The sequence below is a fragment of the Methylobacterium indicum genome (assembly GCF_001043895.1).
Classification (GTDB): domain Bacteria; phylum Pseudomonadota; class Alphaproteobacteria; order Rhizobiales; family Beijerinckiaceae; genus Methylobacterium; species Methylobacterium indicum.
Genome location: NZ_JTHF01000080.1, coordinates 1 through 48211 on the forward strand (window position 1 = coordinate 1; position 48211 = coordinate 48211).

Genomic DNA, 48211 nt, shown 5'->3' on the forward strand with positions numbered 1-48211 from the left:
ATCGCCCGCTCGATGTCGGCGGTCTCGGCCCGCGTCGCGGTGGTCCAGGGCCGTAACGCCATCGGCATCGAACTGCCGAATGCGCGCCGCGAGACCGTGTACCTGCGCGAGCTCCTCGCCTCCCCGGCCTTCGCCGAGACCAAGCAGAAGCTCGCGCTCTGCCTCGGCAAGAATATCGGCGGCGAGGCGATCATCGCCGACCTCGCCCGCATGCCCCACCTGCTCGTCGCCGGCACCACCGGCTCGGGCAAGTCGGTCGCCATCAACACCATGATCCTGTCGCTGCTCTACCGGATGACCCCGGAGGAGTGCCGCCTGATCATGGTCGACCCCAAGATGCTGGAACTCTCCGTCTACGACGGCATCCCGCACCTGCTCTCCCCCGTCGTCACCGATCCCAAGAAGGCGGTCATCGCCCTCAAATGGGCGGTGCGCGAGATGGAGGAGCGCTACAAGAAGATGTCGAAGCTCGGCGTTCGCAACATCGACGGCTTCAACGCCCGGGTGGCGGAGGCACGGGCGCGGGGCGAGGTGATCACCCGCACGGTCCAGACCGGCTTCGACCGCGAGACCGGCGAGGCGGTCTACGAGGACGAGATGATGGATCTCGCGCCCCTGCCCTACATCGTGATCGTGGTCGACGAGATGGCCGACCTGATGATGGTGGCGGGCAAGGACATCGAGGGCGCGATCCAGCGCCTGGCCCAGATGGCGCGCGCCGCCGGCCTGCACCTGATCATGGCGACGCAGCGCCCGTCGGTGGACGTGATCACCGGCACGATCAAGGCGAACTTCCCGACCCGGATCTCCTTCCAGGTGACGAGCAAGATCGACTCGCGGACGATCCTGGGCGAGATGGGCGCCGAGCAGCTCTTGGGCCAGGGCGACATGCTGTTCATGGCGGGCGGCGGGCGCACGACGCGCGTGCACGGCCCGTTCTGCTCGGACGACGAGGTCGAGCAGGTGGTGGCGCACCTGAAGCGCCAGGGCCGGCCCTCCTACCTCGAGGCGGTCACCGCCGAGGAGGGCGAGGAGGAGGCCGATGCCCCGGTCATGGACCAGGGCGGCTTCGGCGAGCCCGGCGCCGACCTCTACGATCAGGCGGTGGCGGTGGTGCTGCGGGACAAGAAGGCGTCGACGAGCTACATCCAGCGCCGCCTGCAGATCGGCTACAACCGCGCCGCCTCGCTGATGGAGCGGATGGAGCGCGAGGGCATCGTCGGCCCCGCCAACCATGCCGGCAAGCGCGAGATCCTGCTGGAGGAGCAGGACGGCTGAGGCCGTCCTGCCCCGGGGGGCGCGGGTTCACCGCTGCCCGAAGCTCGCCTCCTTGAACAAATCCTTCAGATGGTGGGGCTGCGAGCGCCAGTACTGCTTGGGCGCGCGGACCCGGGCGCCGAGTTCGGCGGCAGCGTGCCAGGGCCAGCGCGGATCGTAGAGCAGCGCGCGGGCGAGCGAGACCGCGTCCGCCTTGCCCTCGACCAGGATCGCCTCGGCCTGGCGCGCCTCGGTGATGAGGCCGACCGCGATGGTGACGAGGTCGGTCGCCGCCCGCACCCGCTCGGCGAAGGGCACCTGGTAGCCCGGCCCGATCGCGATCTTCTGCCGGGGCGAGACGCCGCCGGTGGAGACGTGGATGGCCGCCGCGCCCCGCGCCTTCAGGGCCTGCGTGAACGCGATGGTCTGCTCGACCTCCCAGCCCTCCTCCACCCAGTCCGTCGCCGAGACCCGGGCCCAGACCGGCTGGCCGGCGGGAAACACTTCCCGCACCGCCTCGAAGACCTCGAGGGGGAAGCGCATCCGGTTCTCGAGGCTGCCGCCGTATTCGTCGCTGCGCTGGTTGGCCACCGGCGAGAGGAACTGGTGCAGCAGGTAGCCGTGCGCGGCGTGGATCTCCGCCGCCTCGATGCCGAGGCGTGCCGCGCGACGGGCGGTGGCCGCGAACCCGTCGCGGATGCGCTTCATGTCCTCCCGGTCGAGCATTCGCGGCGCGACCTCGCCCTCGGCATGGGCGAGCGGCGACGGCGCCTCGGTCAGCCAGCCGCGGGGCGACTCCGGCGCCACCTGTTGGCCGCCGCGCCACGGCGCCTCGCTCGACGCCTTGCGGCCGGCATGGGCGATCTGGATGCAGATCGGCACCGGCGCGTAGTCGCGCACCGCATCGAGGACCTTGGCCAGCGCCCGCTCGGTGCCGTCGTCCCAGAGCCCGAGATCGCCATGGGTGATCCGCGCCTCCGGCGACACCGCCGTCGCCTCCAGGGTCAGGAGCCCGGAGCCCGACATCGCGAGCTGGCCGAGATGCATCATGTGCCAGTCGGTGGCCTCGCCGTCGCGGGCCGAATACTGGCACATCGGGGCGACGATGATCCGGTTCTCCAGCTCCAGGCCGTCGAGGCGAAGGGGCTGGAACAGGGCAGGACGGCTCATGCGGGAACTCCGGGTGAGGATGGCCGCACTGTGCCGCGCCCCGCCCGGTCGTGCCAGCGCGGGCGCTGCAGGGCGCCTGCGCGTTAGCGCCTGCTCATCGGGTGCGGCGGCGCACTCACCACCCCCGGCCGAGGCTCACGGCGATCCGGCTCGGCCGGGTGCCGACCAGGGCGGCGGCGAGGCGCTTGCGCGCGCGGGTCGCCGCGCCGCGCGCCGCGGCGGCCGCGCGCGAGCGGAGCGACGGGGCCGCGATCTCGGCCAGCCGCTCGCCGGCGCTCACCACCCGCTCCACGGCCTGGAGGGTCTTGGGGTCGGCCTCGGTCAGGGCGCAGATATCCGACAGGCTGCTGCGGAGCGCGTGCATCGTCTCGCGCGGGTCCGCGCCGCGGGCGAGATCGAGGATGCCGTGCTCGATGCGCTCCAGGAGCGCCCGGAGCGGCTCCGGCACCACGGCGACGGACGCGACGGCCTCGACGCCTTGGCACGACGCCGCCCCACGGACATCCGAAGCGAGCATGACGGTCCCTCACCACGCGGGAACTGAACGCAGGTCACACGTCCATCGTGCCAAAGCCATCAAGAGAATTCAACCACTTGTATGGTCCGACCGGCTCGGCTAGACGTTCAATGCCTTGCTAAATTCAATATTCCAAAAGCAAGCGCCGGGACAAAGATATCACGATGTATCTGCCTGCGAACTCGGCCAAGAATGCAAAACATTGTCACGATGTTACATCGTCGACCGTGCCGACAAGTCGATCCAGACTTACCCTGCTGACGCGTCTGCAATATTCGGCAAGACCCAAAAAAAATTCTTGAATACGTCGTGACCCCGATGGATCCGGATCGTACGATGCCCCTGCGCCCCGTTTTCGGCGATCATCCCGGCAGCACCAGCGAGCAGGTCCTGTCCGTCCTGCGATCGGTCCGTCGCCACCTGGCGATGGATGTCGGCTTCATCTCGGAATTCGTCGCAGGCGACCGGGTGATTCGCTTCTCGGATGTCGGAGGCCCGGCGCCGAACCCCGTCGTGGTCGGGACCTCCGCCCCGCTCGAACAGAGCTTCTGCTACTACGTCGCCAAGGGCCTGATGCCCGGGCTGATGCCGGATGCGGCGCGGGATCCGGTCGCCGGTACCATGCCGGTCACCCGCGACATGCCGGTCGGAGCGCATCTGAGCGTCCCGCTGCGCCACGCCGACGGCGAGCCCTACGGGACGCTGTGCTGCTTCAGCTACACGCCCGACCGCAGCCTGACCGCCCGCGACCTCGGCATGCTGCGCCTGTGCGCCGACATGGTGGAGTCGATCCTCTCCCGGGACCGCGACGCCGCGCGCGAACGCGAAGGCAAGCGCCGGCGCATCGCCGCCCTGCTCGACACGCAGGCGATCGAGATGGTCTTTCAGCCGATCTACCGCACGGCGGATGCGAGCCTCGCCGCCTTCGAGGCCCTGGCGCGCTTCCCCTCGCCGCCCGGACAGGGTCCCGACATCTGGTTTGCCGATGCGGCGGAGGTCGGCCTCGGGGACAAGCTCGAATTCCTCGCCCTGCGCAAGGCCCTGGCGGCCTTCCCGGCCTTGCCCGCCGGGGTCAAGCTGTCGGTGAACCTGTCGCCCTCCGCCCTCGCCGCGCCGGGCCTGATCGAGGCCCTGGGCGACGCGCCGTCCGAACGGCTGGTGATCGAGCTCACCGAGCACGCGGCGGTGGCGTCCTACGAGCAGCTGCGCGCCGTACTCGATCCGCTGCGCGCCCGCGGCCTGTTTCTGGCGATCGACGATGTCGGAGCCGGTCACGCCACGTTGCGGCACGTGCTGGATCTCGCGCCCGAGATCATCAAGCTCGACATGAGCCTGATCCGCCACATCGACACCCATTCCGGCCGCCGCGCCCTGACAGAGGCGCTGACGGGCTACGGACGGCGCATCGGCTGCGAGATCGTCGCCGAGGGGGTGGAGACGCAAGCCGAATACGCCGTGCTCCGGGGCATCGGCGTGACGCGGGTGCAGGGCTTCCTCACCGGCCGGCCGCTGAGCCTCGACGACGCCGCGGCGCTGCCCCCGTTCGGGCCGGCGGCCCTCGAGGGAGCGTCGGAGGGCTGAGCGGACCGCCGCTCATCCGAGACCCCGCTCCCGCAGCGCCCCGCCGATCTCGTCGAGGACGCCTGGATCCTCGATGGTCGGCGGCATCGCCCATTCCTCGCCGTCGGCGATCTTCTTCATCGTGCCGCGCAGGATCTTGCCCGAGCGGGTCTTGGGCAGGCGCCCGACGGTCAGCGCGAGCCGGAAGGCCGCGACCGGGCCGATGCGCTCGCGCACCAGCGCCACCAGCTCGCGCTCGATCGCGTCCGGCGCCTGCGACACCCCGGCCTTGAGCACCACGAAGCCGCAGGGCGCCTCGCCCTTGAGGCTGTCGCGGATGCCGATCACCGCGCATTCGGCGACCGCCGGGTGGGAGGCCAGCACCTCCTCCATGCCGCCGGTCGAGAGGCGGTGGCCGGCGACGTTGATGATGTCGTCGGTGCGGCCCATCACCGAGACGTAGCCGTCGGAATCGAGGAAGCCCGCATCCGAGGTGTTGTAGTAGCCCGGATAGGTCGTGAGGTAGCTCTCGCGGAAGCGCTCGTCCTGCTGCCACAGGGTCGGGAGGGCGCCGGGGGGCAGCGGCAGCTTGATGGCGATGGTGCCCATCGTGTCCGGAGGCAGCGGCTTGCCGGCCTCGTCGAGCACCTGCACGTCCCAGCCCGGCATCGCCACCGTCGGGCTGCCGTGCTTGACCGGGAGCGCGCCCAATCCCACCGGGTTGGCGGCGATCGGCCAGCCGGTCTCGGTCTGCCACCAATGGTCGATCACCGGCACGCCCAGGATCCGCTCGGCCCAGGCGACGGTGTCCGGATCGGCCCGCTCGCCGGCGAGAAAGAGGGTGCGGAAGCGCGAGAGGTCGTGGCCCTGCATCAGCCGAGCGTCCGGATCCTCCTTCTTGACGGCCCGAAGCGCGGTCGGCGCGGTGAACAGCGCGACCGCCCCGGTCTCGGCGATGACGCGCCAGAACGCCCCGGCATCCGGCGTGCCGACCGGCTTGCCCTCGTAGAGCACGGTGGTGCAGCCGTGGATCAACGGCCCGTAGACGATGTAGGAATGGCCCACCACCCAGCCGACGTCGGAGGCGCACCAATAGGTCTCGCCGGGGGCGACGCCGTAGAGGTTCGGCATCGACCAGGCCAGGGCCACGAGGTAGCCGCCGGTGTCGCGCACGACGCCCTTCGGCTTGCCGGTCGTGCCGGACGTATAGAGCACGTAGAGCGGGTCGGTGGCGGCGACCGGCACGCAGGGCGCGGGACGGCCCTCGGCCTTGGCCTGGGCCACGGCCTGCGCCCAATCCCGGTCGCGTCCCTCGACCATCTCGGCGACGGCTTGCGGCCGCTGCAGGATCAGGCAGGATTCGGGCTTGTGCGAGGAGAGCCGGCAGGCCTCGTCGAGGAGCGGCTTGTAGGCGACGACCCGGGCCGGCTCGATGCCGCAGGAGGCGGCGAGCACCACCTTGGGGGTGGCGTCCTCGATCCGGGCGGCGAGCTCGCGGGCGGCGAAGCCCCCGAACACCACCGAATGCACGGCGCCGATGCGGGCGCAGGCCAGCATGCCGAACAGCGCTTCCGGCACCATCGGCATGTAGAGCACCACCCGGTCGCCGCGCCCGACGCCGAGATCCTGGAGCACGGCGGCGAGGGCCGCGACCTCGTCCAGAAGCTCGGCATAGGTGATCCGGCGCTTGGTGCCGGTGACGGGAGACTCGTACAGGATCGCCGCCTGGGCGCCGCGTCCGGCCGCGACGTGGCGGTCGACGGCGTTGTGGCAGGCATTGACCTCGCCCCCGGGAAACCAGCGGCCGTAGGCGCCTTCCTCGGGGGCGAAGACCCGGGCGGGCGGCGTCACCCAGTCGATCGCCCCGGCGGCCTGCCCCCAGAACCCCTCCGGGTCGCGCTGCCAGGCGGCGTAGGTCTCCGGGTAGCGGCTCGGGCTGGCCATGGCGTTTCCCTCCGGCGCGCCGCTCGTCTCGGGGCGATCCTGCGCCTCAGATAGAGCAGCGACGGCGATCACCGGAAGTCGAACTTTCGTAAGGAGCGAGACGGATTGATCGCGGCGTCCTCGTGGTTACTCTGGCCGGACAGGCAGCAGGACGATCCATGACCGGCGCGACCCTCTACGACCACGGCCTCGACCGGAATCCGGCCAACCACCAGCCGCTGACCCCGCTCACCTTCCTGGAGCGGGCGGCGGCGGTCTTCCCCGAGCGGACGGCCGTCATCCATGGCGCCTTGCGGCGCGACTACCGCGACCTCTACGCCCGCTGCCGGCGCCTCGCCTCGGCGCTCAAGGCCCGCGGCATCGGGCGGGGCGACACGGTGGCGGTGATGCTCGCCAACACCCCGGCGATGATCGAGTGCCATTACGGGGTGCCGATGGCCGGGGCGGTCCTCAACACCCTCAACACCCGGCTGGACGCCGCGATCATCGCCTTCTGCCTCGACCACGGCGAGGCCAAGGTCGTGATCACCGACCGGGAATTCGCCCGCATCATGGGCCCGGCCCTGGCGAAGGCCGGGGTGACGCCGCTCGTCATCGATTACGACGACCCGGAATATGACGGCCCAGGCGAGCGCCTCGGCACGGTCGAGTACGAGGAGCTTCTGGCCGAGGGCGATCCCGCCTTCGCCTGGGCCATGCCCGCCGACGAGTGGGACGCGATCAGCCTCAACTACACCTCGGGCACCACCGGCGACCCGAAGGGCGTGGTCTACCACCATCGCGGCGCGTCGCTGCTCGCGGTCGGCAACGTGGTGGCGGGCCATCTCGGCCGGCACCCGGTCTATCTCTGGACCCTGCCGATGTTCCACTGCAACGGCTGGTGCTTCCCCTGGACCCTGTCGGTGGTGGCCGGGACCCATGTCTGCCTGCGGCAGGTCCGGGCCAAGGCGATGTACGACGCCATCGCGGATCACGGCGTGACGCATCTGTGCGGCGCGCCGATCGTGATGTCCCTCCTCATCAACGCGCCGGCGGCCGAGCGGCGCGACCTGTCGCACCGGGTCTCGTTCCTCACCGCCGCCGCGCCGCCGCCGGAGGCGGTGCTCGCCGGGATGGCGGAGGCCGGGTTCGACGTGACCCACGTCTACGGGCTGACCGAGACCTACGGCCCGGCGGTGGTGAACGAGTGGCACGCCGACTGGGATGCCCTGAGCAAGGACGAGCAGGCGGCCCGCAAGGCGCGCCAGGGCGTGCGCTACCCGCCGCTCGAGGCCCTCGACGTGCTCGATCCCGAGACGATGGCGCCGGTGCCCGCCGACGGCGAGACGCTCGGCGAGGTGATGTTCCGCGGCAACGTGGTGATGCGCGGCTACCTGAAGAACCCGGCCGCGACCGAGGCCGCCTTCCGGGGCGGCTGGTTCCACTCGGGCGATCTCGGGGTGAAGCACCCGGACGGCTACATCCAGCTCAAGGACCGCTCGAAGGACATCATCATCTCGGGGGGCGAGAACATCTCGTCGATCGAGGTCGAGGAGGCCCTGTTCAAGCACCCGGCGGTGGCGGCCGCCGCCGTGGTGGCCAAGCCCGACGAGAAATGGGGCGAGACGCCGTGCGCCTTCGTCGAGCTGAAGGGCTCCGAGATGATCTCGGCCGAGGAGCTGATCGGCTGGTGCCGCCAGTCGCTGGCCGGCTTCAAGGTCCCCCGGCACGTCGTCTTCACGGAACTGCCCAAGACCTCGACCGGCAAGGTACAGAAATTCGTGCTGCGGGAGATGGCGAAGGCGCTGTGACGGAGCCGCGGGCGCTGGGGCTTCCGGATTTGGGAGCTCGGGCCCGCGCGCCGGAGCGTCGACGCCTGTCAGGCTCGACCTCGCCCGACGGTGCGGGCGGGAGCTTCCGGGATTGGGACGATCACGGTTGCCGGCGGCGCCGGCGGGACTCACCCCCGCGTCGCGCACCCTGCGCATATCGTCTCGCGGGAGCAAAACCCGCCGGCCGTCGTCGCTATGAAAATGGTCGCAATGAGCGGGGGCCGCCGCGTCGATACGCCGACGCGGCGGCGCGCTGAATTCTGCCGGGCTAGTGCATCACGCGAGTGGACGTCGTCCGCAGGCGACTGATCTCATCCTTCAGGTGAAGCTTGCGCCGCTTGAGTTCGACTATTCGCAAGTCGTCCGTGGAGAGGTGGGTGCAGGCGTCCTGAATCTCGCGCTCCAGGGCTTCGTGCTTACGCTCGAGCTCGGTGAGATGCGTGTGCAGCGACATCAGCCATTGCCTCCTGTCATGTAGGTGACACACGAAGCCTGCCACAGCCCGGGGCCGATGTCTAAGGCATTCCGTATTGCAATTGCGTAATGTGCACCGCAGCGCGGAGCCGCCGAGAGGCTGCACAACCCCCGCCGAGCCCCCGCGATGCCCTTGCCGGAGGGCGGGCCCTCGTTCATTCTTCGCCGCATCATCCCAGGGCTTAGGGCGGCGATGGCGTTCGAGTTGAGTGCGGAATCGACGGCGGAGTACGAGACCGAGCTGGCGCGGCTCCGGGAGGAGCATCGCGACCTCGACGACGCGATCGAGGCGCTGGCGGGCGTGATGGCCGGCGACCGGCTCCAGCTCCAGCGCCTGAAGAAGCGCAAGCTCGGGATCCGCGACCGCATCTCCTTCCTGGAAGACCAGCTCACGCCGGACATCATCGCCTGAGGGCGGCGTCCCGCGGCGGCTTGCGGGAGCGCGAGCGCGCCGCTACTGCGGAGGGATGACCGGTCGCGGCCCGTTCGCGCGGCTTTGCGGCGCTTTTGCGAGAGGATGCGCTTGACGATGGCGGCATCGCCCCCCGTCGCAGTGATCATGGGCAGCCAGTCCGACTGGGCCACCATGCGCCACGCGGCCGAGACCCTCGACGCCCTCGGCATTCCCTACGAGGCCCGCATCGTCTCGGCCCACCGCACCCCGGACCGCCTGGTGGCCTTCGCCAAGGGCGCCAAGGCGGCGGGCGTCAAGGTGGTGATCGCGGGCGCCGGCGGCGCCGCCCACCTGCCCGGCATGGCCGCCGCGATGACGCCGCTGCCGGTCTTCGGCGTGCCGGTCGAATCGAAGGCGCTGTCGGGCCAGGACAGCCTGCTGTCGATCGTGCAGATGCCGGCCGGCATCCCGGTCGGCACGCTGGCCATCGGCCGGGCCGGCGCCGTCAACGCGGCGCTCCTCGCCGCCGCCGTCCTCGCCCTGACCGACGCCCCCCTGGCCGAGCGGCTCGATGCCTGGCGCGCGCGCCAGAGCGCAGCGGTCGCCGAGCACCCGGATACGAGCGCCCCGTGAGCAAGCCCCTCATCGCCCCCGGCGCCACCGTCGGGATCATCGGCGGCGGCCAGCTCGGCCGCATGATCGCGGTCGCGGCGGCGCAGTACGGGCTCAAGGCCCATATCTACTGCCCCGACCCCGACAGCCCGGCCTTCGAGGTGGCGGGCCGCCGGACCGTGGCGGCCTACGACGACGCGGCGGCGCTCCAGGCCTTCGTCGAGTCCGTCGACGTCGTGACCTACGAGTTCGAGAACATCCCGAGCCGCACCGCCGAGATCCTGGCCGCGCACCGGCCGCTGCACCCGAGCGCCTCGGCGCTCGCGACGACGCAGGACCGGCTGACGGAAAAATCCTTCGTCGCGGGCCTCGGCATCCCGGTCGCGCCGTTCCGCGCGGTGGACGACGCCGCCGGCCTCGCGCAGGCCGTGCGGGAGATCGGCCTGCCGGCGGTGCTGAAGACCCGGCGCTTCGGCTACGACGGCAAGGGCCAGCTCATGCTGCGCCAGGAGGATTTCGGCGAGGCGGGCTTCGACCCCGCCGCCGCGATGGCCTCCCTGCACGACCAGCCCTGCATCCTCGAGGGCTTCGTGCCGTTCGAGGCCGAGGTCTCGGTGGTGGCGGCCCGCAACGCGGAAGGGCGCTTCTCGGCCTACGCCCCCTGCGCCAACGAGCACCGCCACCACATCCTCGCCCGCACCGTGGTGCCGGCGCCCGGCATGACGCCGGAGACCGCCGCCGAGGCGGTGTCGATCGCCCGCGCCATCGCGGAGGCGCTGGACTATGTCGGCGTGCTGGCGGTGGAGATGTTCCTGGTCCGCGGAGCGGACGGGCGGGCGGGCGTCGTCGTCAACGAGATCGCACCGCGGGTCCACAATTCCGGCCACTGGACCATCGAGGGGGCCGAGACCTCGCAATTCGCCCAGCACGTCCGGGCGATCTGCGGCTGGCCGCTCGGCAGCCCGGCCCTGACCGGCCGCTCGGTCGAGATGCTGAACCTGATCGGCGATCAGGCCGACGACTGGACCCGGATCCTCGCCGAGCCCGGCAGCCACCTGCACCTCTACGGCAAGGGCGCGGCCCGGCCCGGGCGCAAGATGGGCCATCTCACCCGGGTCGCGACCGGCGCCTGACCCGGCGCCCGGCACCGACGGGTGAGGCCGCTGGGCCACACCCGTCGCCACGCAGCGCCCTCCCCTGCCGCAACGGCGCCGGGAGCCACACCTTCGCCACATCGTCCCGCTCAAGCGGAAAGGCGCACTGCCTTTAAGCCGGCCTTCACCTCGATCGAGGAAGGGTCGTCCGGCACCGGGACCGCTTCGAGGCGGCGCGTGCGTGCGGATTGCGATGGTGCGCGGCGCGACGCGGATGCGCCGCCCCGGGGGAGCGGGTGATGAACAACGTGATCGGCTGGAGCCGTGTGACACCGGCGGCCCGGATGCTGGGAGCGACCGTGCTGACCGCGCTCGCGCTCGCCGGCTGCGACACCGTCAGCCGGGCCACCGCGACGCGACAATTCGCGGTGGTCGAGGCCGACAAGTCCGGCGCGACCGAGGTGAACATCGCCTCCCTGTCGGACGTGATCCAGCGCAACCCGAGCGACGCGGCGGCCTACAACACCCGCGGCGCGGCCTATGCCCGGGCGGGGAACTTCGATTCGGCGATCGCCGACTTCACCAAGGCGATCCAGCTCGACCCGAACTCGGCCTCGGCCTACGGCAACCGGGCCCTGGCCTATCGCCAGTCGGGCCGCAGCGACGCGGCGCTGCAGGACTTCACCAAGGCGATCAACGCCGACCCGAACTACACCGCCGCCTATATCGGGCGCGCCAACCTGCAGCGGGCGCAGGGCAACTACGAGGCCGCCTACAGCGACCTCAGCCAGGCGATCCGCCTGACGCCGGAATCCGCCGAGGCCTACCACGCCCGCGGCCTGGTGAGGCAGGCGCAGGGCCAGCACCGCTCCGCGATCGGCGATTTCGACGCCGCCATCGACCGCAACCCCTTCGTGGCGGCGCCCTACGCCGCCCGCGGCCAGAGCCTGATCGCCACCAACCAGTACGACAAGGCGATCGAGGACTACAACGCGGCGCTGAACGTCAACAACAAGGACGCGGATTCCTGGGCCTATCGCGGCCTCGCCTACGAGAAGTCGAACCGCCGCCAGGAGGCGGTGGAGAGCTACCAGCGCGCCATCGCCATCGACCAGGGCAACCCGATCGCCAAGCAGGGCCTCGGCCGGATGCAGGGCGGGATGGCGTCGCTGTTCCGGTAAAGTCCGGAGCAGATTTGGTAGGTTTCCAGGGCTCCCGGCGGTACGCTGGGAGCCTTTTTCGTAGCCGCAATTACTGTGCCTCGTCCTATGGCCCTGCCGAGAAGGGCAAGGCGAACAGCCCAAAACCGCTCGACCATGAGCGTCGGGGCGTGTTCGACTGGATTCCACAGGGCCGGAACTCTCTTGCTCGTTCCGGGCCGTATCATGCTACGGTGATGGAATGTCGCGCATGCGAACCAGAGTTTCCGAGAAGAAGACGCTTCGGCCCTGATCCCCTCGAATAGAGCGCAGGGGCGCTCGGGGTCAGGGCCTGCGTCAGAGGCTCTTTTGGAAAAGCACCGTCGTGGTGTGCGTCGACATCACCGTGCGCGGCTGATGAAGACCCGCGAGGATTATCATGGCGGAGCGACTGGCCGGCGGCTTTCGCCCCAGGCTATTCTCTCCTTCTGGTCTCGAACGCCGACCCCATGCTCGTGCTGGATGTGCGGCAATCCTCGCCGATGGCTCGATGAGGTCACGGTACAGGAACGCCGGGCCTTCCAGGCGGATGAAGCAAGAAACGAGGCTGCAGTCGAGCAGATTGCGGAGCGGTGACGGACAGAGCACGAAGACCAGGTATCCTTGCTCCCCTGGCTTCGTGCTCAGGCACTTACCCGTAGCTCGCACCTCGCGGGCGCCGTCCCTGACCGCTGCACCAACCCGAATCTTTGCATCCCACAACCGGCCATCGCCGAGGCGGGAGACCCGCCGGAGATACGCGGGGAACCTTCGGCGCGACCGTCACAGCACCTTCCGGTACTGGATGAATCCCGGCCGGTCGGCCAGCGTGTCGTAGAGCGCCCGGGCGGTGACGTTGGCCTCCTGGGTCAGCCAATAGACCCGGCTCGCCCCCGCCTCCTTGGCGGCGGCGTAGACCGCCTCGATCAGCGCCCGTCCCACCCCCTGCCCGCGGGCGGCCTGCGCGGTGAACAGGTCCTGGAGGTAGCAATAGGGCCCGGCGGTCCAGGTCGAGCGATGGAAGATGTAGTGGACGAGGCCGGTGACGGTGCCCTCCTGCTCGGCCACGAGGGCGTGCATCGGCTCCGATGCGTCGTGCAGGCGGGTCCAGGTGAGGTCGGTGACCTCGGGGGCGACCGTGGCGCCGTAGAAGGTCAGGTAGCCCTGCCAGAGCGGGTCCCAGGCGGCGCGCTCGTCGGGGCGCAGCGGACGGATGATGGGGCTCGGCATGAGCGGCGAATCCTCGGGTGAGAGACGCCGCAGGGTCGCGGGGAAAGGCCCCAGGATCAAGGGGCCGATCAAGGGGGCCGCACCGGGATCCCGGCGCGGCCCCGCTCGGAAGAATCCTACTTCAGGTGGAACTTGTCGAAGTCGCGGTGCTCGGCCTCGATCCGGCGCACGGTGCCGGTATGCGAACGGTAGACCACCGTCTCGGTGCGGATGGTGTCGCGTCCGAACTTCACGCCCTTGACGAGCGCCCCGTCGGTCACGCCGGTCAGCGCCACCACGACGTCGCCGCGGGCGAGGTCCTCGAGGGAATAGATGCGGTTCGGATCGGCCACGCCCATCTTGGCGGCGCGGTCACGCTTCTCCTCGGTGTCGAGGATCAGGCGGCCCTGCATCTGGCCGCCGATGCAGCGCAGCGCGCCCGCCGCCAGCACGCCCTCGGGCGCCGCGCCGATGCCGAGATAGATGTCGATGCCGGTCTCCTCCGGCATCGTCGTGAAGATCACGCCGGCGACGTCGCCGTCGGAGATCAGGCGCACGCCCGCGCCCGTCCGGCGGATCGCCGCGATCAGGTCGGTGTGGCGCGGCCGGTCGAGGACGAGGGCGGTGATCTCGGACGGCGGCACGCCCTTGGCCTTGGCCAGCGCGTGGATGTTCTCCTCGGGGGTCGCGTCGAGGTGCACGGTACCGACCGGGTAGCCCGGGCCGATGGCGATCTTGTGCATGTAGACGTCGGGCGCGGCGAGCAGGGTGCCGCCCTCGGCCATCGCCATCACGGCGACGGAGCCCGGCATGTCCTTGGCGCACAGCGTGGTGCCCTCGAGCGGATCGACCGCGATGTCGACCTTCGGGCCCGAGCCGTTGCCGAGGGTCTCGCCGATGAACAGCATCGGGGCCTCGTCGCGCTCGCCCTCGCCGATGACGACGGTGCCGTCGATCGGCAGGCGGTTCAGCTCGCGGCGCATGGCGTCGACGGCGGCCTGGTCGGCGGCCTTCTCGTTGCCCTGGCCGCGCAGGCGCGCCGCCGCGACGGCGGCCCGCTCGGTGACGCGCACCAGTTCGAGGGTCAGGATGCGCTCGATGACCTGGCTCGGCCCCGGCTTCTTGGCGTCCGACATGCGTTCGTGATCCTCGTTCTGGTCCTTGGGGCCGGGTCTTAGAGGAGAAACCGGCGCCGCTGAACTGAATTCTGCCAATCGGCCGGCCGATCACCGGTGGAGGGTGGGGGATCGGCGGACGACGGTAACTTGCGAACGACCTTGCAGGCCGGCCTCACTCGCGCTCGATGCGGATGAGCTGGGGCGGCTCGGACAGGAGCCCGTCCGCCGCCATCGCGTCGAGGCTCGCGCGGATCGCGGCTTCCGTCGCCGCGTAGGTGATGAGCACGAGCGGCACCGGCAGGCCCGAGCGGCCGTGGCGGTCGCGGGCCGCGGCGCTCTCGGAGCGGTGCTGAAGGATGCTCTCGAGGGAGATCTCGCGCTCGGCCATCTTCGTCGCGACGCCGGCGGCGACGCCGGGCCGGTCGTGCACGGTGAGGCGGATGTAGTAGCCCCCCTGGTGGCGCTGCATCTCGGCCCGCACCGGGACCGTGAGGCCGGCGACCGGGCGGCCGAAGGCCGGGGGCGTGCGGCCCGCCGCCACGTCGGCGATGTCGGCGACCACCGCCGAGGCGGTGGCTTCGCCGCCGGCGCCGGGACCGATCAGGGTGAGCTCGCGCAGGGCATCGGTGTCGATGGTGACGGCGTTCGTCACGCCCATCACCTGGGCGATGGCCGAGGATTTCGGCACCATCGTCGGGTGGACCCGCTGCTCGATGCCGGCCTCGGTCGCCTCGGCGACGCCGAGGAGCTTGATCCGGTAGCCGAGCTCGTCGGCCATGCGCAGGTCGAGGGGCGTGATCGCCGAGATGCCCTCGACCGAGACGCCCTCCGCGTCGAGTTCGGTGCCGAAGGCGAGGCTCGTCAGGATCGCGAGCTTGTGGGCGGTGTCGAAGCCCTCGACGTCGAAGGTCGGATCGGCCTCGGCGTAGCCCAAAGCCTGGGCGTCCTTGAGGCAGGCCTCGAAGGTCAGGCCCTCCAGCTCCATCCGGCTCAGGATGTAGTTGCAGGTGCCGTTGAGGATTCCGTAGACCCGGGAGATCCGGTTGCCGGTCAGCGCCTCGCGCAGGGCCTTGACCACCGGGATGCCGCCCGCCGCCGAGGCCTCGAAGGCAAGCGCGACGCCCGAGGCCTCCGCCGCGCGGGCGAGCGCCGGGCCGTGCTTGGCGAGCAGCGCCTTGTTGGCCGTCACCACGTGCTTGCCCGCGGCCAGAGCCGCCTCGACGGTCTCGCGGGCCTTGCCCTCAGCGCCGCCGATCAGCTCGACCACGCAATCCACCTCGCCCGAGCGGGCGAGCGCCACGGGATCGTCGAACCAGGTCACGCCCTGAAGGTCGAGGCCGCGGTCGCGCGAGCGGTCGCGGGCGGCGACCGCGGTCACGACGACCGGCCGGCCGGCGGTGGCGCCGATCGCCTCGGCGCGGCGCGCGACCATGCGGACGACGGAGGCTCCGACGGTGCCGAGACCGGCGATGCCGAGGCGGAGGGCTTGAGTCATGGCAAAGAATCCGGGCAGGCAGGCGCCGGGCCCCACGCATGGTGCCCCTGCGGCGGCGTTCTTCTGCAACGGTTTCGGGACCCGTGCAAGGAAGCCGGGGGTGAGGCCGGCTCCCGTCGCGTCAGGCCGCCCGCGGCCCCCCGGCGGCACGCGCCGCCCGCACCAGGGCGTAGAGCACGCAGGCATTCAGCAGATGCCAGAGCCAATGGGTGCCGAACGGCACGACCGGGCAGAGGGCGGCGTCCAGGGTCCGGGCGGCGAGCGAGACGAGAAACAGGAGGCCGATGCCGATCAGGGCGGCCCCCTCCCGCCGGCCGAACCGACGCGAGGCCGTCCCGACACCGAACAGGGCCAACGCCGCCGGCGCGTAGGCGACCGACCCGTTCGTGAGCGGGCCGAGCGGGCGCCCGGCGAGGTTCGACAGGGCGGGCTCGAAGACCGCGGCCGCCACCGCGAAGGCGAGGGTCCCGGCGAGCGCCGCCGGGGCCGGGAGCACGAGGAAGCGCCTGAGCGCCAGGAAGACGTAGGCGTGGATGAAGAGCGCGATCGGGATCACGTCGGCGAGCATCGCCCATTGCACCGCCAGCGTGTGGAAGAGAGCGCTGCCGATCCCGATCACCCCGACCAGCACCGCGAACCCGTCGGCCACCGGGTCCGGCGCCCGGCCGCGCCGCAGGAGCAGGACGGCCGCGACCAGGAAGGCGGCGTTCGAGATCGCGTTCAACGGCTCGGCCAGGAGCTCCGGCCCGGTCCGCTCGCAATAGTCGCGCACCGGCTCCCACCATCCCGCCATGTTGCCCGCCATGTCGCCTGCCATGTCGCCCGCCCTCTCGGGTCCCCAGCTCACACCCGGCGCCCGGCTTGCCAGCGCGGCGCGAAACCCCGATGACGGGAGCCCTCGATACGAGTGCGGTTCACGAGCGGCGCGGGACGCGATGCGGATCACCACCTGGAACGTCAACTCGGTCAAGCAGCGCCTGCCGCACCTCCTGGCCTTCCTGGCCGAGGCGCAGCCCGACGTGGTCTGCCTCCAGGAGCTGAAATGCGTCGACGACGCGTTTCCCCGCACGGAGATCGAGGAGGCCGGCTACGTGGTGGCGACCCACGGCCAGAAGGCGTTCAACGGCGTGGCGCTCCTCGCCCGCCGGCCGCTGCCGCTTCAGGAGATCCGCCGCGGCCTGCCGGGCGATCCGAGCGACGAGCAGGCGCGCTACATCGAGGCGGTGATCCCGACGGGCACCGTGCCGGTGCGGGTGGCCTCGATCTACCTGCCGAACGGCAACCCGGTCGGCACGCCGAAATACGAGTACAAGCTCGCCTTCATGCGCCGCCTCCAGGCCCATGCCGTGGCCCTGCGGCAGAAGGAGGAGGTCCTGGTGCTCGCCGGCGACTACAACGTGATCCCCGAGCCCGAGGACGCGGCCGACCCGGCGGCCTGGACGAGCGACGCGCTCTTCCTGCCCCAGACCCGGGCGGCGTTCCGTGCGCTCCTCGCCGAGGGCTTTACCGACGCCCTGCGGGCCTGCGACGGGCGGGCGGGGGTCTACAGCTTCTGGGATTACCAGGCCGGCTGCTGGCCCCGGAACCAGGGCATCCGCATCGACCACCTGCTGCTCGCGCCGCAGGCCCTCGACCGCCTGGTCTCGGCCTCGGTGCAGAAGCACCTGCGCGGGCTGGAGAAGCCGTCCGACCACGTGCCGGTGACGGTGGAGCTGGCGGTGGATCCGGCCTGACGGCCGCTCACTCCGCGGCAGGCCGCAGGTAGCCGTCCTGGAACTCGGCGACGCGCCGGAGGCCGGCGAGGTCGAGGATGTCGACCCGCCGGCCGCCGACCTCGACCAGCCGCATGAGGCGCAGCTGCCGCAGCACCCGGTTGACGTGGACGTTGGACAGGCCCGCCGTGTCGGCGATGTCCTGCTGCGTCAGGGGGAAGTCGTAGCCGGAGCGGGTCGCCCAGCCGACGGTGCCGAGCCGCTCGTGCAGCTCGCACAGCAGGTGCGCCACCCGCTCGATCGCGGAGCGGCAGCCGACATTCATCATCCACTCGCGGGTCGTCTCCTCCTCGGCGAGCTTGGCCAGCCGCAGCGCCCGGGCGATGCCGGCATGCCGGGCCGTGAGATCGGACAGCACCTCGTGCGGCACCCGCGCCACCCGGCAGGGGCCGATCGTGCCGACGCTGTGGTTCATCCGGCCGAGATGGACGAGGTCGGGGTCGCACAGGTCGCCCGGCAGGAGATAGCCGGTGATCTGGCGGGCCCCGCTCGGGCGGTGGCGGTAGCGGCACGCCACGCCCTCCACGATCAGGACGGCGCTCTCGGGTGCGGCGCCCTCGGCCAGGAGATCCTGGCGTCCCTCCACGCGCTGAGCGCCGGTGCCGAGGCCGGCCAGGACGGCCTCCTCGTCCGCACCCAGAGGGCCGAAGGCCGCGAGCTTGCGCACGATGGGATGCAGCAGGTGCGGGCCATGGTGCCCGCAGCCGGCCGGGGCGAGCGCGTGGGCCATCATCGTCGTCATGGACGTTGTCGTGGGCGTCGTCAGGGACGTCGTCATGGGCGAACCTCGCGGGCGAGCTGGTCGAGCACGTGGACGAGGTCCCGGTGCCAGGCCGGCTTGGTCAGTCGGGGCGCGGCGCTGAGCTCGGTGCAGGCGGCGGCGTCGCGGGGTCGGTCGGCATGGACGAGGAACGGCACGCCCCGCGCCCGCAGGGCCCGGGCGAGCCGGCTGCCGTCGCCGTCCCGGAGCGGAAGATCGATCACGGCGAGATCGAGGGGGCGGCTCGCCAGCCAGGCGAGCGCCTGGGCCTGCGTCGCCAGCGGCCCGGCGACCCGGTAGCCGGCCTCCTCCAGCGTCTCGCCGACCGCGAGGCCGACGAGCGGATCCTCCTCGATCAGCAGCACCGTCGGACGATGGTCGTCCCGTCTCACGAGAGGCCCCTCCGTATGGATCCGGGACATGCCCGGCCGGCAGATCGGCCAGCGCGCGAAAGCGCGCCGGTAAAGAGTTATGGGCGCGGCTCATCACCGCGCAAGCAATCTCTCCGCTTGGTGTTGTATCGAACCAATCGCAGCCCACGATTCAGGTTCCCGAATTGACGAAGATTACCTAATTTTTCAAAGCCGAAACGTGGCAATGGCCAAGAATATCATTTGTTATGCGCTTCGATGACGGCGATTATTTTCTTTGATGCCCGCAGTGAAAGCTGATAGTGATCATTCCTGGTTCGTCGTCGGAGAGGTCGCCTCGGCTGTCGGGTCAGCGAGGAGAATGTCATGCCGCGACCCCCGCACTCGACCGTCCGCAACCGCCTCCTGAGGGCGATGGCGCCCGAGGACTTCGCGCGGCTGCAGCCGCATCTCGACCCCCTGTCGCTCCAGTTGCGGGAGGTCGTGATCGCCCCGGACGCGCCGGTGGAGGAGCTGTTCTTCCTCGAGAGCGGCATGGTCTCGATCTCGACCGCGCATGACGAGCGCCGAGTCGAGGTCGGCCTGGTCGGAAGCGAGGGGCTGGTCGGCGCGGTGCCGGTCGCCCTCGACTGTCTCACCACGCCGCAAGTCTACTTCGTCCAGCTCTCGGGCGAGGGCTGGAGCATCGGCCGCGGCGCGCTCTGCGCGGCCCTCGACGAGAGCCCGGCCTTGCGCCGGCTGCTCCTGCGCTACGTCCACACCCTGATCGTCCAGATCACCCAGACCGCCTACGCCCACGCCTCCCTGAGCCTGGAGAGCCGCCTCGCGCGCTGGCTGCTGATGTGCCACGACCGGACGGAGGGCGACGAGCTCGTGCTCACGCACGAGTTCCTGTCGATGATGCTGGGGGTGCAGCGGGCGGGGGTGACGTTGGCGATCCAGAACCTGGAGGGAGCCGGCCGGATCCGGGCCAAGCGGCGGCGGATCGAGGTGCTCGACCGCGCCAAGCTCCTGGCGCTGACGAACGGCAGCTACGGCACGCCCGAGGGCGAGTATGCCCGCCTCATCGAGGGCGCCTGATGCCGCGCTACTTCTTCCATCTCCGGCACGGACCCGGCCCCGACGGCCTGGCGCGCGATCCCGAGGGGGACGCCCTGCCGGACACCGACGCGGCCCGCGCCCACGCCCTCGCCGTCGCCCGCGACCTGATCGCCCGGACGCAGCTGCACGCGATCCGGGACTGGTTCGCCTGCGCGTTCGAGGTCACGGACGAGAACGGTGCTCCGGTGATGACGGTGCCGTTCTCCGACACGGTCACGGAGGACGGGGCGTAGGCTCGGCGGCGAGGCGGTGGGCGATCCAGGTCTGGGCCGCGTCGAGGTCGGCGAAGGCCGCCGGCTGGTGCGACGCCAGGGCGCCGAATCCCGCCTCGAGGAACCAGGAGCCGGCTTCGTCTCCGTAGGAGTCGGAGAGGCAGACCAGCACGGCCGCGAGCGCGCCGTCCGCGAAGACGAGCAGGCCCTGCTCGTCCTCGCTGCCGGTCCTGACGCGCACGGGCTGGAGCGTGAGATCCATGGCGGGGCAACGAGACGCCGCTGCGTTGGTTCGGGTCGGTCCCGCAAAGTCTTCCCCGTCCCGCGATGTCTCGCGGCGGAGGGCCGGAATGCGGGACGCCACGATCGCGCGCTCGGTCCCGCGCGACCGGCGCTGGACCGGACGTGCCTCGATGCAGGGGGATCTGGACGCAGGGGATCCGGGCGCGAGGGAGATTTTGCAGGGTCGATCGTCCGGGCCGCCTAAATCGCCGGACATTGATCCAAGTTGAGGACGGGGGCGGCCAGCCGGCCCATTCTCGTCCTCGCCACGCCGGCCTTGTCCCGTCAGACCGACGGCACTCGGCTGGTGTCGCGACCCGCGGGCCGGGACACCTCTCCTCGGCGTTCAGCGCATCGCCCGGCCCGCCCTTTTTCTTCGACGCGCCCGCGCCGCACTCACGCGGCCCGCTCCTCCTCTTCCGGCACCACGTCCACGGCGACGCGCAGGCTCTGCGCGCCCGATCCGGCGATGATGCCGGCGACCGGTGCGACGTCGGCATAGTCGCGGCCGCGGGCGACGACGATGTGATCGTCCTGCACGCCGATCCCGTTGGTCGGATCGAGGCCGACCCAGCCCTCCCCGCACCAGACCGCCACCCAGGCGTGGCTCGCATCCGCTCCTTCGAGCCGCGGCTGTCCCGGGGGCGGCAGGGTGCGCAGGTAGCCGCTGACATAGGCCGCCGGGAGGCCGAGGCCGCGGAGCGCCGCGATCATGATGTGGGAGAAATCCTGGCACACGCCGCGCCGGCCGGCGAAGGCCTGGGCGAGCGGCGTGCCGACCTCGGTCGCCTCGGCGTCGAAGGTGAAATCCTCCCGGATGCGGCGCATCAGGTCGAAGGCGCCCGCATAGGCGCCGCCGCCCGCGGGGAAGCTCGCCCGGGCGTAATCGGTGACCTCGGGCAGGAGCGGGACCCGCCGGCTCGGCGCCGCGAAATGCGCCGGCGCGTCGGGCCCGAGGCCCGGCCGGGTCAGCACCCGCTCGCGCACCTCCTCCCAGGCCGGGCCGGAATCGCGGTCCGGCAGCGGCGGCCGCTCGACCCGGACGCGGGACTGCGCGTCGATCCGGAAATCCCGGTGCGGCGTCTCGACGGTGACCGACACCGTGCGGTTGCCGAAGAAGTCGCCGCGCTCGGTCGCGGCGCGGGGCGCGGGCTCGACCACGACCTCGTGCGAGAGCGGCACCTGCCCGTCCCCCGCCGCCGGCGCGAGGCGCAGGGTGCAGCGGGCATAGCCGACCGGGTTGCGGTAGGCGTAGGCCGTCAGGTGGCGCAGGCGGTAGAGCATCGAGGGCGGTCGTCCAGAAACCGGGCGAGCAGGAGCCGGCGAGGAGGGCGCCGGGCGCGTCCGGCCGGCGCTCACGCCAGGGTGACGAGGGTTTCGGGCCGCGCGGCGTCGGACCCGCCGGGGAAATAGCGCGCACCGACCGCCTCGGCGATCTCCCACAGGCGATTCTCCCAGACCGCCACGGTGTCGAGCGGCAGGGTCCCGGCCTCGGCGCCGGCGATCTCTCCCGCCAGGCTCGCGACGAGGCGCACCGGCGCCTCCGCCACCCCGTCCTGGCGCAGCGACGGCAGGCCGGCCAGGCGCTCGGCCAGGCGCTCGACCTGGAAGGCGAGGGAGCGCGGGTTGTAGGGATCGAGCAGCACCATGTCGCGTACCGGCGCCAGCGCGACCCCGAGGATGTAGCGCGCTCCATAGGAGATGCGGGAATCGGCGAGTTCGAGCAGCACCCCGAGATCGTCGGTGCTGGCGCCGGCCGCGCCGAATTCGAGGGCGAAGCGGCAGGCATGGACCGCGCGCTCGACCCGCCGCCCCATGTCGACGAAGACGAAGCCGCCGGCCCGGTTCATGTTCTCCTGGGCGAGGCCGGCGAGGGCGGCGGTGAGCGAGAGCGCGCGCTCGGCCCGGTCGAGAAGCGCGGCCTCCGAATCGGTCCCCTCGGCCGGGGCCTCCAGGACCTCGCGCAGGGCCGAGAGCGCCCGCCAGGTCTCGCCCGACAGGCGCTCGCGCAGGGCGGCGGCGTTGCGCCGGGCCGACAGGGCGTGGGCGAGCGCCGACCCCCATTGGCTCCCGTCCGAGAGGGCGTGGTGGGCGAGCTGCGCCGCCGGTCCCCCGGTCGCCGGCACGGCGCCCCAGGCCTGCAGCAGGGCGCGCAGGCGGGCCGAGGTGGCGCGGTCCTCGGTCGCCATCGAGACGCTGCCGGCCCCGTCGAGGAGGCAGGCGGTGAGACGGATCACCGCCTCGGCCCGCTCCAGGTGGCGGCCGAGCCAGAACAGGTTGTCGGCAGCCCGGCTCGGCAGCAGGCCGGGCACCCGGCGCACCGCGATCCGGTCGCTCGGCGGCAGGAGGCTCGCCTGCGCGGCGGTGGAATCGTCGGAGAGCACCCAGACGTCGGCGGCGCGCACGCCGGCCCCCATCGCCACCGGGCGCACGTCCGGCGTCTCGGAGATGCGGCAGAAGCCGCCGGGCATCACCCGCCAGCCCTCGGGCGTCGCAGCGGCGAAGACCCGGAGCACGAAGGGGCGCGGCACCAGCCGGGTGCCGTCCCAGACCGGAGCGGTGGAGAGGCGCACCGGCTCGTGGGCGACGAGGTCGCCGGGGCGGTCGCGCAGCACCCCGCGCAGGCGCTCGGTCTCGGCCGCGTCGCGACCCTCGCCGAAGGCGCGGCTGGTGAAGGCCCCCTGCGCGGGCGCCGCGGCCGGGCGGAAGGCCAGGGTGTCGAAGCGGTCGAGCACCGCATCGCGCTGGTCGGGGTCGCCGCACCACCAGGTCGGCAGCCCGGGCAGGCGCAGGGGCTCCCCGAGCAGCCGCTCGCAGAGTGCCGGCAGCGAGGCGGCGAGCCAGGCGCTCTCGACGAGGCCGGTGCCCGGCATGTTGCCCATCGTCACCGCGCCGGCCCGGAGGGCCTCGACGAGGCCCGGGGCCCCGAGGCGCGAGGCGGGGTTGAGCTCCAGGGGATCGACGAAGTCGCCGTCGATGCGCCGCCAGAGCACGTCGACCCGCTTGAGGCCGGCGACCGTGCGGATGAAGACCTGGCCATCGCGGACCAGGAGGTCGTCGCCCTCGACGAGGGCGAAGCCGAGATAGCGGGCGAGCACCGCCTGCTCGACATAGGTGTCGCTGTAGGGCCCCGAGGTCATCAGCCCGATGCGCGGCTCCTCGCGGGAGGCCGTGGCGGCCAGGCCGTCGCGGAACGCCTGGAAGAACGAGGCGACGCGCTCGACGTCGAGCGCCCCGTACACCTCCGGCAGGGCCCGGGCCATGACGAGCCGGTTCTCGAGGGCGTGGCCGGCGCCGGACGGGGCCTGGGTCCGGTCGGACAGCACCCGCCAGGCGCCGTCCGGCCCGCGGGCGAGATCGGCGGCGTAGAAGTGCATGTGGCGGCCGCCCGGGGGGGCCACCCCGACGAGGGGGCGCAGGAATTCCGGATCGCCCGCGACGGCCGCCGCCGGCAGGAGGCCGGCCCGGGCAAGCGTTCCCTCGCCGTAGAGGTCGGCGAGCACCGCCTCGAGCAGCTCGGCGCGCTGCGCCACCCCGGCGGCGATCGCCTGCCACTCCGCCCCCTCGATGAGGAGCGGCAGGGCGCCGATCGGCCAGTCGCGCTCGGTCGCCTCGCCGTAGGCCCGGTAGGCGATGCCGGTGTCGTGGATGTGCCGCCCGGCCGCCGCCAGCCGGGCGGCGATCTCGTGATCCGGCAGTTCGGCCAGCCGGCCGAGGAACAGGGCCCAGGCCGGACGCAGCGCACCGTCCGCGGCCACCAGCTCGTCGGGCAGGCCCGGCAGGGCGGCGTACCCGGCGGTCCAGCGCGCCAGGCGCTCCTCCGGTCCGTCCTCCCGGGCGGTCTCGACCCGGCTCGGGGCCTCCCGGCCGCCCGGGTCCCCGGCCGGCGCGCCCCGGGGCCCGGGATCCGTGGCGACGAGGCCCTCGCGGGCCGGATCTTCGCCGGCGAGGTCCTCGTCGGCGAGACCGTGAGCCGGCCCTCCCCCGCTCATCGCGACGCGGGCGTGCGCAGGTCGAGGGTGAACGGGAATTCGCGCCGGGGCTCCTCCGGCGGCGGGCTGACCCGGCCCGGGGTGTGGCCGTTCTCCTGGAAGCGGGCGAGGCGGCGCCCCTCGGCCTCGTAGGTGTTGATCGGGAAGGTCTCGTAGTTGCGCCCGCCCGGATGGGCGACGTGGTAGACGCAGCCGCCGAGCGAGCGCCCGCTCCAGGTATCGAGCACGTCGAAGGTGAGCGGCGCGTGGACCGGCAGGGTCGGGTGCAGGGCCGAGGCCGGCTGCCAGGCCTTGAAGCGCAGGCCCGCCACCGCCTCGCCGGAGCGGCCGGTATCGGTCATCGGCAGGCGCCGTCCGTTGCAGGTGACGACGTGCCGGCTCGGCACGAATCCCGAGACCTTGACCTGCAGCCGCTCGACCGACGAATCGACGTAGCGCACGGTGCCGCCGATCGCGCCCTCCTCGCCCAGCACGTGCCAGGGCTCCAGCGCCTGGCGCAGCTCGAGCTTGACCCCGCCGCGCTCGACCTCGCCGTAGCGCGGGAAGCGGAACTCTCCTTGAGCCTCGTACCAGGCCGGGTCGAAGGCGTAGCCCGCGCGGCCGAGATCGGCGAGGACCGAGGAAAAATCCTCCCAGAGGAAATGGGGCAGCATGAAGCGGTCGTGCAAAGCCGTGCCCCAGCGCACGAACCCGCCCTCCTGCGGCTCGCGCCACAGCCAGGCGACGAGGGCGCGCAGCAGCACCTGCTGGGCGAGGCTCATCCGCGCCTCGGGCGGCATCTCGAACGAGCGGAACTCCAGGAGGCCGAGGCGCCCGGTCGGGCCGTCCGGGGAGTAGAGCTTGTCGATGCAGATCTCGGACCGGTGGGTGTTGCCGGTCACGTCGGTGAGGATGTTGCGAAAGAGCCGGTCGACGAGCCAGAGCGGCACCTCGGGCCCGCCCGGGGGCGGCACCTGGGCGAGCGCGATCTCGAGCTCGTAGAGACCGTCGTGGCGCGCCTCGTCCATCCGCGGCGCCTGGCTGGTCGGGCCGACATAGAGGCCGGAGAACAGGTAGGACAGGGACGGGTGGCGCTGCCAGTAGAGCACCAGGCTCTTCAGGAGATCGGGCCGGCGCAGGAACGGCGAATCCGCCGGGGTCGAGCCGCCGAGCACGACGTGGTTGCCGCCCCCCGTCCCGGTATGGCGCCCGTCGGTCATGAACTTCTGCGCGCCGAGCCGGGTCTGGCGGGCGTCCTGGTAGAGGCCGGTGGTGATCTCCACCGCCTCGCGCCAGGTCGCGGCCGGCTGCACGTTGACCTCGATCACGCCGGGATCGGGCGTGACCTTGACCACCGACAGGCGCGGATCGAAGGGCGGCTCGTAGCCCTCGATGTGGAGCGGCTGACCGATCTCGGCCGCCGCCGCCTCCAGGATCGCGAGCAGGCTCAAATACTCGTCCACCCGCTCGATCGGCGGCATGAACACGCACAGGATCCCGTCCCGCGGCTCGACGGCGAGCGCGGTGCGCACCGCGACGCCGACCGGGGCGGGCTTGGGCGGCGGCGCGGCGGGGCCGGGCACCAAGGGCCCGCGCTGCTCCAGGGGATCCTGGGGCACGTAATAGGGATAGGCGCCCGGCGGCACGTAGGGCAGCGAGGCGAGCGGCAACCGGAAGCCCGCCGGGGAATCGCCCGGCACCAGGTAGAGGGCGCCGCGCTTGAGCTGCCAGACCTCCGAGACCCAGTGCCGCTCGGGCCCGACCGCGATGTTGGCGAGCGGCAGCACGTAGCCGACGGCGTTCTCGACCCCGCGGGTGAAGACCCGGGCCATCCTGGCCTGGGATTCCGCGTCGCCGACCTTGGAATCGAGGGGCGTGACGTTGACCGGCAGCTCGGCCGCCTTGCGCTCCCAGTGCTCGGGATCCTCGAACAGCGGCTGGACGTAGGCGTCGAGCCTGAGACGGCGGGCGAGGCTCCGAATCAGGGCCTCGGCCTCCGCGATGCCGGCGGTCCGCGGGCCGGTCTCGGAAACGATCAGGGCGGGGTCGCGCCAGATCGGCGTGCCGTCCTTGCGCCAGTAGAGCGCGAAGGCCCAGCGCGGCAGGCTCTCGCCCGGATACCACTTGCCCTGGCCGTAATGCAGGAAGCCGCCGGGGCCGAACCGGTCGCGCAGGCGCCGGATCAGCTGGTCGGCGAGCCCGCGCTTCGTCGGCCCGACGGCGGCGGCGTTCCATTCCGGCGACTCGAAATCGTCGACCGACACGAAGGTCGGCTCGCCGCCCATGGTCAGGCGCACGTCCTGCGCGGCGAGGTCGCGGTCGATCCGCTCGCCGAGCGCGTCGAGGGCGGCCCAGGCCTCGTCGGAGAAGGGCTTCGTCACCCGCGGCGCCTCGGCGACCCGGGTCACCGTCATGGCGAAGTCGAACTCGACCTCGGCCGGCTCGGCGAGGCCGGCGATGGGCGCCGCCGAGCGGTAATGCGGGGTCGCCGCCAGAGGGACGTGGCCCTCGCCGCAGAGGAGACCCGAGGTGGCGTCGAGCCCGATCCAGCCGGCGCCCGGGACGTAGGCCTCGGCCCAGGCGTGGAGGTCGGTGAAGTCGGTCGAGGTGCCGGCCGGTCCGTCGACCGCCGTGGTGTCGGGCACGAGCTGGAGCAGGTAGCCGGAGACGAAGCGGGCAGCCATCCCGAGGCGGCGCAGGAGCTGCACCATCAGCCAGGCCGAGTCGCGGCACGAGCCGCTGCCCTTCCCGAGCGTCTCGGCCGGGGTCTGCACCCCGGGCTCCATCCGCACGACGTAGGACACCGTGTCCCGCACCAGCGCGTTCAGCGCCACCAGGAACTGCACGGTGTTGGGCTCGGCCGGCAGCCGCGCCATCAGGGCGTCGATCTCGGGGCCCCCCTCCTCGACCGCGAGGTAGGGGCCGAGCTCGGCCTTCAGTTCGTCCGGATAGGCGAAGGGCCGGGTCTGGGCGTAGTCCTCGACGAAGAAGTCGAACGGGTTGATCACCGACATGTCGGCGACGAGGTCGACCTCGACGCGGAACTGCGTCGTCTTCTCGGGGAAGACCAGCCGGGCGAGCCAGTTGCCGTTGGGATCCTGCTGCCAGTTCACGAAGTGGTTGGCCGGCGTGACCTTGAGGGCGTAGCTCTCGATCCGGGTCCGCGTATGCGGCGCCGGGCGCAGGCGGACCACCTGCGGACCGAGGGCGATCGGCCGGTCGTAGGTGTAGGACGTGACGTGATGCAGGGCGGCCTTGATCGACACGACGACTCCGAACCTTGATGCTGGAAGAAGGGGCGCCCGCCGGCCTGTCCGCGCGTTCGGGGGTGTTTTACACCGTGGCCGGGCCCGCGTCAGCCGCCGCGTCGCGGGCGTCAACCGGTGTCGCGTCTCTCTACGTCATCGCGGGGCCTCGTCCGGGCGGCTGGGCGAAATTGAGGCAAGTCCCGTGCCGCCGGCGGCGGAACTTCCGGCCGGTATCCGTCCTTGGTGAGCCATGGCCCCGCCCGGCATCCGGCCGGGGCCCGCCGGACGCCGCGATGAAGATCTTCCAGTGCCAGGCCTGCGCCCAGCCGGCCCATTTCGAGGCCGATGCCTGCGAGAGCTGCGAGTGCCGCCTCGGCTACGACCCGGACCTCGCCGACCTGACCGCCATGGTCCCGGCCGGCTCGCGCTGGCGCGGGCTGGCCGATGCGCGCCGCCGCTACCGCCCTTGCGCCAACCGCGAATCGGGAGGCTGCAACTGGCTCGTTCCCGCGGGCTCGGCGGACACCTTCTGCGTCGCCTGCCGGCACAACCGGGTGGTGCCCGACCTCTCGATCCCCTGGAACCAGACCCGCTGGCGCGAGGTCGAGGCGGCCAAGCGCCGGCTGTTCTACGCCATGCTGCGGCTGCGCCTGCCGCTCGCCTCCCGCCGCGAAGACCCGGCGGGCCTCGCCTTCGACTTCCTGGTCGACCCCGCGGAATCCTACCTGATCGGCCCGCCGGTGCTCACCGGGCACGACAACGGCCTCATCACCCTCAACATCGCGGAGGCCGACGACGTCGAGCGCGAGCGCCGGCGCACGCAGTTCGGCGAGCATTACCGCACATTGCTCGGGCACTTCCGCCACGAGATCGGGCACTATTTCTGGAACGTGCTGGTGCGGGCCGATCCCTGCCTCGACGCGTTCCGGGCGGTGTTCGGCGACGAGCGGACCGATTACGGCGCGGCGCTCCAGCGCCACTACGCCCACGGCCCGGCGGAGGGCTGGCAGGAGACCTTCGTCTCGGCCTACGCCACCTCCCACCCCTGGGAGGACTTCGCCGAGACCTGGGCGCATTACATGCACATCGTCGATACGCTGGAAACCGCCAGCCAGTTCGGCGTCAGGGTGCAGCCCAAGCTCCAGGCCGGGCCGGCGCTGCACGCGCCGATCACGCTCGCCGCCAAGGTCGATTTCGACCCCTATCGCAGCCCGGATTTCGGCCGCCTCATCGAGTCCTGGCTGCCGCTCACCTTCGCGATGAACTCGCTCAACCGCAGCATGGGCCAGCCCGACCTCTATCCGTTCCGGATGACCCCGGCGACCATCGGCAAGCTCTCCTTCGTCCACGACCGCATCTACGCCCGCACCGACGCCCCGGAAGCCGAGGCCGGCACGCTGCGGGCGGTGATCGCCGGCCTGCGCCACCCGGTGGCGGCGCCGCGCTCGGCCTGAGCGGAACTGCCGCGTGCAACGCGGCTCGACCTTTGGACCGTGCACCGTCGCGTCGCCGGAGCGGTCGCCGCTTGGGTGACGAGACGCCCCGCGGGCAAGGTCGACAACCACGTCCCGTTCGACGGCCACCTCTCGGCCGAAGAGGGGACCGGCTTGACCCAGAAGCCCTGGCTCGGTCATGTCCCGCTCGGACGCGGAGATCGCCTCGATGCGGCGATTCAAGGCGTTGCCGGACCGGGCCGGATTGCTCGAATCCGGCAAGGTCGTCCGAGGGGAGAACCATCCGTGATCGTCTGCTTCGGCTCCCTCAACGCCGACCTCATCTTCCGCCTGCCCGAGGTTCCGCGCTCGGGCCAGACCCTGCTCGCCGACGACCTCGCCGTGCAGGCGGGCGGCAAGGGGGCGAACCAGGCGGTGGCGGCGGCCCGCGACGGAGCCGCGGTCGCGATGGTCGGCGCGGTCGGGAGCGACGCGCTGGCCGAGGTGGCCGTGTCGGGCCTGCGCGAGGCCGGGGCCGATACCGGCCGGGTCCGGGCGGTCGCGGCGGCGACGGGCTGCGCCTCGATCTGGATCGACGCGCAGGGCCGCAACCGGATCGTGGTGGCGCTCGGCGCCAACGGGCACACGCGGGCGGACCAGGTCGCGGATGCCGACCTCGCCCGGGCGACGTCGCTGCTCTTGCAGATGGAGGTCGACCCGGCCGAGACCACGGCGTTGCTGCGCCGCGCCCGGGCGCTCGGCCTGCGCAGCATCCTCAACCTCGCCCCGGCCCTGCCGCTCGATCTCGACACGATGCGCCTCGCCGGCCTCCTCGTCGTCAACGAGGACGAGGCGGAGGCGACCGCCGCGCGCCTCGGCTGCGCGCCGGAGGCCGCGGCCCTCCAGGCCGCCCTCGGCATCGACGTGGTGCGCACCCTCGGCGAGGCCGGCTCGGAGGCGGCGACGGAGAGCGGCGCCTGGCACGTTCCGGCCCGCGCGGTCGAGCCGGTCGACACCACGGCGGCGGGGGATTGCTTCGTCGGCGTGCTCGCCGCGGCCCTCGACCGCGGCGCGCCGCTCCGCGCCGCGATGGAACGGGCGAGCGTCGCGGCCGCCCTCGCCTGCGGGCGGCGGGGCAGCCAGGCGAGCCTGCCCTGGCGGGAGGAGACCGACCGGGCGCTCGGGGCCTGATCAGGCCGGGCAGCACGCGGGGTCGGCCCGGACCGGAAAGGCGGTCTCGCGCGCCTTGATCAGCGCCACCACCGTGTCGTTGACCGGGGTCGGCACGCCGCAGCGGCGTCCGAGCCGGGGGATCGATCCGTTGATGGCCTCGACCTCGCCGCGGCGCCCGGCCCGGTGGTCGAGCAGCATCGAGGGCCGGGCTGCCGGGATCTTGCCGCCGAGGCGGCGGATATGCGCGACCGGGTCGCCGACCTGCAGCGTCACGCCCATCGCGGCCGCCACGGCGATCGCCTCCTCGGCGCAGGCCCTCGCGACCTCCCAGGCATCCGGATCGGCCATCACCTCGCCGATGGTGAGGCCCGTCAGCGTCGTGGTGCCCGAGAAGGTGACGTTCATGATCAGCTTCTCCCACACCATCCGGCCGATGTCGTCGAACAGGCTGACCTTGAACCCGGCCGAGTCCCAGATCGCCGCGGAGGCCTCCAGGCGCTCCCGCGAGAGTCCCGCAAGGGCGCCGAAGCGGATCATCTCGAGGCCGTTATGGTGCGCGTGGCCGGGCCCGCGCATCGAGGCGCCGAAGCCCCCGACCACGCCGACGGCGATCCGGTCGGGGTCGATGACGGCGGCGGCGACCTCCGGCGAGCCGAGCCCGTTCTGGATCGTCTGCACCACGGTCCCGGGGCCGATCAGGGGCGCTGCGCTCGCGGCGGCCGCCGCGACGTCGAAGGCCTTGGTGGCGACGATGACGAGGTCGCACGGGCCGATCCCCTCGGTCGTCGTGCCGGCGCCGGCCAGCCTCACGGTGCGGTCGCCGCTCGCGCCCTCGACCCGGAGGCCGTGCTCGCGCATCGCCGCCGCGTGGTCGGCCCAGAGCGTGACGGCATGGACCTCGTGGCCCGCGGAGGCCATCAGCGCCGCATAGACCGAGCCCATGGCGCCGCACCCGACGATCGCGACCTTCGCCATCCCGTCCCCTCCCCCGATGTCTCGTCCTTCGGGGCGTCGTCCGGTCCGGCGCGCCCGTCGCATTGGAGCACGATCGACGGGTACGGCCAAACCCACGGGTTGCGGGCATACCGTCCTTGCCATTCGCGCCCGGTGCCGTATCAGGACGTAGGAACTTTTCGCGTGTTCGTCATACCCGGGGCCCGATGTCAAAGCCGGCGATCCGTGTTCAGGTCCGCTCCGCGCTGCTGGCCCTCGCCCTGTTCGCCGCTCCGGCCGCGGCGCAGCAGCTCACCACGGCCTGGCCGAGCAATGTCGGGCCGCTGAACCCGCATCTCTACGCCCCCAACCAGATGTTCGCCCAGGCGAGCGTCTACGAGCCGCTGGTGAAGTACCGGGCCGACGGCACGGTCGAGCCCTGGCTCGCCACCGCCTGGACGGTCTCGCCGGACGGGCTCACCTACGACTTCACCCTGCGCCCCGGCGTGACCTTCAGCGACGGCACGCCCTTCGACGCGCCGGCCGTGAAGGCGAATTTCGACGCGATCCTCGCCAACCGGGCCCGTCACGCCTGGCTCGACCTCGCCCGGCAGATCGACCGGACCGAGGTCACCGGGCCGCTCGCCGTCCGCCTCGTGCTGAAGGCCCCGCACGCGCCGACGCTCAACGAGCTCTCGCTGCCGCGGCCGTTCCGCTTCGTCTCCCCGGCCGCCATGAAGGCGGGCGGCACCACGGCGGGCGGGATCGCGGCCCCCGTCGGCACGGGCCCCTGGAGGCTCGTCGAGACCCTGCTCGGCGTCTCGGACACGTTCGCCGCCAACCCGACCTACTGGGGCGAGAAGCCCGGCTTCGCGCGCCTCGTCGTCAAGGTGATCCCGGACCCCAACACCCGGGCCATCGCGCTGCAGACCGGCGAGGTCGACCTGATCACCGGTGCCGCCGGCCTGATTCCGTCCGAGGCCTTCCTGCGCCTGCGCGACCAGGCGCCGGCCTTCTCGGCCGCGCTCTCGCCGCCGCTGGCGACCCGGGTGCTGGCGCTCAATTCGGCGCGCGCCCCGACCGACGACCTGGCCGTCCGCCGCGCGATCAACCGGGCGGTCGATAAGGACACCCTGGTGCGCACGGTCCTCGACGGGCTCGAGCCCCGCGCCGACTTCCTGTTCGGACGAGACGTCCCCGATGCCGATGCCGGTCTCACCCCCTACGGCTTCGACCGGGCGGCGGCCGAAACGCTCCTCGACGCGGCCGGCTGGGTCCGGGGCCGCGACGGCGCGCGGGCGAAGGACGGCCGGCCGCTCGCGGTCGAGCTCGCCTTCGTCGGCACCAACGCCCAGCAGAAGGCCATCGCCGAGGTGGTCCAGGCCGACCTCGCCCGGATCGGCATCGCGGTGCGGCTCGTCGGCGAGGAGGAGAGCGCGATCCTCGCCCGCCAGAAGGACGGGCGCTTCGGCCTGATCTTCGGCGAGACCTGGGGCCCGCCCTACGATCCGGCCTCCTTCGTCAGCGCCATGCGGGCGCCCTCCCACGCCGACTACCAGGCGCAGAAGGGCCTGCCCGACAAGCCGATGATCGACGCCACCATCACGGCGGCGCTCGCCGCCACCGATCCGCAGGAGCGCCGCCGCCTCTACGGCCGCGTCCTCACCGCCCTGCACGAGGCGGCGGTCTACCTGCCGATCTCCTCGGCGGTGGCGATCGAGGTCCACCGCCCGACCGTGACCGGCGTGCGCTTCGGCGCCACCCTCAACGAGATCCCGTTCGCGGCGATGCGCCCGGGACCGGGCCGCTGATGCCGCGCTTCGTCCTCGCCCGCCTCGCGCTGATCCCGCCGATGCTGCTCGGCGTCTCGCTCCTCGTCTTCGTGATGCTGCGGGTCGGGCCGGGCGACCCGGCGCTCGACTACCTGCGCCTGTCGCAGGTGCCGCCGACCGACGCGGCGCTCGCCGATGCCCGATCGATGCTCGGCCTCGACCGTCCCTTCGCGGTCCAGTACCTCGACTGGCTGTGTCGGGCGCTCCAGGGCGATTTCGGCCTCTCCTACGCCACCCGCCGGCCAGTGCTGCCGGAACTCCTCGGCTACCTACCGGCGACGCTCGAACTCGCCGGGACGGCGCTCGTCGTCAGCCTGGCCTTGAGCTTGCCGCTCGGCGCCTGGGCGGCGGCGCATCGCGACGGCTGGCAGGACCGGCTGGTGCGGGGGATCGCGGTGCTGGGCGTCTCGCTGCCGAACTTCTGGGTCGCCTTCCTGCTCGTCGTCGTCTTCTCGGTCACGCTCGGCTGGCTGCCGGCGATGGGCCGCGGCGGGGCCGCCCACCTGGCGATGCCGGCGCTCGCCATCGGCCTGATGTCGCTCTCGGTGAATGCCCGGCTCCTGCGGGCGAGCATGCTGGAGGCGGGCCGCGGGCGCCACGTCCTCTACGCCCGCCTGCGCGGCCTCTCCGAGGGCGCGGTGGCGCGCCGGCACGTCTTCCGCAACGCGCTCGTGCCGGTCGTCACCGCCACCGGCATGCATGTCGGCGAACTCCTGGGTGGGGCCCTCGTGGTCGAGACGATCTTTTCCTGGCCGGGCGTCGGCCGCTACGCGGTCTCGGCGATCTACGACCGCGACTATCCGGTGATCCAGTGCTTCACCCTGGTGATGACGGTGGTGTTCGTGCTGTGCAACCTCGCGGTGGACCTGGCCTATGCCTGGCTCGACCCGCGCCTGCGCCTCGGCCAGGAAGCCGCGTGAGACCCGCCGTGCTCGCCTCCCGCCCAGCCGCCTCCCACGCGATCATCGCGGCGGGCACCCTCGCCGGAGGCTTCCTGCTGCTGGCGCTGCTCGGCCCCCTGATCGCGCCGCACGACCCCCTGGCGGTCGACCTCGCCCACCGCTTCGCGCCGGCGAGCCCAACCCATCCCCTCGGCACCGACCATCTCGGCCGCGACATCCTCTCGCGCCTCGTCGCCGGGGCGCGCACGACCCTCGGCGCGGTGCTGGTGGTGCTGGCCCTCGTCCTGAGCCTCGGCCTCGCGGTCGGGGGGCTCGCCGGGATGCTCGGCGGCCGGCTCGACACAGCCTTGATGCGGCTCTGCGACGTCTTCCTCACGGTGCCGACCTTCGTGCTGGCGCTGTTCATGATCGGGGCGCTCGGCACCGGGCTCGCCAACGTGGTGGCGGCGATCGCGCTGTCGCACTGGGCCTGGTACGCCCGGATCGTGCGGGGCCTGGTGCTGGAGCTGAAGACCCGCGACTACGTGCTCGCCGCGCGGATCGCCGGGGCGCCGCGGCGGGCGATCTTTTTCGAGCACATCCTGCCGGGAGTGGTGCCGTCGCTCGCCGCGCTCGCCACCCTGGATATCGGCCACATGGCGCTCCACGTCGCCGGCCTGTCCTTCCTCGGGCTCGGGGTGCAGCCGCCGACGCCGGAATGGGGCGTGATGATCAACGACGCCCGCGCCTTCTTCTGGACCCGGCCGCTCCTCGTCGTCTGGCCGGGCCTCGCCATCGCGCTCGCGGTGCTGGCCTTCAACCGGCTGGGCGACGCGCTCCGCGACCGGCTCGATCCGGCGCTCACCGCGGAGCGGGGCCTGTGAGCGCCCGCACGCTGCGGGCCGAGGGCCTGTCGGTCGAGACCTGGTGCAAGCCCCGGCACGAGACCCGGGCCGGCCGCGAGCCGGTGCCGCTGGTGCGCGCGGCCGGCCTCGACCTCGTCACCGGCGAGGTCCTGGCCCTCGTCGGCGCCAGCGGGTCGGGCAAGTCGCTGGCCTGCGCGGCCCTCCTCGGCGTGCTGCCGCCGGGCACCCGGTCGAGCGGCGGGCGGATCCTCCTCGACGGCATCGAGGCGGATCCGGCGGCGTTGCGCGGCCGGGCGGTCGCGACCGTGCTCCAGGCGCCGCGCACCGCCTTCAACCCGCTGCGCACCCTCGCCGACCACGCCGCCGAGACCCTGGCGGTGGCGGGAATCCGCGGCGGGGCCGCCGGGACGGCGATGCGGGAGGCCTTCGCGGCGGTCGGGCTCGGCGACGATCCCCGCGTGCCGGGCCTGCATCCGTTCCAGCTCTCCGGCGGGATGCTGCAGCGGGCGATGATCGCGCTGGCGCTGATGTCCGGCGCGCCCTTCCTCGTCGCCGACGAGCCGACCACCGACCTCGACCTCGTCGCCCAGAAGCGCATCCTCGACCTCCTCGCCGGGCTGGTGCGGGCCCGCGGCCTCGGGCTCCTGATCGTCACCCACGACCTCGGCGTCGTCGCCCGCCTCGCCGACCGGATGGCGGTGATGGAGGCCGGACGGATCGTCGAGGCCGGTCCCGTCGCGCGGGTCTTCGCCGCGCCGGCCGCGCCGTCGACGCGAGCGCTCCTCGCCGCCCACCGGGCCCTGCACGGGGAGCCGGCATGACGGCCCTGCTGACGGCCCGGGGGCTCGGCCACTCCTATCCGGGCCCCGGCGCGCGTCGCACCGTGCTCGCGGGCATCGACCTCGCCCTCGTGGAGGGCGAGTGCGTCGCCCTGATCGGCCGCAGCGGCTCGGGCAAGAGCACGCTCGCCCGCCTGCTTCTCGGGCTCGAGCCGGCCGAGGCCGGCGAGGTGCTGTTTCGCGGGACGCCCCTGTCCCGCCTCGACCGGGCCGGGTGGCGGGCCGTCCGGGCCGCGATCCAGATGGTGCTCCAGGACCCGCTCTCGGCGGTCAACCCGCGCCACCCGGTCGGCCGGATCGTCGCCGAGCCGCTACGCCACCTGACCGGCCTGTCCGCTCCCGAACGGCAGGCGCGGGTGGAGGAGGTGCTGGCGACGGTCGGCCTCGACCCCGCCGTGGCCCTGCGGCTCCCGGGACAGCTCTCCGGCGGGCAGGTGCAGCGGGTGGGCCTCGCCCGGGCGCTCGCCACGCGGCCGGCCCTGGTCGTCCTCGACGAGGCGGTCTCGAACCTCGATGCGCCGCGCCAGGTCGAGATCCTCGATCATCTCGCGGCCCTGCGCCGCCGGCACGGCACCGCCTTCCTGCTCGTCACCCACGACGTGCGGCTGGCGCGCCGCTTCGCCGACCGGATCGTGGTGCTGGGTGACGGGCGGATCGTCGACGCCTCGCCGTGCCGACCGGTCCTCTCGCTCACCCATCCGGCGGCGCGCGAACTCCTCGACGCGGTCCTGCCGGCCGAGCCCGCGGAGGCGCGCTGATGCAGCGGATCACCGTCACCCTCGATCCCGGCCTCGTGGCGGAGGTCGACCGGATCGCGACGCTGCGCGGCTATGCCGGCCGCTCGGAGGCGATGCGCGACCTCCTGCGGCGCGGCCTCGCCGAGGCGCGCCGCCAGCTCGATCCCGACCTCTCCTGCGTGGCGACCTTCGGCTTCGTCGCCGAGGCGGGGGTGCGCGACCTCGGCCAGCGCCTCGCCGAGATCCAGCAGCGTCGCCACGACCTCGTGATCGCCCAGGTCCAGACTCCCCTCGACCACGACGCCAGCCTGCACACGCTGATGCTGCGCGGCCGCGCCCGCGACATCCTCGCCTTCGCCGACGAGGTCGCGACCCAGCGCGGCATCCGCCACGACAGCCTCTCGCTGATCCCCGCCCGGATCGAGCTCGACGACCACGGCCACGGCCCGGAGCCGCATCCGCACGAGCACATCCGGACGTGAGCCCCTTTCGCCGGGCCCGGGGGCCAGGGGCGGAATCGAACGGATCGATCGAGCCGGCTCGGGCATTTTCCGACGAAGTGGCCACCGGTTCGTCGATAGAAAATGCGGCAGGACCGATGATCGAGAGCAGCGCCAGGTTGCAAAGCGATCGGGCGCTGCTCTCGACGCTCGCCTCGCCGAGGACATCGCCGGGGCTCCGGCCCATATCGGATGCGGTAAGCCGACCTCGATTGCGCCCGCCGGCACGCCACTTACGCGGAACTCGGACCGGCGAAAGGTCTGCGCCTCGGCCAGGTCCGACGGGGTCGGGCAGTCGCACGAGAGGCAGAGCCGAGACGCGAACGTCCGCGCCGCGCCGCCGCGGTCGATCGAACACCGCCAAAGCCACCATCGCGAAGGAACATCGCCGCAGGAGGCGATGCCCTGAAGGAACGAAACTGCGCGGCCGGCATTCCTCATGCCAGCCAGCTTGGCCTTAAGGACTACAGCCCATGACGCTCCTGATCGTCCTCATCCTGCTCATCCTGCTCTTCGGTGGCGGCGGCAGCTTCTACGGTGGCGGCCGCTACCGGACGGGCGGCCTCGGCATCGGCGGCATCCTCCTCATCATCCTGATCGTGCTCCTGCTCACCGGCCGGCTGACCATCTGATCCCTCCCGCCGGCCACCCGCCGCGGCTCGACCCTCGCGGCGGGTGATTCCGGTCGCCATGGACCTCAGGGACCAGGTGTACGGTTCCGGGACGTGCCGGTGAGCCGATCGGCTTCCATTGGCCGCCTGTCCGATCGGACAGCACAGGGAAGAACGTCCGCAGAACATCCTTCGGGAGGCTGTTCGGGATCTTTCGCACCGATCGGTAGCTTTCGCTCCCGCTCCGTCGCTCCGGCGGGCGCCTCCGCATATACTCTAAAAACTCCAAATCATTAGGTTGCAATACATTTCAATGACGACCACGACAAGGCTCGAACCCGCGATCCGCCACTTGAAAACCAATTGAAGTGTGCGATTATGCTATTTCAGTGAATGGAATTACTGAAATCTTGTCGTTGCCGTGCTGCGCCCATGTTGCGGGCTCGATCCGGCCCAGGATGGACTGCTCACCAGCGCTGATCGCTCTGCGCTCCGTTCGGCCGGCGCTGAACAGGTGGCCGTGGACCCGTCGGGTGAAGTCCGGAGCGTCGTGCCCGGCCGGCTCCAACACCTGCCTGATCGCCGCGCCCTCGTCGATCCAGAGCGACACGGCGAAGTGCCGGAAGTCGTCAGCGGTCCAGCGCGGCGAGCCGTCGGCCGCGGTGATCCCCGGGGCGACCTGCCGCGGCTTCAGGTGGCGGGTGGCGATATCGCGTAGCCGAGCGGCGGCTTCTCCTCGGAGGGGAGGACCAAGCCCTCCTTGCCCTCGCCGGCAGCCTTCCAGTTCGCCACGATCGCCGCGAGATACGGGCCGATCGGCACGGTCCGGGGCGCGGCCTGCGTCTCCTCGGTCCCCGAATCGTTGAACGCGTCCCGCAGCAGGACATTTCCGCCCTCCGCGACCGGCCCCGCGTAGATCGAACTAAGCCGAACCGGTCACTTTGTCGGTCGGAATCGTCACGAGAGCACCGGGCACGACGTGCTCCATTGGGAGGCCGCGCGGAGATTGCTTCGCCAGGTCGGCGAAGCGAGCCGCTGCGTCAAGGCGATCCGTCATCCTGTCTTCGATCGGATAACCCCGTGAGTCAGACAATAATCAATGATTGCATTAATAATTTTATCGTCGACTCATGATTTTATCGATATACAAAATGATGGCAAGCAAGTGGCTAATCATAAATATTAAGAAAGCATGATTTTAGATTTTTCCGACAACAATGGAGAATATGATACATTTGATTTTACCACATCAACTAGAGCATTTTCCGACGAAGTGGATGCCGCTTCGTCGAAGAAAACGCGGAAAACAAAGACTTAGAGAACTTTTCGATTGCAACGCGACCGTGAAGCGCTCTAGCAGGGAAGCGATCCATGCCAACGGCGGCAACGATATTATTTTCGGTGGTGGCAGCGACGATGCTCTATTCGGCGGATCAGGACGGGATACCCTTCTAGGCGGCCTTGGGAACGATCTGATCAACGGCGATGAAGGCGATGACCTGATTATCGATGGCGGCTCATCCCCGATCCATACAGGTTTTGATATAGAGCGCCTAACAGAACGGCACGATCGTGGCGTTTGGGCGTCGGGCCGGTATGGCTCGCCGGCGTCTTCCCGCCGATCTCTGGGCTGCAATCGCCCCGCTTCTGCCGCCGCACCCGCCTCGCCCCAAAGGCGGACGTCCTCGGGTGGACGACCGCGCTGCCCCGACCGGCATCCTGTTCGTGCTGCGCTCCGGCATCCCCTGGGAGATGTTGCCGGCTGAGATGAACTGTGGCCGCGGCATGAGCTGCTGGCGCCGGCTGCGTGGCTGGCAGGTCCCCGGCATGTGGCGGCGCCTGCATCAGGTGCTGCTCGAACGCCTGCATGTGGCGGGCAGTATCGATTGGGGCCGGGCGAGCGTCGACAGCGCGAGCGTGCCGGCGAAGAAAAGGGGGTCTGCCACCGGCCCGAACCCGACGGATCGGGGCAAGGCGGGCACCAAGCGCCACCGTGTCACCGACGCCCGTGGCACGCCGATCGGCCTCGTCCTGACGGGTGCCAACTGCCACGACCGCCCGCCGATGGCCCCGACGCCGGACGCGATCCCGCCCTTGCGCAGCGGGCGGCGTGGACGCCCGCTCCGGCGCCCGACAAGCTGCACGCCGACAAGGCCTATGATGCCCCCGTGCACCGCCCATGCTCCAGGTGTGGCAGCCGAGGTGGAGTTCGACCGGCGACTGTCGGATGCCGCGGCCGGGCTGATCCGCAGGGAATGCCGGCGTGAGACGTGGAGATCTGGCGCGCCGCCGTGAAGATCGGCGCCGGGGTGCGGCTCAAGGAACACGCCATGATGGCGAGCGCCGTCAACGACTGAGGCTCACCGGGTCAGCCCGTGGTGTCCCATTCAGAAGCCGCACTTCGGGCACCACAGCACGTGAAATCTCAGCCATGGGCCGCCGCGCGGCGAACGTGATCCGGCACGACGAAATCGGGGTTGTGCAGGGCGTGGTCGGAGCTTTCGATGAAGAACGGCCGGTCGCCCCAGTCGAGGTCGCTTTCCGCCGGCAGACCTTCGGCGAGCAGGATGTCGTGGCTGTCCAGCTCGACGTGCCAGTAGGTGACCGACGAGACTGGCTCGCGGGCGATGCTGGTGCCACGACCCGGCTGGGTGAAAGGCCGAAGGTGAGCGCGGCGATACAGTAAGGCCGCCGACACCCTTTGCCGCTCAACCGCTGCTATGGAAGAGGCAGGTCGTTGCGGCGGTAAAGCTCGCGGAGGACGGCGCTGTGGTCGAGGTCACCGTCGCCGTGCGCGACCATGTCTGAAAACATCTGATCGACGAGGGACAGGACGGGCAGCGTCAGGCCCAGCGTCGCCGCATGGGCGAGCGCCGTTCCGGTGTCCTTGACCTGGTACTTCGCCGGGCCGCCAGGCGCGAAATCGCGTTCGATCATCCGCAGGGCGTGCTGCTTGAGGATTGTCGAGTCGGCGAAGCCCCCGAGCAGAGCCTCGCGGACCTTGGCGGGGTCGGCACCGCCGCTCTCGACGAAGGTGATCGCCTCGGCCACCGTGACGATCGTCGAGGCGACGATCGCCTGATTGGCGAGCTTGGCCAGCTGTCCGCATCCCGCAGGGCCGACATGGGTCGGGCGCCCCATCGCGGCGAGGACGGGCTCGGCCCGTCCGAACGCTTCCGGGCTACCGCCGGCCATGATCGCCAGGGTGCCGGCGATCGCGCCGCGCTCACCGCCGGAAACCGGAGCATCGACGTAGTGGATACCGGCCTGCGCCGCCGCGGCGGCCTGGCGCTGCGCGGTCTCGACCGGAATCGAGCTCATCACCACGAGCAGGCTGCCGGGCGCCATCGCGGCGAGCGCGCCGTCGGGCCCGAGCAGGATCTCATCGCAGACTGGACCGGAGCTGAGCATGCAGATCCCCACGTCGGCGCCGCGCACCGCCTCGGCCGGATCGGCCGCGAGACCGACCCCGGCCTCCGCGAGGGCGACGGTCTTGTCGGGCGAGCGGTTCCAGGCGCGCACGGCGTGGCCGGCCCGGCACAGGTTGCGCGCCATCGGGCCGCCCATGATGCCGGTGCCGAGGAAGCCGATCGTCAGCGGTGCCATCAGCGGGCGTCCGCCCCGCTCGCGGTGCGGGCGAGGAAGCGGACCGGACGTTCCTCCTCGATCAGCGCCGGGAAGCCGGCCCGGAACCGGGCGAGATGCGGGGTCTCGAGATGGGCGTGGAAGGCGGCGCGGTCGTCGTAGACCTCGTAGAACACCACCGTGAGCGGGTCGCTCTCGCTGACCGCCACGTCGAAGGCGCGACAGCCGGGCTCGCCAGCCACGGAGGAGCGGGCGTCGTCATGGGCGAGGTCGAGGAAGGCGTCGAGGGAGCCGGGCTTCACCCGGAACTCGGCGATGACCACGAAGGGCCGGGACGGGGAAGGCATGGCGGAACTCGCGGGAGGGAGAAGCACGCGCGGCGCCGGATCAGTCCGGCGCCGCCGATCGTCGGGCGTCAGGCCGCCTTGGGGGCCGCCATCTGCCGGGTCGTGTCCTCCATCTGGCGGCGCAGGGCGACCACGTCGAGATCGTTGACCAGCTCGACGTCGTCGACGCTCACGATCGTGTCGCGGGCGACCGGCCGCTTGAGCTTGACGTTGTGGGCAAGACCGATCGGCAGGGCGTTGAGCGCCAGGCTCTTCGAGGCGGGGATCGCGTTCGCCCACACCGCGTAGCCGCCCTCGCCGTCGAGCATCTCGCCAGGCTTCAGGTCGCGCTTGGCGGTCGCCACCGCGTCGCCGCGGAACTCCTTCGAGCAGCCGGTCGGCTCATCACGCAGCACCGCCGACAGCACGCTGACGCTGGTCTCGAGGCCGATCATGTGGAACGGCCGCCACATCGAGCCGTACCAGCCCGACGGGTCGGTGAGCAGGCCGTACTGCTTGAAACAGGCCTTGGTGTACTCACTCGTCGCCTTGAAGGTGACGAACACGCCGTAGCGGATGTTGTTGAACACCTCGCGCCCGTCCGGCTCCTGGCTCGCCGCGATATCGACGAGGCCCGAGCGCGGCAGCCGCCCGCCGTCGGCGACCGGGCGGAAGACCCGGGCGAGGTCCTGCAGGCCGGTCGGCGGGAAGGCGAGGCCGTCATCGGGGCAGTCCAGCCCGGTGCCGTTGGCCACCGCCGCCATCTCGATCGCCGCCTTGGTGCCGTCGGTGAACGAGTTGTACATCTTCGGGTTGAAATCACCCTTCTTCACCTCTTCCTCGGACCAGCCGAAGAAGCCCCACACCGTGTCGGGGGTCGAGTAGCGGTAGCGCGGCTCGAAGTTCATGCCCTTGCCGGCGGAGGTCAGCTCGAAGCCGCATGAGCGGGCCCAGTCGACCAGCTCGCAGATGATCGCCGGCTGGTCGCCATAGGCCATCGAGTAGACGACGCCCTGGCGGCGCGCCCGCTCGGCCAGCAGCGGGCCGCACAGCACGTCGGCCTCGACGTTGACCATCACGACGTGCTTGCGGGCGTCGATCGCCTGGATGGCGTGGCGGATGCCGGCGATCGGGTGGCCGGTCGCCTCGATGATGCACTCGATCTCGTCGCAGGCAGCGAGCGCCCCGGCATCCTCGGTGACGAAGGTGCGGCCGCTCCTGACGGCATCCCCCATCGAGGTCGCGGCGTAGCGCTCCTCGGGCCAGCCGACGCGGGCGAGCGAGGCACGGGCGCGGCCGGCGTCGAGGTCGGCGACGGCGACGACGTGCATGCCCTCGATGCGCTGGGCCTGGGCCAGCACCATCGAGCCGAACTTGCCGGCGCCGATCAGCCCGACGCGGACAGGCTTGCCGGCGGAGGCACGGGCGAGGAGCAGGGTGGAGAGATTCATCGGTGTCCTCCAACGGGTCGCTTCTTTTGCCGACCGGCCTCTCGCCGCGGGCTTCCTCGGGGGAAGGGCGGGCCGGTCTTGGCGCGGCCTCGGCGGGTCCGCGAAGCGGCTCGGCGAGGTCTGACGTGCAAACGCTAGAAGCGCGCTCCGTGAAGGACAATCCAGATTTCCGAGCCGACCGTGAAGCGTGCCTAAAGCGTTGCGGCGTCCCGCTCCGCGACCGACGCATCCCGCTTCATCGTCCACGCGTCCCGCTCTTGGGTCCACCCGTCGCGCTCGCGGCGGATCCAGTCGAGGAAGGCTCGCACCTTGCGCTGGCGCAGGTAGTCGGGCGGGCACGTCACCCACTGGGTGACGAGGGTGATCCGCGGCGGCTCCGCGAGCGGGCAGGCGACGCGCCCGGCCTTCAGGTCGCCCCACAACATCAGGTCGCTCTCGAGCGCGATGCCGAGGCCGCCGGCCGCCGCGTCGATCGCCATGTGGGTCCGGTCGAACAGGAGGCGGCGCCAGCGCGCGGCCGGTACCACCCCGGCGCGCTCGAACCAGTAGGCCCACTGCACCTGCGACTTCACCGAATGGATCAGCAGGTGCCTGGGCAGATCCTCCGCCGCGAGGCTGCCGGGGGCAGCGAGGGACGGGGCGCAGACCGGGCGGAAGCTCTCCTCCGCCAGCCCCTCGGCGAAGAGACCGGGCCAGCCGCCGGTGCCGTGGCGGATCTCGACGTCGACGCTCTCCTTCAGGAACGTCGTCGGCTCGTTGGTGCCGTCGAGGCGCAGTTCGATGTCGGGATGCGCCGAGAGGAAGCCGGCGAGGCGCGGCAGCAGCCACTTCGTCGATAGGCTCGGGGTCGCCCGCACAGTGAGCGTCGTCACCGAGCGGAAGCCCTGGATGCGCTGCGTCGCCTCCGCGATCCGGTCGATCTCGGGCCCAATCATCTCGAAGTAGCGCTCGCCGGCCTCGGTCAGCACCACGTTGCGGCCGGCCTTGCCGATCAGCGCGGTGCCGAGGCTGAGCTCCAGCGCCTGGACCTGCTGGCTCACCGCCGAGGGCGTGACGCCGAGATCCTCCGCCGCCCGGGTGATGCTGCCGGAGCGGGCGACGGCGTGGAAGACCGTGATGGCACGAAGCGGGACCGACATCGCGACAGTTTAGCGGCGCTTCACGGATGTGCAATTAATCTGGATTGTCCTTCACGGACGCCTCTCCGTAGTGTCGCCCCCAGCGAGACGAGACGCCCCGACAACAGGGGCGCCGACCGGGGAGGATGACGAGCGCCAACCTCGCGCCTCCTTCCGTCTCGGCCTGAACGATGCCGCACCGCGAGCCCCGCGGATGCCGGCGCGCCGGAGGAAGCCCATGACGTCCAAACCCGAATCCGGACCCTCGCGCCGCCTGTTCCTGGCCGGCGCCGCGGCGATGCCGCTCGTCGCGATCCGCACCCGGCCGGCGCAGGCCGCGGAATTCAACTACAAGCTCGCCACCGGCCAGTCCCTGACCCAGCCGATCAACGCCCGGCTCGACCAGGCCTGCCAGCGCATCCGCGAGGCCTCGGGCGGGCGGATCGAGCTGAAGTTCTTCCCGGCAAGCCAGCTCGGCTCCGACACGGACCTGATCACCCAGGTGCGCAGCGGAGGCATCGAGTTCCTCAACATCGCCGGCTCGGTGATCTCGACGGTGGCCTCGGGCGCGGCGATCACCAATGTGGGCTTCGCCTTCTCCGACTACGACCACGTCTGGCGCGGAGTCGACGGGCCGGTGGGCGCCTATGTCCGCACCCAGATCGAGAAGGCGGGCCTGATCGTCGCCGCCAAGGCCGCCGACAACGGCTTCCGCCAGATCACCTCGAACGCCAAGCCGATCAAGACGCCCGAGGACCTCAAGGGCTACCGCATCCGCGTGCCGGTGGCGCCGATCTTCACCTCGCTGTTCTCGAGCCTCGGGGCGAGCCCGACCTCGATCAACTTCAACGAGCTCTACACCGCGCTGCAGACCCGGCTGGTCGACGGCGAGGAGAACGGCCTCGTCACGATCGAGGCCGGCAAGCTCTACGAGGTGCAGAAGTACCTCACCGAGACCAACCACATCTGGGACCCCTTCTGGATCGTCGCCAACCGGCGCGCCTTCGGGAAGCTGCCCGACGCGCTCCAGGAGATCGTCCGGCGCGAGCTCGACCGTGCCGCGATGGAGGAGCGCGAGGACGTCGTACGCCTGACCGGCACCCTCAAGGGCCAGCTCACCGCCCGCGGCCTCACCTTCGAGACCGCCGACAAGGCCGCCTTCCGCAAGAGCCTGACCCAGGCCGGCTTCTACCGCGACTGGAAGGAGAAGTTCGGGGCCGAGGCGTGGAAGGCGCTCGAAGCCGTGACGGGGGAGCTGGCATGAGCGCGGTGGCCGACCTCCACGGGCGGCCCGCCGCCGCCCTTCCGGCCGACTGGCTCTCCTCGGCCGAGCGGGCCTTGCGCCTCGCCGTCGAGGTGCCGGCCGCAATCCTGGTCGCCGCCGAGGCGGCGATCCTGTTCGCCGGCATCGTCTCGCGGGCGATCGGGCATTCGATCATCTGGAGCGACGAGCTCGCCTCGATCCTGTTCCTGTGGCTCGCGATGCTCGGCAGCGTCGTGGCGGTGCAGCGGGGCGAGCACATGCGGCTGACCTTCGTGGTCGGCGCGCTCTCGCCCCGGGCCAGGGCCTGGTGCGACGCGCTTGCCATCGGGGCGGTCTTCGCTTTCCTGGCGCTCCTGATGCACGCGGCCTACGACTACACCGAGGACCAGTCCTTCGTGGAGACGCCGGCGCTCGGCTGGTCGGGCACGGTACGGGCGCTCGCCGTGCCGGTCGGCTTCGTGCTGGCACTCCTGTCCTGCGCCTTGCGGCTTGCCCGGCACCGCCCGGCCGACCTGATCGGGGTCGGCGCCGTGCTCTTCGGGATCGTCGCGCTCCTCAGCCTCGGCGCGCCCTGGCTCGCCGGGATGGGCAATTGGGCGCTCCTCGTGTTCTTCGTCGGGCTCCTTGGGGTCGGGATCCTGGCCGGCGTACCGATCGCGTTCTCGTTCGCTCTCGCCACCTCGGCCTACCTGCTCACCACCACCTCGACGCCGCTCACCATCGTGGTCGGGCGGATGGACGAGGGGATGAGCAGCCTGATCCTGCTCGCGATCCCGCTCTTCGTGCTGCTCGGCCAGCTCGTCGACGCGACCGGGATGGCGCGGGTGATGGTGGCGTTCCTCGCCTCGCTGCTCGGCCACGTGAAGGCCGGCATGTCCTACGTGCTGCTCGGCGCGATGCTGCTGGTGTCGGGCATCTCCGGCTCGAAGACCGCCGACATGGCGGCGGTGGCGCCCGTCCTGTTTCCCGAGATGCGCAAGCGCGGGATGAAGGACGGTGAGCTCCTGTCAATCCTCGCCGCCTCGGGGGCGATGAGCGAGACGATCCCGCCCTCGATCGTGCTGATCGCCATCGCCTCGGCGACGGGGGTGTCGATCGCCGCCCTGTTCACCGCCGGCATCCTGCCGGCCCTGCTGCTCGCCCTGGTGCTGGCCGTCGTCGCCCGCTACCGCGCCGGGCGCGAGGAGGACGCGGTCGCGATCCCGCGCGCGCCGATGTCGGTGGTGGGCAAGACCCTGCTCGTCGCGCTGCCGGCCCTGCTGCTGCCGTTCCTGATCCGCACCGCGGTGGTGGAGGGCGTGGCCACCGCCACCGAGGTCTCGACGATCGGCATCGCCTACTCGCTGGTGCTCGGGCTCGTGATCTATCGCGGCGGGCTCAAGCGCCGCGAGATCATCCCGATGCTGGCGCGGACTGCCTCGCTGTCGGGGGCGATCCTGTTCATCGTGGGGGCGGCGAGCGCGATGGCCTGGGCGCTGACCCAGTCCGGTTTCTCGCACGACCTCGCCCGGGCGATGGCGGCGGTGCCGGGTGGCAAGACCGGGTTCCTGCTGATCTCGGTGGTGGCCTTCATCGTGCTCGGCAGCCTGCTCGAAGGCATCCCGGCGATCGTGCTGTTCGGCCCGTTGCTGTTCCCGATCGCGCACCAGTTCGGGATCCACGAGGTCCATTACAGCATGATTGTGATCCTGGCGATGGGACTGGGCCTCTTCGCCCCGCCCTTCGGCCTCTGCTACTACGCCGCCTGCATCATCGGCGGGGTGGCGCCCGAGGCCGGGATGCGGCGGATCTGGATCTATCTCGGCGCGCTGTTCCTCGGGCTCTTGGTGCTCACCTTCGTGCCGTGGTTCTCGATCGGGTTCCTCTGAAAGACCTAGCAGGTTGCTGAAAAAGGCCGACGAGGTCGCAAAATCATCTCCGGCTCCCTTCCGGAGCCGGTGAAATACGCTGTATCGCCCCTAAAACAGCGGCTTGGCTTTTGCAGGAACGCAACAGAGGTTGATGGAATAAGAAAAATTTTCTCCATCCCGGGACTCTTTCAGCAGCCTGCTCGAGGATTTTCCGAGGAAGTCGAGGAAGTGGATACCGGCTCGGCGCAGAAACTGCGGCGAAATCTAAGAGCTAGATAACTTCACAATTGCAGCGTGATCGCGGAGTTCTCTTATTTAGCGATCACCTAAAGTACAGGATTTTGCTTCATGAATTCGTTGTATTTCTCTTTGCCGCGCGTCCTGTAGTGTATTTTATGGCACTGAGCGCGAACCGGATCGCGACGCTCTTGGCCGAAGCGTTCGGCGCGAGAGCACCGCGTGATGGTCAGCGTCGGGGTATTGGGTGAAGGAAACCAAATGACCGGAACGCACTCGGAACCGGTCATTATGGTCACAGGTCATGAGGGGCCGCTTCGGGTCAGCAGCGTGGATTCCACCCGCGCGTTCAGAATGCCCGAGTGGGGTCGTTTCAGACACCGACACGTTGGGGCTACGGACGCTTTGAACCTCGTTGTTGAACGAGCATCGACGGTGTGACGTCCGCCTCGAGGCAAATCGGCTTGGCACCGCGCGGATGGCTATGGGCGCTGCGCCGCCCGCAGGAATCGGCCAGCACGGTCGCTTTGATAGGGGCAGGCGCAGGAGCCGCGGTAGCGTGCGATCGACTCGGCGATGAGGCGTTTGGCGATGTCGGCGTTGGTTCGTCCGGCTGGCGCGTTACGCGGCCGCTCGGGCGCCGGCCAACTCGGCGGGGCGCCTCGCTCGAACGGGTTCTGGACTGATGGCTGTGTGGCCGGCTGCGCCATCGCCTGGCTTTGGGGTGGTGGGCGCCGGGCTGGCGCACCGTGCGAGGGCCCTCAGAGCCCCCGAGGCGGTGCATCAGAAGGTCAGCGTGATGACGCCGTAGCCGCGCACGTCCGCGTCGATCCGCGGGGAGCCGTGCGGGTTGAGCCGCTCTAGGCGTTCGATCCGCTGGGCCTTCGCTTCGGCGCGGGCCTGCTTCCCGGTGAGACCCCCTAGGCGGTGATGGTGCTCAAAGTGACCTGCTTGAGGCCAACCGATGGTATCAGCCGAGAGGATGGGCGAGCCTTAGAGGCCCAGAGCCGGCCCAATGCCCACCC

Annotated in this window: 43 protein-coding genes and 2 pseudogenes; 23 read left to right on the forward strand and 22 right to left on the reverse strand. The window is 71.4% G+C overall.

Features of this window, described 5'->3' with window-relative positions; all coding sequences use genetic code 11:
- Positions 1-1278: DNA translocase FtsK (locus tag QR78_RS09800; protein WP_048427328.1), on the forward strand; the 1278-nt coding region annotated here is incomplete at its 5' end.
- Positions 1279-1305: 27 nt separating this feature from the next.
- On the opposite strand, the gene QR78_RS09805 is transcribed toward QR78_RS09800, so the two are convergent.
- Both QR78_RS09805 and QR78_RS09810 read right to left on the reverse strand, forming a co-directional pair.
- Positions 1306-2427: an NADH:flavin oxidoreductase/NADH oxidase gene (locus QR78_RS09805; protein ID WP_048427329.1), complete on the reverse strand. Its 1122-nt coding sequence runs from the start codon at positions 2425-2427 to the stop codon at positions 1306-1308.
- 115 nt (positions 2428-2542) lie between these two features.
- Positions 2543-2944, reverse strand: a complete 402-nt coding sequence (locus tag QR78_RS09810) for a hypothetical protein (RefSeq protein WP_053220858.1) — start codon at positions 2942-2944, stop codon at positions 2543-2545.
- A 336-nt stretch (positions 2945-3280) separates the two neighbouring features.
- Here QR78_RS09810 and QR78_RS09815 point away from each other — a divergent pair, with 336 nt between their 5' ends.
- Entirely contained in the window at positions 3281-4525 is a 1245-nt protein-coding gene (locus tag QR78_RS09815) for a sensor domain-containing phosphodiesterase (protein ID WP_053220859.1), read from the forward strand.
- 12 nt (positions 4526-4537) lie between these two features.
- Here QR78_RS09815 and QR78_RS09820 read toward each other — a convergent pair whose 3' ends face one another.
- Complete coding sequence (locus tag QR78_RS09820; protein ID WP_048427330.1) at positions 4538-6448, reverse strand: propionyl-CoA synthetase; 1911 nt, start codon at positions 6446-6448, stop codon at positions 4538-4540.
- A 158-nt stretch (positions 6449-6606) separates the two neighbouring features.
- Between QR78_RS09820 and QR78_RS09825 the strand changes: the two genes are divergently transcribed.
- Positions 6607-8238, forward strand: coding sequence for an acyl-CoA synthetase (locus QR78_RS09825; RefSeq protein ID WP_048427331.1), 1632 nt, complete (start codon positions 6607-6609; stop codon positions 8236-8238).
- A 289-nt stretch (positions 8239-8527) separates the two neighbouring features.
- Here the strand turns inward: QR78_RS09825 and QR78_RS09830 are convergent, their stop codons facing one another.
- A complete protein-coding gene (locus QR78_RS09830; protein WP_048427332.1) occupies positions 8528-8713 on the reverse strand; it encodes a YdcH family protein in 186 nt (61 codons plus the stop codon).
- Between the two features lie 213 nt (positions 8714-8926).
- Between QR78_RS09830 and QR78_RS09835 the strand changes: the two genes are divergently transcribed.
- From QR78_RS09835 to QR78_RS09850, 4 genes are all read left to right on the forward strand, one after another.
- Positions 8927-9145, forward strand: coding sequence for a YdcH family protein (locus tag QR78_RS09835; RefSeq protein WP_048427363.1), 219 nt, complete (start codon positions 8927-8929; stop codon positions 9143-9145).
- A 117-nt stretch (positions 9146-9262) separates the two neighbouring features.
- Positions 9263-9760, forward strand: a complete 498-nt coding sequence (gene purE, locus QR78_RS09840; protein WP_048427333.1) for a 5-(carboxyamino)imidazole ribonucleotide mutase — start codon at positions 9263-9265, stop codon at positions 9758-9760.
- On the forward strand, positions 9757-10872 hold the full coding sequence (locus QR78_RS09845) for a 5-(carboxyamino)imidazole ribonucleotide synthase (RefSeq protein WP_048427334.1): 1116 nt from the start codon (positions 9757-9759) through the stop codon (positions 10870-10872). The genes purE and QR78_RS09845 overlap by 4 nt, the downstream gene beginning before the upstream one ends.
- Before the next feature lie 260 nt (positions 10873-11132).
- A complete protein-coding gene (locus QR78_RS09850; protein WP_048427335.1) occupies positions 11133-12014 on the forward strand; it encodes a tetratricopeptide repeat protein in 882 nt (293 codons plus the stop codon).
- 780 nt (positions 12015-12794) lie between these two features.
- Here QR78_RS09850 and QR78_RS09855 read toward each other — a convergent pair.
- The 4 genes from QR78_RS09855 to QR78_RS09870 form a co-directional block, all read right to left on the reverse strand.
- Positions 12795-13241 carry a GNAT family N-acetyltransferase gene (locus QR78_RS09855; RefSeq protein ID WP_048427336.1) on the reverse strand — a complete coding sequence of 149 codons (447 nt, stop codon included), beginning with the start codon at positions 13239-13241 and terminating at the stop codon, positions 12795-12797.
- A gap of 116 nt (positions 13242-13357) precedes the next feature.
- Positions 13358-14356, reverse strand: coding sequence for a class II fructose-bisphosphatase (glpX, locus tag QR78_RS09860; RefSeq protein WP_048427337.1), 999 nt, complete (start codon positions 14354-14356; stop codon positions 13358-13360).
- Positions 14357-14510: 154 nt separating this feature from the next.
- The gene (locus QR78_RS09865; RefSeq protein WP_048427338.1) at positions 14511-15833 is read right to left on the reverse strand and encodes a homoserine dehydrogenase; all 1323 of its coding nucleotides are present in this window, start codon (positions 15831-15833) and stop codon (positions 14511-14513) included.
- Between the two features lie 121 nt (positions 15834-15954).
- The gene (locus QR78_RS09870) at positions 15955-16650 is read right to left on the reverse strand and encodes a ceramidase (RefSeq protein WP_244276368.1); all 696 of its coding nucleotides are present in this window, start codon (positions 16648-16650) and stop codon (positions 15955-15957) included.
- Between the two features lie 118 nt (positions 16651-16768).
- Here QR78_RS09870 and xth point away from each other — a divergent pair, with 118 nt between their 5' ends.
- Positions 16769-17566, forward strand: coding sequence for an exodeoxyribonuclease III (gene xth, locus QR78_RS09875; protein ID WP_048427339.1), 798 nt, complete (start codon positions 16769-16771; stop codon positions 17564-17566).
- A 7-nt stretch (positions 17567-17573) separates the two neighbouring features.
- Here the strand turns inward: xth and QR78_RS09880 are convergent, their stop codons facing one another.
- Positions 17574-18347: a Crp/Fnr family transcriptional regulator gene (locus QR78_RS09880; protein ID WP_158004030.1), complete on the reverse strand. Its 774-nt coding sequence runs from the start codon at positions 18345-18347 to the stop codon at positions 17574-17576.
- A 32-nt stretch (positions 18348-18379) separates the two neighbouring features.
- Positions 18380-18757, reverse strand: coding sequence for a response regulator (locus QR78_RS09885; RefSeq protein WP_158004031.1), 378 nt, complete (start codon positions 18755-18757; stop codon positions 18380-18382).
- 345 nt (positions 18758-19102) lie between these two features.
- Here QR78_RS09885 and QR78_RS09890 point away from each other — a divergent pair, with 345 nt between their 5' ends.
- Positions 19103-19816, forward strand: a complete 714-nt coding sequence (locus QR78_RS09890) for a Crp/Fnr family transcriptional regulator (protein WP_048427341.1) — start codon at positions 19103-19105, stop codon at positions 19814-19816.
- Complete coding sequence (locus tag QR78_RS09895; protein ID WP_048427342.1) at positions 19816-20070, forward strand: DUF6894 family protein; 255 nt, start codon at positions 19816-19818, stop codon at positions 20068-20070. Before QR78_RS09890 ends, QR78_RS09895 begins: the two co-directional genes overlap by 1 nt.
- Here the strand turns inward: QR78_RS09895 and QR78_RS09900 are convergent.
- The 4 genes from QR78_RS09900 to QR78_RS09915 all read right to left on the reverse strand — a co-directional run bounded on the left by QR78_RS09900 (position 20051) and on the right by QR78_RS09915 (position 27568).
- Positions 20051-20311, reverse strand: a complete 261-nt coding sequence (locus QR78_RS09900; RefSeq protein ID WP_048427343.1) for a hypothetical protein — start codon at positions 20309-20311, stop codon at positions 20051-20053. The genes QR78_RS09895 and QR78_RS09900 overlap by 20 nt on opposite strands.
- Before the next feature lie 416 nt (positions 20312-20727).
- Positions 20728-21615 (reverse strand): transglutaminase family protein, encoded by an 888-nt coding sequence (locus QR78_RS09905; protein ID WP_048427344.1) that lies wholly within the window; start codon positions 21613-21615, stop codon positions 20728-20730.
- 71 nt (positions 21616-21686) lie between these two features.
- Positions 21687-24323, reverse strand: coding sequence for a circularly permuted type 2 ATP-grasp protein (locus QR78_RS09910; RefSeq protein WP_082171677.1), 2637 nt, complete (start codon positions 24321-24323; stop codon positions 21687-21689).
- On the reverse strand, positions 24320-27568 hold the full coding sequence (locus QR78_RS09915; protein ID WP_048427345.1) for a transglutaminase family protein: 3249 nt from the start codon (positions 27566-27568) through the stop codon (positions 24320-24322). Before QR78_RS09915 ends, QR78_RS09910 begins: the two co-directional genes overlap by 4 nt.
- A 275-nt stretch (positions 27569-27843) precedes the next feature.
- Between QR78_RS09915 and QR78_RS09920 the strand changes: the two genes are divergently transcribed.
- Positions 27844-29004 (forward strand): zinc-binding metallopeptidase family protein, encoded by a 1161-nt coding sequence (locus QR78_RS09920; RefSeq protein ID WP_048427346.1) that lies wholly within the window; start codon positions 27844-27846, stop codon positions 29002-29004.
- A 285-nt stretch (positions 29005-29289) separates the two neighbouring features.
- Positions 29290-30174 (forward strand): ribokinase, encoded by an 885-nt coding sequence (locus QR78_RS09925; protein WP_048427347.1) that lies wholly within the window; start codon positions 29290-29292, stop codon positions 30172-30174.
- On the opposite strand, the gene QR78_RS09930 is transcribed toward QR78_RS09925, so the two are convergent.
- Entirely contained in the window at positions 30175-31131 is a 957-nt protein-coding gene (locus tag QR78_RS09930; protein ID WP_082171676.1) for a ketopantoate reductase family protein, read from the reverse strand.
- Positions 31132-31316: 185 nt separating this feature from the next.
- Here QR78_RS09930 and nikA point away from each other — a divergent pair, with 185 nt between their 5' ends.
- From nikA to QR78_RS33600, 7 genes are all read left to right on the forward strand, one after another.
- The gene (gene nikA, locus QR78_RS09935; protein WP_048427348.1) at positions 31317-32900 is read left to right on the forward strand and encodes a nickel ABC transporter substrate-binding protein; all 1584 of its coding nucleotides are present in this window, start codon (positions 31317-31319) and stop codon (positions 32898-32900) included.
- Entirely contained in the window at positions 32900-33841 is a 942-nt protein-coding gene (gene nikB / locus QR78_RS09940) for a nickel ABC transporter permease subunit NikB (protein ID WP_048427349.1), read from the forward strand. The genes nikA and nikB overlap by 1 nt, the downstream gene beginning before the upstream one ends.
- 41 nt (positions 33842-33882) lie before the next feature.
- On the forward strand, positions 33883-34686 hold the full coding sequence (nikC, locus tag QR78_RS09945; protein WP_244276370.1) for a nickel ABC transporter permease subunit NikC: 804 nt from the start codon (positions 33883-33885) through the stop codon (positions 34684-34686).
- Positions 34683-35489, forward strand: coding sequence for an ATP-binding cassette domain-containing protein (locus tag QR78_RS09950; RefSeq protein ID WP_082171675.1), 807 nt, complete (start codon positions 34683-34685; stop codon positions 35487-35489). The genes nikC and QR78_RS09950 overlap by 4 nt, the downstream gene beginning before the upstream one ends.
- On the forward strand, positions 35486-36265 hold the full coding sequence (locus QR78_RS09955; RefSeq protein ID WP_048427351.1) for an ATP-binding cassette domain-containing protein: 780 nt from the start codon (positions 35486-35488) through the stop codon (positions 36263-36265). Before QR78_RS09950 ends, QR78_RS09955 begins: the two co-directional genes overlap by 4 nt.
- Positions 36265-36726, forward strand: a complete 462-nt coding sequence (nikR, locus tag QR78_RS09960) for a nickel-responsive transcriptional regulator NikR (RefSeq protein ID WP_048427352.1) — start codon at positions 36265-36267, stop codon at positions 36724-36726. Before QR78_RS09955 ends, nikR begins: the two co-directional genes overlap by 1 nt.
- A gap of 491 nt (positions 36727-37217) precedes the next feature.
- Positions 37218-37376, forward strand: a complete 159-nt coding sequence (locus QR78_RS33600; RefSeq protein WP_089504140.1) for a DUF3309 domain-containing protein — start codon at positions 37218-37220, stop codon at positions 37374-37376.
- Positions 37377-37731: 355 nt separating this feature from the next.
- Here the strand turns inward: QR78_RS33600 and QR78_RS09965 are convergent, their stop codons facing one another.
- Both QR78_RS09965 and QR78_RS36470 read right to left on the reverse strand, forming a co-directional pair.
- Entirely contained in the window at positions 37732-37965 is a 234-nt protein-coding gene (locus QR78_RS09965; protein WP_048427353.1) for a hypothetical protein, read from the reverse strand.
- A gap of 80 nt (positions 37966-38045) precedes the next feature.
- Positions 38046-38177 (reverse strand): hypothetical protein, encoded by a 132-nt coding sequence (locus QR78_RS36470; RefSeq protein ID WP_274534387.1) that lies wholly within the window; start codon positions 38175-38177, stop codon positions 38046-38048.
- 455 nt (positions 38178-38632) lie between these two features.
- Between QR78_RS36470 and QR78_RS36670 the strand changes: the two genes are divergently transcribed.
- Both QR78_RS36670 and QR78_RS32585 read left to right on the forward strand, forming a co-directional pair.
- A complete protein-coding gene (locus tag QR78_RS36670) occupies positions 38633-39121 on the forward strand; it encodes a calcium-binding protein (protein WP_244276369.1) in 489 nt (162 codons plus the stop codon).
- Positions 39003-39559, forward strand: a pseudogene (locus tag QR78_RS32585) (IS5 family transposase); the annotation flags it as partial. The gene QR78_RS36670 and the pseudogene QR78_RS32585, both read left to right, overlap by 119 nt.
- Before the next feature lie 260 nt (positions 39560-39819).
- On the opposite strand, the pseudogene QR78_RS09970 reads toward QR78_RS32585, so the two are convergent.
- From QR78_RS09970 to QR78_RS09990, 5 genes and pseudogenes are all read right to left on the reverse strand, one after another.
- Positions 39820-40077, reverse strand: a pseudogene (locus tag QR78_RS09970) (Hint domain-containing protein); the annotation flags it as partial.
- Positions 40074-40961: an NAD(P)-dependent oxidoreductase gene (locus QR78_RS09975; RefSeq protein ID WP_179945812.1), complete on the reverse strand. Its 888-nt coding sequence runs from the start codon at positions 40959-40961 to the stop codon at positions 40074-40076. The gene QR78_RS09975 and the pseudogene QR78_RS09970, both read right to left, overlap by 4 nt.
- Complete coding sequence (locus tag QR78_RS09980; RefSeq protein WP_048427356.1) at positions 40961-41287, reverse strand: putative quinol monooxygenase; 327 nt, start codon at positions 41285-41287, stop codon at positions 40961-40963. The genes QR78_RS09975 and QR78_RS09980 overlap by 1 nt, the downstream gene beginning before the upstream one ends.
- Before the next feature lie 68 nt (positions 41288-41355).
- Positions 41356-42717, reverse strand: a complete 1362-nt coding sequence (locus QR78_RS09985; protein ID WP_048427357.1) for an NAD(P)H-dependent oxidoreductase — start codon at positions 42715-42717, stop codon at positions 41356-41358.
- A gap of 191 nt (positions 42718-42908) precedes the next feature.
- Complete coding sequence (locus QR78_RS09990) at positions 42909-43856, reverse strand: LysR substrate-binding domain-containing protein (RefSeq protein WP_048427358.1); 948 nt, start codon at positions 43854-43856, stop codon at positions 42909-42911.
- 217 nt (positions 43857-44073) lie between these two features.
- Here QR78_RS09990 and QR78_RS09995 point away from each other — a divergent pair, with 217 nt between their 5' ends.
- Together QR78_RS09995 and QR78_RS10000 are read left to right on the forward strand one after the other, a co-directional pair.
- Positions 44074-45099 carry a TRAP transporter substrate-binding protein gene (locus tag QR78_RS09995; RefSeq protein WP_048427359.1) on the forward strand — a complete coding sequence of 342 codons (1026 nt, stop codon included), beginning with the start codon at positions 44074-44076 and terminating at the stop codon, positions 45097-45099.
- Positions 45096-46967: a TRAP transporter large permease gene (locus QR78_RS10000; RefSeq protein WP_048427360.1), complete on the forward strand. Its 1872-nt coding sequence runs from the start codon at positions 45096-45098 to the stop codon at positions 46965-46967. The genes QR78_RS09995 and QR78_RS10000 overlap by 4 nt, the downstream gene beginning before the upstream one ends.
- Positions 46968-48211: the final 1244 nt, after the last annotated feature.

Excerpts from the sequence above, each read along its gene's own strand:
- QR78_RS09980 (WP_048427356.1), bottom strand. The coding sequence starts at position 41,287 with ATGCCTTCCCCGTCCCGGCCCTTCGTGGTCATCGCCGAGTTCCGGGTG.
- QR78_RS09835 (WP_048427363.1), top strand. The coding sequence starts at position 8,927 with ATGGCGTTCGAGTTGAGTGCGGAATCGACGGCGGAGTACGAGACCGAG.
- QR78_RS09820 (WP_048427330.1), bottom strand. The coding sequence starts at position 6,448 with ATGGCCAGCCCGAGCCGCTACCCGGAGACCTACGCCGCCTGGCAGCGC.
- QR78_RS36670 (WP_244276369.1), top strand. The coding sequence starts at position 38,633 with ATGCCGCTTCGTCGAAGAAAACGCGGAAAACAAAGACTTAGAGAACTT.
- QR78_RS09955 (WP_048427351.1), top strand. The coding sequence starts at position 35,486 with ATGACGGCCCTGCTGACGGCCCGGGGGCTCGGCCACTCCTATCCGGGC.
- QR78_RS09890 (WP_048427341.1), top strand. The coding sequence starts at position 19,103 with ATGCCGCGACCCCCGCACTCGACCGTCCGCAACCGCCTCCTGAGGGCG.
- QR78_RS09930 (WP_082171676.1), bottom strand. The coding sequence starts at position 31,131 with ATGGCGAAGGTCGCGATCGTCGGGTGCGGCGCCATGGGCTCGGTCTAT.
- QR78_RS09830 (WP_048427332.1), bottom strand. The coding sequence starts at position 8,713 with ATGTCGCTGCACACGCATCTCACCGAGCTCGAGCGTAAGCACGAAGCC.
- QR78_RS09815 (WP_053220859.1), top strand. The coding sequence starts at position 3,281 with ATGCCCCTGCGCCCCGTTTTCGGCGATCATCCCGGCAGCACCAGCGAG.
- QR78_RS09850 (WP_048427335.1), top strand. The coding sequence starts at position 11,133 with ATGAACAACGTGATCGGCTGGAGCCGTGTGACACCGGCGGCCCGGATG.
- QR78_RS09870 (WP_244276368.1), bottom strand. The coding sequence starts at position 16,650 with ATGGCAGGCGACATGGCGGGCAACATGGCGGGATGGTGGGAGCCGGTG.
- QR78_RS09900 (WP_048427343.1), bottom strand. The coding sequence starts at position 20,311 with ATGGATCTCACGCTCCAGCCCGTGCGCGTCAGGACCGGCAGCGAGGAC.
- QR78_RS09855 (WP_048427336.1), bottom strand. The coding sequence starts at position 13,241 with ATGCCGAGCCCCATCATCCGTCCGCTGCGCCCCGACGAGCGCGCCGCC.
- QR78_RS33600 (WP_089504140.1), top strand. The coding sequence starts at position 37,218 with ATGACGCTCCTGATCGTCCTCATCCTGCTCATCCTGCTCTTCGGTGGC.
- QR78_RS09895 (WP_048427342.1), top strand. The coding sequence starts at position 19,816 with ATGCCGCGCTACTTCTTCCATCTCCGGCACGGACCCGGCCCCGACGGC.
- QR78_RS09810 (WP_053220858.1), bottom strand. The coding sequence starts at position 2,944 with ATGCTCGCTTCGGATGTCCGTGGGGCGGCGTCGTGCCAAGGCGTCGAG.
- purE (WP_048427333.1), top strand. The coding sequence starts at position 9,263 with ATGGCGGCATCGCCCCCCGTCGCAGTGATCATGGGCAGCCAGTCCGAC.
- xth (WP_048427339.1), top strand. The coding sequence starts at position 16,769 with ATGCGGATCACCACCTGGAACGTCAACTCGGTCAAGCAGCGCCTGCCG.
- QR78_RS09920 (WP_048427346.1), top strand. The coding sequence starts at position 27,844 with ATGAAGATCTTCCAGTGCCAGGCCTGCGCCCAGCCGGCCCATTTCGAG.
- nikR (WP_048427352.1), top strand. The coding sequence starts at position 36,265 with ATGCAGCGGATCACCGTCACCCTCGATCCCGGCCTCGTGGCGGAGGTC.
- QR78_RS09910 (WP_082171677.1), bottom strand. The coding sequence starts at position 24,323 with ATGAGCGGGGGAGGGCCGGCTCACGGTCTCGCCGACGAGGACCTCGCC.
- QR78_RS09990 (WP_048427358.1), bottom strand. The coding sequence starts at position 43,856 with ATGTCGGTCCCGCTTCGTGCCATCACGGTCTTCCACGCCGTCGCCCGC.
- QR78_RS09865 (WP_048427338.1), bottom strand. The coding sequence starts at position 15,833 with ATGACTCAAGCCCTCCGCCTCGGCATCGCCGGTCTCGGCACCGTCGGA.
- QR78_RS09805 (WP_048427329.1), bottom strand. The coding sequence starts at position 2,427 with ATGAGCCGTCCTGCCCTGTTCCAGCCCCTTCGCCTCGACGGCCTGGAG.
- QR78_RS09995 (WP_048427359.1), top strand. The coding sequence starts at position 44,074 with ATGACGTCCAAACCCGAATCCGGACCCTCGCGCCGCCTGTTCCTGGCC.
- nikA (WP_048427348.1), top strand. The coding sequence starts at position 31,317 with ATGTCAAAGCCGGCGATCCGTGTTCAGGTCCGCTCCGCGCTGCTGGCC.
- QR78_RS09985 (WP_048427357.1), bottom strand. The coding sequence starts at position 42,717 with ATGAATCTCTCCACCCTGCTCCTCGCCCGTGCCTCCGCCGGCAAGCCT.
- QR78_RS09905 (WP_048427344.1), bottom strand. The coding sequence starts at position 21,615 with ATGCTCTACCGCCTGCGCCACCTGACGGCCTACGCCTACCGCAACCCG.
- QR78_RS09825 (WP_048427331.1), top strand. The coding sequence starts at position 6,607 with ATGACCGGCGCGACCCTCTACGACCACGGCCTCGACCGGAATCCGGCC.
- glpX (WP_048427337.1), bottom strand. The coding sequence starts at position 14,356 with ATGTCGGACGCCAAGAAGCCGGGGCCGAGCCAGGTCATCGAGCGCATC.
- QR78_RS09880 (WP_158004030.1), bottom strand. The coding sequence starts at position 18,347 with ATGACGACGATGATGGCCCACGCGCTCGCCCCGGCCGGCTGCGGGCAC.
- QR78_RS10000 (WP_048427360.1), top strand. The coding sequence starts at position 45,096 with ATGAGCGCGGTGGCCGACCTCCACGGGCGGCCCGCCGCCGCCCTTCCG.
- nikB (WP_048427349.1), top strand. The coding sequence starts at position 32,900 with ATGCCGCGCTTCGTCCTCGCCCGCCTCGCGCTGATCCCGCCGATGCTG.
- QR78_RS09975 (WP_179945812.1), bottom strand. The coding sequence starts at position 40,961 with ATGGCACCGCTGACGATCGGCTTCCTCGGCACCGGCATCATGGGCGGC.